The organism is Streptomyces sp. NPDC021225 (assembly GCF_044332865.1).
Taxonomy (GTDB): domain Bacteria; phylum Actinomycetota; class Actinomycetes; order Streptomycetales; family Streptomycetaceae; genus Streptomyces.
Genome location: NZ_JBIRPV010000003.1, coordinates 897166 through 952809 on the forward strand (window position 1 = coordinate 897166; position 55644 = coordinate 952809).

At 70.0% G+C, this 55644-nt stretch carries 52 protein-coding genes and 2 pseudogenes (2 of these 54 cut by a window edge); 25 read left to right on the forward strand and 29 right to left on the reverse strand.

Annotated features, from left to right (window positions below; translation table 11 throughout):
• From ACH4S9_RS17660 to ACH4S9_RS17705, 10 genes are all read right to left on the reverse strand, one after another.
• Positions 1–818: the 5' portion of a Wzz/FepE/Etk N-terminal domain-containing protein gene (locus ACH4S9_RS17660; protein ID WP_398372733.1), read on the reverse strand. It extends 703 nt beyond the left edge of the window; 818 of the gene's 1521 nt are visible here — the first part of the coding sequence; the start codon lies at positions 816–818; its stop codon lies beyond the left edge, outside the window.
• A complete protein-coding gene (locus ACH4S9_RS17665) occupies positions 815–2191 on the reverse strand; it encodes a Wzz/FepE/Etk N-terminal domain-containing protein (RefSeq protein WP_398372735.1) in 1377 nt (458 codons plus the stop codon). Before ACH4S9_RS17665 ends, ACH4S9_RS17660 begins: the two co-directional genes overlap by 4 nt.
• Complete coding sequence (locus ACH4S9_RS17670) at positions 2188–3468, reverse strand: glycosyltransferase family 4 protein (RefSeq protein WP_398372737.1); 1281 nt, start codon at positions 3466–3468, stop codon at positions 2188–2190. The genes ACH4S9_RS17665 and ACH4S9_RS17670 overlap by 4 nt, the downstream gene beginning before the upstream one ends.
• Entirely contained in the window at positions 3458–4783 is a 1326-nt protein-coding gene (locus ACH4S9_RS17675; RefSeq protein ID WP_398372739.1) for a nucleotide sugar dehydrogenase, read from the reverse strand. The genes ACH4S9_RS17670 and ACH4S9_RS17675 overlap by 11 nt, the downstream gene beginning before the upstream one ends.
• Positions 4784–4866: 83 nt before the next feature.
• A complete protein-coding gene (locus ACH4S9_RS17680; RefSeq protein WP_358843401.1) occupies positions 4867–6345 on the reverse strand; it encodes a sugar transferase in 1479 nt (492 codons plus the stop codon).
• A 545-nt stretch (positions 6346–6890) separates the two neighbouring features.
• The gene (locus tag ACH4S9_RS17685) at positions 6891–9002 is read right to left on the reverse strand and encodes a type IIA DNA topoisomerase subunit B (protein WP_398372742.1); all 2112 of its coding nucleotides are present in this window, start codon (positions 9000–9002) and stop codon (positions 6891–6893) included.
• 82 nt (positions 9003–9084) lie between these two features.
• Positions 9085–11118 carry a DNA topoisomerase (ATP-hydrolyzing) subunit B gene (gyrB, locus tag ACH4S9_RS17690; RefSeq protein WP_398372744.1) on the reverse strand — a complete coding sequence of 678 codons (2034 nt, stop codon included), beginning with the start codon at positions 11116–11118 and terminating at the stop codon, positions 9085–9087.
• Positions 11119–11532: 414 nt separating this feature from the next.
• Complete coding sequence (locus ACH4S9_RS17695) at positions 11533–11703, reverse strand: hypothetical protein (protein ID WP_311721619.1); 171 nt, start codon at positions 11701–11703, stop codon at positions 11533–11535.
• Positions 11700–14171, reverse strand: a complete 2472-nt coding sequence (locus ACH4S9_RS17700; protein WP_398372746.1) for a GTPase-associated protein 1-related protein — start codon at positions 14169–14171, stop codon at positions 11700–11702. The genes ACH4S9_RS17695 and ACH4S9_RS17700 overlap by 4 nt, the downstream gene beginning before the upstream one ends.
• Before the next feature lie 429 nt (positions 14172–14600).
• The gene (locus ACH4S9_RS17705; RefSeq protein WP_398372748.1) at positions 14601–16508 is read right to left on the reverse strand and encodes an SMI1/KNR4 family protein; all 1908 of its coding nucleotides are present in this window, start codon (positions 16506–16508) and stop codon (positions 14601–14603) included.
• Between the two features lie 99 nt (positions 16509–16607).
• Here ACH4S9_RS17705 and ACH4S9_RS17710 point away from each other — a divergent pair, with 99 nt between their 5' ends.
• A complete protein-coding gene (locus ACH4S9_RS17710) occupies positions 16608–17015 on the forward strand; it encodes a phosphopantetheine-binding protein (protein ID WP_398372750.1) in 408 nt (135 codons plus the stop codon).
• A gap of 54 nt (positions 17016–17069) precedes the next feature.
• Here the strand turns inward: ACH4S9_RS17710 and ACH4S9_RS17715 are convergent, their stop codons facing one another.
• The 3 genes from ACH4S9_RS17715 to ACH4S9_RS17725 all read right to left on the reverse strand — a co-directional run bounded on the left by ACH4S9_RS17715 (position 17070) and on the right by ACH4S9_RS17725 (position 19991).
• Positions 17070–17531: a potassium channel family protein gene (locus ACH4S9_RS17715; RefSeq protein ID WP_398372752.1), complete on the reverse strand. Its 462-nt coding sequence runs from the start codon at positions 17529–17531 to the stop codon at positions 17070–17072.
• 98 nt (positions 17532–17629) lie between these two features.
• Positions 17630–19228, reverse strand: coding sequence for an MFS transporter (locus ACH4S9_RS17720; protein WP_311721636.1), 1599 nt, complete (start codon positions 19226–19228; stop codon positions 17630–17632).
• A gap of 136 nt (positions 19229–19364) precedes the next feature.
• Positions 19365–19991: a sensor histidine kinase gene (locus ACH4S9_RS17725; RefSeq protein ID WP_398372755.1), complete on the reverse strand. Its 627-nt coding sequence runs from the start codon at positions 19989–19991 to the stop codon at positions 19365–19367.
• A gap of 215 nt (positions 19992–20206) precedes the next feature.
• Between ACH4S9_RS17725 and ACH4S9_RS17730 the strand changes: the two genes are divergently transcribed.
• The 5 genes and pseudogenes from ACH4S9_RS17730 to ACH4S9_RS17750 all read left to right on the forward strand — a co-directional run bounded on the left by ACH4S9_RS17730 (position 20207) and on the right by ACH4S9_RS17750 (position 25915).
• Entirely contained in the window at positions 20207–20743 is a 537-nt protein-coding gene (locus ACH4S9_RS17730; protein WP_398372757.1) for a hypothetical protein, read from the forward strand.
• Positions 20740–21492: an ABC transporter ATP-binding protein gene (locus ACH4S9_RS17735; RefSeq protein WP_398372759.1), complete on the forward strand. Its 753-nt coding sequence runs from the start codon at positions 20740–20742 to the stop codon at positions 21490–21492. Before ACH4S9_RS17730 ends, ACH4S9_RS17735 begins: the two co-directional genes overlap by 4 nt.
• 38 nt (positions 21493–21530) lie before the next feature.
• A pseudogene (locus tag ACH4S9_RS17740) lies at positions 21531–22570 on the forward strand (ABC transporter permease).
• Positions 22571–22699: 129 nt separating this feature from the next.
• Entirely contained in the window at positions 22700–22861 is a 162-nt protein-coding gene (locus ACH4S9_RS17745) for a hypothetical protein (RefSeq protein ID WP_398372761.1), read from the forward strand.
• 390 nt (positions 22862–23251) lie between these two features.
• A complete protein-coding gene (locus ACH4S9_RS17750; RefSeq protein WP_398372763.1) occupies positions 23252–25915 on the forward strand; it encodes an FHA domain-containing protein in 2664 nt (887 codons plus the stop codon).
• Here the strand turns inward: ACH4S9_RS17750 and ACH4S9_RS17755 are convergent.
• Entirely contained in the window at positions 25902–26939 is a 1038-nt protein-coding gene (locus ACH4S9_RS17755) for an NADP-dependent oxidoreductase (RefSeq protein WP_398372766.1), read from the reverse strand. The genes ACH4S9_RS17750 and ACH4S9_RS17755 overlap by 14 nt on opposite strands.
• 136 nt (positions 26940–27075) lie before the next feature.
• Here ACH4S9_RS17755 and ACH4S9_RS17760 point away from each other — a divergent pair, with 136 nt between their 5' ends.
• Positions 27076–27957, forward strand: coding sequence for a helix-turn-helix domain-containing protein (locus ACH4S9_RS17760; protein ID WP_385338794.1), 882 nt, complete (start codon positions 27076–27078; stop codon positions 27955–27957).
• Positions 27954–28871, forward strand: a complete 918-nt coding sequence (locus tag ACH4S9_RS17765) for a phosphotransferase family protein (RefSeq protein ID WP_398373014.1) — start codon at positions 27954–27956, stop codon at positions 28869–28871. The genes ACH4S9_RS17760 and ACH4S9_RS17765 overlap by 4 nt, the downstream gene beginning before the upstream one ends.
• Before the next feature lie 83 nt (positions 28872–28954).
• On the opposite strand, the gene ACH4S9_RS17770 is transcribed toward ACH4S9_RS17765, so the two are convergent.
• On the reverse strand, positions 28955–29128 hold the full coding sequence (locus ACH4S9_RS17770) for a hypothetical protein (RefSeq protein WP_311721645.1): 174 nt from the start codon (positions 29126–29128) through the stop codon (positions 28955–28957).
• Between the two features lie 73 nt (positions 29129–29201).
• Between ACH4S9_RS17770 and ACH4S9_RS17775 the strand changes: the two genes are divergently transcribed.
• Positions 29202–30128 (forward strand): LysR family transcriptional regulator, encoded by a 927-nt coding sequence (locus ACH4S9_RS17775; RefSeq protein ID WP_398372769.1) that lies wholly within the window; start codon positions 29202–29204, stop codon positions 30126–30128.
• 93 nt (positions 30129–30221) lie between these two features.
• On the opposite strand, the gene ACH4S9_RS17780 is transcribed toward ACH4S9_RS17775, so the two are convergent.
• A complete protein-coding gene (locus ACH4S9_RS17780) occupies positions 30222–31787 on the reverse strand; it encodes an MFS transporter (RefSeq protein ID WP_398372771.1) in 1566 nt (521 codons plus the stop codon).
• Positions 31784–33121, reverse strand: coding sequence for an MFS transporter (locus ACH4S9_RS17785; protein WP_398373016.1), 1338 nt, complete (start codon positions 33119–33121; stop codon positions 31784–31786). Before ACH4S9_RS17785 ends, ACH4S9_RS17780 begins: the two co-directional genes overlap by 4 nt.
• 232 nt (positions 33122–33353) lie before the next feature.
• Here ACH4S9_RS17785 and ACH4S9_RS17790 point away from each other — a divergent pair, with 232 nt between their 5' ends.
• Positions 33354–33995, forward strand: coding sequence for a TetR/AcrR family transcriptional regulator (locus ACH4S9_RS17790; protein ID WP_311721649.1), 642 nt, complete (start codon positions 33354–33356; stop codon positions 33993–33995).
• 24 nt (positions 33996–34019) lie between these two features.
• On the opposite strand, the gene ACH4S9_RS17795 is transcribed toward ACH4S9_RS17790, so the two are convergent.
• Positions 34020–34976 carry a helix-turn-helix domain-containing protein gene (locus ACH4S9_RS17795; protein WP_358842954.1) on the reverse strand — a complete coding sequence of 319 codons (957 nt, stop codon included), beginning with the start codon at positions 34974–34976 and terminating at the stop codon, positions 34020–34022.
• A gap of 74 nt (positions 34977–35050) precedes the next feature.
• On the opposite strand from ACH4S9_RS17795, the gene ACH4S9_RS17800 reads away from it, so the two are divergent.
• Entirely contained in the window at positions 35051–35719 is a 669-nt protein-coding gene (locus ACH4S9_RS17800) for a hypothetical protein (RefSeq protein ID WP_358842955.1), read from the forward strand.
• A gap of 94 nt (positions 35720–35813) precedes the next feature.
• A complete protein-coding gene (locus ACH4S9_RS17805) occupies positions 35814–36407 on the forward strand; it encodes a carbonic anhydrase (RefSeq protein WP_361181881.1) in 594 nt (197 codons plus the stop codon).
• Between the two features lie 71 nt (positions 36408–36478).
• Here ACH4S9_RS17805 and ACH4S9_RS17810 read toward each other — a convergent pair whose 3' ends face one another.
• Complete coding sequence (locus ACH4S9_RS17810) at positions 36479–37105, reverse strand: TetR/AcrR family transcriptional regulator (protein ID WP_311721653.1); 627 nt, start codon at positions 37103–37105, stop codon at positions 36479–36481.
• Between the two features lie 109 nt (positions 37106–37214).
• Here ACH4S9_RS17810 and ACH4S9_RS17815 point away from each other — a divergent pair, with 109 nt between their 5' ends.
• The 5 genes from ACH4S9_RS17815 (at position 37215) to ACH4S9_RS17835 (ending at position 40903) form a co-directional block, all read left to right on the forward strand.
• Complete coding sequence (locus tag ACH4S9_RS17815; protein ID WP_385338783.1) at positions 37215–38690, forward strand: MFS transporter; 1476 nt, start codon at positions 37215–37217, stop codon at positions 38688–38690.
• Complete coding sequence (locus ACH4S9_RS17820) at positions 38677–38964, forward strand: hypothetical protein (protein WP_398372775.1); 288 nt, start codon at positions 38677–38679, stop codon at positions 38962–38964. Before ACH4S9_RS17815 ends, ACH4S9_RS17820 begins: the two co-directional genes overlap by 14 nt.
• 20 nt (positions 38965–38984) lie before the next feature.
• Positions 38985–39860 (forward strand): NAD(P)H-binding protein, encoded by an 876-nt coding sequence (locus ACH4S9_RS17825; protein ID WP_398372777.1) that lies wholly within the window; start codon positions 38985–38987, stop codon positions 39858–39860.
• Positions 39861–39875: 15 nt separating this feature from the next.
• A complete protein-coding gene (locus ACH4S9_RS17830; RefSeq protein ID WP_311721657.1) occupies positions 39876–40706 on the forward strand; it encodes an oxidoreductase in 831 nt (276 codons plus the stop codon).
• Between the two features lie 74 nt (positions 40707–40780).
• Entirely contained in the window at positions 40781–40903 is a 123-nt protein-coding gene (locus ACH4S9_RS17835; RefSeq protein WP_311721659.1) for a hypothetical protein, read from the forward strand.
• Here ACH4S9_RS17835 and ACH4S9_RS17840 read toward each other — a convergent pair.
• Entirely contained in the window at positions 40897–41547 is a 651-nt protein-coding gene (locus tag ACH4S9_RS17840; protein WP_398372780.1) for an NAD(P)-dependent oxidoreductase, read from the reverse strand. The genes ACH4S9_RS17835 and ACH4S9_RS17840 overlap by 7 nt on opposite strands.
• A 45-nt stretch (positions 41548–41592) precedes the next feature.
• Positions 41593–42234, reverse strand: coding sequence for a DsbA family protein (locus tag ACH4S9_RS17845; protein ID WP_398372782.1), 642 nt, complete (start codon positions 42232–42234; stop codon positions 41593–41595).
• Positions 42235–42377: 143 nt separating this feature from the next.
• Here ACH4S9_RS17845 and ACH4S9_RS17850 point away from each other — a divergent pair, with 143 nt between their 5' ends.
• Entirely contained in the window at positions 42378–43292 is a 915-nt protein-coding gene (locus ACH4S9_RS17850) for a helix-turn-helix domain-containing protein (protein WP_398372784.1), read from the forward strand.
• Positions 43293–43413: 121 nt separating this feature from the next.
• Positions 43414–44001: an HD domain-containing protein gene (locus tag ACH4S9_RS17855; RefSeq protein ID WP_358842964.1), complete on the forward strand. Its 588-nt coding sequence runs from the start codon at positions 43414–43416 to the stop codon at positions 43999–44001.
• A gap of 91 nt (positions 44002–44092) precedes the next feature.
• On the opposite strand, the gene ACH4S9_RS17860 is transcribed toward ACH4S9_RS17855, so the two are convergent.
• Positions 44093–44989, reverse strand: a complete 897-nt coding sequence (locus tag ACH4S9_RS17860) for a helix-turn-helix domain-containing protein (protein ID WP_385338763.1) — start codon at positions 44987–44989, stop codon at positions 44093–44095.
• A 77-nt stretch (positions 44990–45066) separates the two neighbouring features.
• Between ACH4S9_RS17860 and ACH4S9_RS17865 the strand changes: the two genes are divergently transcribed.
• Entirely contained in the window at positions 45067–45924 is an 858-nt protein-coding gene (locus ACH4S9_RS17865; RefSeq protein WP_398372788.1) for an alpha/beta fold hydrolase, read from the forward strand.
• Positions 45925–45969: 45 nt separating this feature from the next.
• On the opposite strand, the pseudogene ACH4S9_RS17870 reads toward ACH4S9_RS17865, so the two are convergent.
• The 7 genes and pseudogenes from ACH4S9_RS17870 to ACH4S9_RS17900 form a co-directional block, all read right to left on the reverse strand.
• Positions 45970–46836 (reverse strand): annotated as a pseudogene (locus ACH4S9_RS17870) (amidohydrolase); the annotation flags it as partial.
• A 147-nt stretch (positions 46837–46983) separates the two neighbouring features.
• On the reverse strand, positions 46984–47625 hold the full coding sequence (locus ACH4S9_RS17875) for an NAD(P)-binding domain-containing protein (RefSeq protein ID WP_361181869.1): 642 nt from the start codon (positions 47623–47625) through the stop codon (positions 46984–46986).
• A 37-nt stretch (positions 47626–47662) separates the two neighbouring features.
• Complete coding sequence (locus ACH4S9_RS17880) at positions 47663–47827, reverse strand: hypothetical protein (protein WP_311721667.1); 165 nt, start codon at positions 47825–47827, stop codon at positions 47663–47665.
• A 16-nt stretch (positions 47828–47843) separates the two neighbouring features.
• Positions 47844–50156, reverse strand: coding sequence for a protein translocase subunit SecD (gene secD, locus ACH4S9_RS17885; RefSeq protein ID WP_398372791.1), 2313 nt, complete (start codon positions 50154–50156; stop codon positions 47844–47846).
• A 71-nt stretch (positions 50157–50227) separates the two neighbouring features.
• Positions 50228–50668 (reverse strand): hypothetical protein, encoded by a 441-nt coding sequence (locus ACH4S9_RS17890; RefSeq protein WP_398372793.1) that lies wholly within the window; start codon positions 50666–50668, stop codon positions 50228–50230.
• Between the two features lie 79 nt (positions 50669–50747).
• Entirely contained in the window at positions 50748–51470 is a 723-nt protein-coding gene (locus ACH4S9_RS17895; protein WP_398372795.1) for a response regulator, read from the reverse strand.
• 2 nt (positions 51471–51472) lie between these two features.
• Positions 51473–52435: a histidine kinase gene (locus ACH4S9_RS17900; RefSeq protein WP_352130221.1), complete on the reverse strand. Its 963-nt coding sequence runs from the start codon at positions 52433–52435 to the stop codon at positions 51473–51475.
• A gap of 433 nt (positions 52436–52868) precedes the next feature.
• Between ACH4S9_RS17900 and ACH4S9_RS17905 the strand changes: the two genes are divergently transcribed.
• The 5 genes from ACH4S9_RS17905 to ACH4S9_RS17925 form a co-directional block, all read left to right on the forward strand.
• The gene (locus ACH4S9_RS17905) at positions 52869–53198 is read left to right on the forward strand and encodes a TraR/DksA C4-type zinc finger protein (protein ID WP_311721672.1); all 330 of its coding nucleotides are present in this window, start codon (positions 52869–52871) and stop codon (positions 53196–53198) included.
• A gap of 49 nt (positions 53199–53247) precedes the next feature.
• The gene (locus tag ACH4S9_RS17910; protein ID WP_398372798.1) at positions 53248–53616 is read left to right on the forward strand and encodes a TraR/DksA family transcriptional regulator; all 369 of its coding nucleotides are present in this window, start codon (positions 53248–53250) and stop codon (positions 53614–53616) included.
• Positions 53613–54443 (forward strand): hypothetical protein, encoded by an 831-nt coding sequence (locus ACH4S9_RS17915; protein WP_311721674.1) that lies wholly within the window; start codon positions 53613–53615, stop codon positions 54441–54443. The genes ACH4S9_RS17910 and ACH4S9_RS17915 overlap by 4 nt, the downstream gene beginning before the upstream one ends.
• Before the next feature lie 240 nt (positions 54444–54683).
• Positions 54684–55088, forward strand: coding sequence for a DUF6188 family protein (locus tag ACH4S9_RS17920; RefSeq protein ID WP_398372800.1), 405 nt, complete (start codon positions 54684–54686; stop codon positions 55086–55088).
• 27 nt (positions 55089–55115) lie between these two features.
• Positions 55116–55644 carry the 5' portion of a class I SAM-dependent methyltransferase gene (locus tag ACH4S9_RS17925; RefSeq protein WP_398372802.1) on the forward strand. 134 nt of this gene lie beyond the right edge of the window, so 529 of the gene's 663 nt are visible here — the first part of the coding sequence; its start codon is at positions 55116–55118; its stop codon lies off the right edge, out of view.

Consider the following 55644-nt stretch of genomic DNA (forward strand, 5'->3'; position numbering starts at 1 on the left):
TCCGCCACCACCACACCGACCGCGGCCACCGCGAGCCCGAGGACGAGACCGAGGACGAGCCCGATCGCGGCGTTGGTGGCAGCGGTCCTGGGCAGGGAGTGCCGCACCGCGCGCGGGGCGTCCACGATCTGCGTGCCGGCGATGACCCGGGGCGTGCCGATGCGCGCCTCCGCGGCGCGCTGGCCGAAATCGGTGATCCGCGAGGTGAGCTCGGCCCGGCGGGCGAAGAGCGACTCCATGTTCGCCGACGCCTTCGGCCCGCTCTCCGGCGATCCGTCCTCGATCGCCTTGTTGACCTGGGCGAGTTCGTCCCGCATTCGGTCACGCTGGTCGAGCAGGGTCTTGGCCTCGGCGTTCGCGGATTCCCGTATGCGCCGCACATGGTCCGCGACGAACGCGTCGGCCAGCGCCTTGGCGCGGGCCATCGCCTCCGCGTCGCTGTCACCCGTCACATTGATCTGGAGCAGGTTGTTGGTCAAGCCGGTACCCCCGTAGTCCTGCATGAAGTCCTCCGGTTTTTCCGGGGACCCGAGGGACTTCAGGGCCTTACCGGCGATCCGCGTGGTGTGCAGCAGCGCGACGTCGGTGCGGATCAGCGTTCCGGGGTCGTTCGGCTGGTCCTCCTGATGCGCGACCAGCACCTTGGTCACCGCGGTCGGCGGTGGCGGCAGCAGGACCGCCACCGCCACGCCGACGAGCAGCCCCAGCAGCGCCATGGAGCACCAGAGGCGGCGCCGCCTCCGCACCGCCACCACCAGCGCCTGTAGATCCAGCAGCGGAGCGGCGGCCGACGACTCCGAAGTCGTACTCGTCGTCACCCTGAACCTTCCGTCGCGTGGTCGCGGGCCGCGAGCACCGGCGTGGCGGGATCCCGAGGACGGTCGGCAGCCCGCGTCGGACGGGCCCGGACCGTGCCGGCGAGGACGATGCCGACGACCTCGTGCCCCGCGTCCGCACACGCCTCGGCGATGCCGGCGAGCTCCCCTGCGGTCCAGCTGCCCGCGCTGAGCACGACCAGGACACCGGACTCGTTGTCGCGGTCCGGCACCATCGGCTGGGACACCGAAACCCCCACCATCCGCAGCATGGTTGGGGAGGGGCCGCTCTCGGCCTCGGCGACGAGCTGCCCGGCGGCCCGGCGGGCGATCTCGTCGCCGTCCGGGACGGCAACCAGCAGCCGCCGGGGGGCCGGCAGCTGGTCCCGGAGGCGGGCGCACACCCGCCGGTAGCGGATCCGCCTGCCGGTCTCGTCGCCGGACGTCCGCGGGGTCGGTATGTCCCACCGGCTGTCGACGCCCAGCAGCCGGCGGATCCGGGCCCACGCGCCACGGCCTTCCGGCCGGTGTGCGCGCCGTTCACCAGGTACGTCGACGGTACCCAGCAGCACCGAGCCCAGCGCCGCGGCGATCTCCGGTTCGGTGCGCAGCCGGCCACTCATCCGTGCGGCGGTGAGATGGCCGATGACCGCGAGCAGGAAGAACAGCAGCGCCCCGGCGACGATGAGCTGCATCCTCGTCGGCGGTGCCTCGCCGGCCGGCCGGGCCGCCGGCCCCATGACGACCATGTTGGCCTTGTTGGCGGCCGGGTCGGCCTGGTCCAGCTTGTTGACGGCCTCCTGGAGTGTGGTGCGCAGCTTCGTCAGCTCGGTGCGGGTCTGCACGCTCTCCACGGTCTGCCCCGGATCCGCCGCATCGGCCAGCTCGGTGATGCGGCGGCTGGTCTTCGCCACCATCTGCCGCAGCGCCTCGGGCCGCGTCGCCGCTTCGGGGTCGGTGTTGTCGCCCACGATCCGCGCGGCGAACGTGACGAACTGCTGGGCCATCTGGTCGGAGAGTCTCTGTGCGCGCTCCGGGGTGTCGGCCGTGCCCGAGATCTTGATGATGTTCCCGTCGGCGGCCTTGGCACTCACCCGATCCCGCAGCTCGCTGCCGCTGACCCCGTGCCAGCCGAGCGTGGCGGCCGCGCGGTCGACCACCACCGAACTGGTCGCGATCTCCACCTGGGTCAGCAGCTCGCGCTCCTGCCACGCCCCAGGCAGCAGTACCGATGCCGACGTCGTGTAACGCGGCGGAAACAGCAAAGAGGTGCCGTAGCCGACGAGCGCGCCCACCACGGCGAGGATGATGAGGAACCGCCGGCGCCGACGGATAATCCGCCCGATCGTGACCAGGCGTATCGTGTCATCGCTCAACGGCGCGGCCTCTTCCCTGCCCGGTCCGGGTCGCCCGCCGACACCGGAGCGTGGCCACGGCAGGCAGCGGCGTAGGCGGCGAGCAGCGACGCTTGCGAGTTCCGCCAGGAGAGCGAACCACTGATCCGCTCCTGGCCGATCTTGCCCATCCGGGTGCGCTGCTCCGGATCGTCCAGCAGCAGCGCGATGAGCCCCGCGAACTCGGCCTCGTCGTTGGCGGGCGCGTAGACGGCGGCGTCACCGGCGGAGACCCGCGCCTCCCGGAGGTCGAACGAGACGATCGGCCGGCCCATCACCATGTACTCCAGGACCTTGTTCATGGTCGACACGTCGTTGAGCGGATTGTGCGGGTCGGGGGAGAGGCACACGTCCGCGGTGGACAGGTAGCGCACCAGGTCGGCGTCCGGAATGCGCCCGGTGAACTGCACCTGCTCCGAGAGCCCGAGCCGCCGGGACAGCTCCACCATCGCGTCAAAGGTGTCCCCGCCGCCGACGAACACCGCATGCCAGTCGGTCCGCCCGAGCTCGTCACGCAGCTTCGCGAGCGCCCGCAAGGCGTAGTCGACGCCGTCCTGCGGGCCCATGACGCCGAGGTAGCACAGCAGATGAGGCTTGCCGCGCTTCAGCTCCGGCTCGGGCGATACGGGGTGGAACCGGTCGATGTCGGGCGCGCTGCGCACCACGAAAACGTCCTCCGGCCGCCGACCGCCACGGCGCACCGCGACGTCCCGATAGCTCTCGTTCGTGGCGAGCACGACGTCCGCGGCCCGGTAGGTCCGCCGTTCCAGCGCACACACGGCGCGGTAGAGCAGATCCTCGCCGCGGCCGAACCGGGAGAGATACAGCTCGGGTACCAGGTCGTGCTGGTCGAAGACGAACCGCGCGCCGCGCCGCTTCAGCCACAGTGCCGGCAGGAACAGCAGGTCGGGCGGGTTGCAGGCGTGGACCACATCGACCGGGCCGACCTTCCGGGCCAGCCGGACCGTATGCCACAGCGCCGATCCGTACTCGCGCAGATAGCCGGCCGGCCCTCCGGTGGCCGCGCGCAACGGGTAGCGGTGGATCCGCACCCCGTCGATCTCCGCCTCCGGCTCCGTGTCCCGCTTTGTCCCCCGCGGACAGATGACGTGCACCGTCCAGCCCGCGTCGCGCAGCGTCGTGCACTCCTGCCACACCCGCCGGTCGAACGGCACCGACAGGTTCTCCACCAGGATCAGCGCGCGCCGGTCCGGCCGGTCGCCGCTGACCGTGTCACCAAACGATGTGTCACCAAGCAAGGCCCATGTACCCCGGTTCGGCCCGGCGCGCCTCGGCGTCGGGAAGGCGGATGAGGTCGACAATCACCGGGCCGTCGCCATGGGGCAGCGCCGACAGTACGGCCGGATCCCCGGTCCCGACCAGGCACACCTCGGCGTGCTCGAGCACCTCGTCGACGGAGTCCGCGAGCAGCTGCGCGAGGTGCGGCAGCCGGGTCTCGATGTACTCGCGGTTCGCGCCGATCAGCCGGGAGAGGCTCACGTTGGCGTCGTAGATCCGCAGGTCGTAACCCTTGCCGAAGAGCCTCTCCGCCAGCTCGACGAGCGGGCTCTCGCGGAGGTCGTCGGTGCCGGGCTTGAAGGACAACCCGAACATTCCCACCCGGCGCTTGCCGGTGCGCTCGACCAGCTCCACCGCGCGTTGCAGATGTTCGGAGTTGGAGGGCAGCACATGGGCGAGGATGGGCACCGAGACGTCGGCCCGCTGCGCCGCGTGGACCAGGCTGCGCAGGTCCTTGGGCAGGCAGGAGCCACCGAAGGCGAAGCCGGGCCGCAGGTAGGCGGGGCTGATGTTCAGTTTGCGGTCGGCCAGGAACACGTCCATCACCTGGTGCGAGTCCACCCCGAGCGCCTGGCACACCGCGCCCAGCTCGTTCGCGAAGCCGATCTTGAGGCCGTGGAACGCGTTGTCCGCGTATTTGATCGCCTCGGCCGTCGGGACCGGCACCCGGAACACCTCGCCGGGCAAGTCGTCGTACAGCGCCGCCACCACGTCGCCGCTCGCCGGGTCGAGCTCGCCGATGACGGTCTTGGGCGGGTCGAAGAAGTCCCGCACACTCGTGCCCTCGCGCAGGAACTCCGGGTTGACCGCGACCCCGATGTCCACCCCGGCCGTGCCGCCGACGTACTTCTCCAGGATCGGTACCAGCAGGTTCAGGCAGGTGCCCGGGAGCATGGTGCTGCGGAACACGACGGTGTGCCGGCCCCCCTGCTGGGCCCTCTCGGCCAGCACGGCGCCGATCTGCTCGGTGACCCGCTCCAAGTACGTGGTGCACAGGCCACCGTTGGGCTCCGACGGCGTGCCCACGCAGACCAGCGACACCTCGCTGCCCATGATGGCCTCGCGGACGTCGCCGGTGGCGCGTAACGCCCCGGTCCGCACGACCTCGGCGATGAGCTCGCCGATCCGCTCCTCGACCACCGGGGCCTTGCCGTCGTTGACCAGGTCGACCTTCACCTGGTTCACGTCCACCCCGATGACCTCGTGACCCATGCCGGCCAGGCACGCGGCCGACACGCAGCCCACGTAGCCGAGCCCGAAAACGCTGACTCTCATGACTCGTTCCTCCCCCCAGGCAGGCCCCTCCGGCCTGCGATCCGTGCGTTGGCGCCACCGTTGAGTTGCGGCCCCCCGCGTTATCAGTAGGCCCCCTGCCCTTGGAGCACCGCACGCAGCGTCTTCCACAAGATCACTGTGTCGAGCGCGAGCGACCAGTCCTCCACGTACCGCAGGTCGAGGCGGACCGCCTCCTCCCACGGCAGGTCGCTGCGTCCGCTGATCTGCCACAGGCCGGTGAGTCCGGGCTTGACCAGCAGCCGCCGCCGGATGTCCGGGCCGTACGCGGCGGACTCCTCCGGTAACGGAGGCCGCGGACCGACGAGCGACATCGATCCGGTGAGCACGTTGAAAAGCTGCGGGAGCTCGTCGATCGAGTACCGGCGCAGCACTGCTCCCACCCTGGTCACCCGCGGATCCCGGCGGAGCTTGAACAGCAGGCCGGCGCCCTCGTTGAGGTCGGCCAGCTCGGCACGTGCCCCGTCAGCCCCGGCGACCATGGTGCGGAACTTGAGAATGGTGAACTCGCGGCCGTCCTTGCCGACCCTGCGCTGGCGGTAGAACGCCCCACCCCGACTGTCCACCAGCACGAGCAGCCCGACGAACACCATCAGCGGCGCGAACAGCATCAGCAGGATCGCCGCGCCCATCCGGTCGACGACCCCTTTGACCGCCCGGCGGCCCCCGGTGAAGGTCGGCATGCTGACCCGCAGCAACGGGATCCCGAGCACCGCGTCGACGTGCAGCCGCGGGCCGGCCACCTCCATCAGCACGGGGGCCACGATCATCTCGGCGTCGCTGCCTTCGAGGTTCCAGGCCAGCCGCTGGAGCCGGTCCGGTGTCCAGTGCGGGTCCGGTGTGACCGCGACGACACGGTAGCCGTCGCGGCGGACGTGGCCCGCGACGTCCGTCAGTCGGCCGACGACCGGCACTCCGTCCAGGTGGTCACCGTCGAGCCCGAGACCGTCCGTCGTGCACACCGCTTCCACCCGCCAGCCGAGGTGCGGGAACTTGCGGGTCCGGGTGATCAGGTCGCGTACGGTGGCCGGGCTCCCGGCAGCGAGCACCGGTCTCAGGCACCGTCCCTCCTTGCGCTCTCTGTGCAGCCAGAGGCGCAGCAGATATCGCGCGGTCATGGTGGTGAGCGCGATCGCGGGGATCGCGACGAAGATCCAGAGCTTGATGTTGCGCGAGGTGAGGGCGATCCCGCCGAGCGCCAGGACGACGGTCGCCGTGAACAGCGAGCGTCCGAGCCGGCGGAATTCCTCGGCGCCCTGGCCGAGTACGGCCGGAGCCCACGACCGGCTCACCGCAAGCGCCCCCAGCACCAGCAGCTCGGTGCCGAATGCGAGAATTCCCCATTTCTCGTGCCAGTTGGCCGCGTCCCGGGCCCCGAAGAAGTTGCCGATCGCCGCCACCACGAAGGCGGTGGCCACGGTATCGCTGGTGATCACGGTACGGCGGTACCGCTGCTCCCAGTCGATCGCGGGCTGACTGATTGCCCCGTCCGCCAGACGCCCGCGCGCTGACGGAAACGGGCTGACTAATCCCCCTCGCCGCACAGAACCCCCCAGGTCCCCAGTGATTCGACGTGTTCGCCCAACACTGTTCCTCCCCCTCGGGAGGCCCCCGCCTCCCGTACTGTCCCTCCCCTCGGGAGGCCCCCGCCCCCCGCGCCGCGCTGTTCCTCCCCCCGGGAGGCCCCCGCCCCCCCGCATGACATCCCGGCTATCTCAGCGCTACTTGAACAACCCACCCTGGCGGCAGCAGGCTCGCCTGCCCCGCCAGCCCCTCGAGTTGCGGCGTGCGCCGGAACCCGTCGAAACCTCGGGTGCTCCCCGCACCCAAGGCCCCTCTCGGGCCCAAAGAACTGATCCACCCCCACGTCTGGCGCCGGGGAGGCGACTGCTGGCCTTCCGTAGCGCCGGACCTATAGATCATTAGTGGTCGCCTCGTGCCCGAACGGCTGAAGCACGGTCAATCTAGACCATCGGGGCCGGTGTGTAGAGAGGATGTGTGTAAATTGTGCGCAAGCTTTGAGACAGGATCCACCGATCGTCGACCGCCTACGTCGGCCTTGACGCCACCGGAGGGGGTGCGGACAAACTCAGATATCGATCCTGGACCGGTCGAGCGTGGCAGCGGAGCTGGTGATGAACTCCTTGCGGGGAGCCACGTCGTTGCCCATCAGCAGGTCGAACACGCCTTCCGCGGCTTCCAGGTCGGAGAGGTTGATCCGGCGCAGGGTGCGGTGGCGCGGGTCCATGGTGGTCTCGGCCAGCTGGTCGGCGTCCATCTCACCGAGGCCCTTGTAGCGCTGGATCGAGTCCTTGTACCGGATGTTCTCGCTCTGGAACTCGAGCAGCTTGTCGCGCAGCTCGCGGTCGGAGTACGTGTAGACGTACTTGTCCTGGCCCTTCTTCGGCTGGATCAGCTCGACGCGGTGCAGCGGCGGCACGGCGGCGAAGACACGGCCGGCCTCGACCATGGGCCGCATGTAGCGGTGGAACAGCGTCAGGAGCAGGGTGCGGATGTGGGAGCCGTCCACATCGGCGTCGGTCATCATGATGATCTTGCCGTAGCGTGCCGCGTCCAGATCGAAGGTCCGCCCGGAACCGGCTCCTATCACCTGGATGATCGCGCCGCACTCGGCGTTCTTCAGCATGTCCGTGACGGACGACTTCTGGACGTTGAGAATCTTGCCGCGGATCGGCAGCAGCGCCTGGAACTCGGAGTTCCGGGCGAGCTTCGCCGTGCCGAGCGCGGAGTCCCCCTCGACGATGAACAGCTCGCTGCGGTCGACGTCATCGCTGCGGCAGTCGGCGAGCTTGGCGGGCAGGGCGGAGGACTCCAGGGCCGTCTTGCGGCGCTGCGTGTCCTTGTGCCGGCGGGCGGCGATGCGCGTCCTGGCGGCGGCGACGGCCTTCTCCATGACCACACGGGCCTGCTGGGCCGCGTCACGCTTGGTGGAGGTCAGGAACGCCTTGAGTTCCTTGCTGATCACGGTGTTGACGATGCGGCGGGCCGCCGAGGTGCCGAGGACCTCCTTGGTCTGGCCCTCGAACTGGGGCTCGGCGAGACGGATCGTGACGACCGCCGTGAGCCCCTCCAGGGCGTCGTCCTTGGCGATGTCGTCCTCGGCGACGCGCAGGAGCTTCTTGGCCCGCAGCACCTCGTTCATCGTCTTGGCCACCGCCTGCTCGAAGCCGGTGACGTGGGTGCCGCCCTTGGGGGTGGCGATGATGTTGACGAACGACTTGACGATGGTGTCGTAGCCGGTGCCCCAGCGCAGTGCGACGTCCACGCCGAGTTCCCGGGTGACCTCGGTGGGCGTCATCTGGCCGTGGTCGTCCAGGACGGGCACCGTCTCCTTGAAGCTGCCCTGCCCGCTGAAGCGGAGCACGTCGCAGACCGGCCTGTCGCTCGCCAGGAACTCGCAGAACTCGCTGATGCCGCCGTCGAAGCGGAAGGACTCCTCGCCCTTGCTGCCGCCCTCGCCGAGGCCGTACTCGTCGCGGACGACGATGGTCAGGCCGGGCACCAGGAACACCGTCTGGCGGGCCCGCTGGTGCAGTGTGTCGAGGGAGAGCCTGGCGTCCTTGAGGAAGATCTGTCGGTCGGCCCAGTAGCGTACGCGCGTGCCGGTGCGGGCCTTGGGGATTCTGGTGGTCTGGCGCAGGCCTTGGGCGGGGGTGAAGGAGGCGTCGGGTCCGGGGCCGGTGTAGGTGCCGGGTGTGCCGCGGCGGAAGTTGATGGCGTGAGTGCGGCCGTGGAGGTCGACCTCGATGTCCAGCCGCGCGGAGAGGGCGTTGACCACGGAGGCGCCGACGCCGTGCAGGCCACCGGAAGCGGCGTAGGAGCCGCCGCCGAATTTTCCGCCGGCGTGGAGTTTGGTGTAGGCGATCTCGACTCCGGACAGGCCGGTGCGGGGTTCGGTGTCCACGGGGATGCCGCGGCCGTTGTCGGTGACTTCCGCGGAGCCGTCGTCGTGGAGGATGACCTCGATGTGGTCGCAGGCACCGACCAGGGCTTCGTCGACCGCGTTGTCGATGATCTCCCACAGGCAGTGCATCAGGCCGCGGCTGTCGCTGGATCCGATGTACATGCCGGGGCGTTTGCGTACGGCTTCGAGTCCTTCGAGCACCATCAGGTGCCGTGCGGTGTAGTCGGATCCGTCCTGAGGGCGGCTGCCGGCGGCCGGGACGGGGAGTGTGCTCACGCGGTGCTCTCCTGGGCGACAGAGGGGGGTGGTGGGGCTTCGGGTCGGGCGTCCGAGAGGGGCGGGAGGCCAGTGCCCAGGGTCAGATGTCGAGGAAGCGGACGTCCTTGGCGTTGCGCTGGATGAAGTGGCGGCGGGCTTCGACGTCCTCGCCCATCAGGACGGAGAAGAGGCCGTCGGCGACGGCTGCGTCATCGAGGGTGACCTGGCCCAGGACGCGGTGGTCGGGGTCCATGGTGGTGACGCGCAGTTCCTCGGCGTTCATCTCGCCCAGGCCCTTGAAGCGCTGGATGGAGTCGTCCTTGATCCGGCGGCCGTCCTGCCGGCCCCGTTCCAGGAGCATGTTGCGTTCGCGGTCGGAGTAGGCGTATTCGACGTGATCACGGCTCCACTTGATCTTGTAGAGCGGGGGGCGGGAGAGGTAGACGTGGCCCTCCTCGATCAGTGGCCGCATGAAGCGGAACAGGAAGGTGAGCAGCAGGGTGTTGATGTGCTGGCCGTCGACGTCGGCGTCCGCCATCAAGATGATCTTGTGGTAACGGAGCTTGGCGATGTCGAAGTCCTCGTGCACGCCCGTGCCGAACGCGGAGATGATCGCCTGGATCTCCTGGTTGTGCAGGATTTTGTCGATCCGGGCCTTCTCCACGTTGAGGATCTTGCCGCGGATCGGGAGGATCGCCTGGTACTGCGGGTTGCGGCCGGATTTGGCCGAACCGCCGGCGGAGTCTCCTTCCACGATGAAGATCTCCGACATCGCCGGGTCGTTCGACTGGCAGTCGGACAGCTTGCCCGGCAGCGACGCCGTTTCCAGCAGGCCCTTGCGGCGGGTCAGGTCGCGCGCCTTGCGGGCCGCGACCCGGGCCGTGGCCGCCTGGACGGCCTTGCGCACGATGTCCGCGGCCTCGTTCGGGTTGCGGTCGAACCAGTCGCTCAGGTGCTCGTGGACGATCTTCTGCACGAAGGTGCGCGCCTCGGTGTTGCCGAGTTTGGTCTTGGTCTGGCCCTCGAACTGCGGCTCGCCGAGCTTGACCGAGATGATCGCGGTCAGGCCCTCGCGGATGTCCTCGCCGGAGAGGTTGACGTCCTTTTCCCGCAGCAGCTTCTTCTCCCGCGCGTAGCGGTTGACCACGGTGGTCAGGGCCGTGCGGAAACCCTCCTCGTGGGTGCCGCCCTCATGGGTGTGGATGGCGTTGGCGTAGGAGTACACGCTGTCGGTGTACTGGCCGTTCCACTGCAGGGCCACCTCGGCCGACAGCAGCCGTTCCGTGTCCTCGGCGGCGATGGTGATGACCGAGGGATGGACCGGTTCGCCCTTGCGGGCATTGAGGTAGGCGACGAAGTCGGTGATGCCGCCGTCGTAGCGGTAGGAGACCGTCTTCGCCGCCGGGTCCGAGTCGGCTTCGTCGGCCGCGGCCGTCGCGCGCGCGGAGGGCCGTTCGTCGGTGAGGGTCAGGGTGAGCCCGCGGTTGAGGAAGGCCATCTCCTGGAATCGCCTGGCCAGCGTCTCGAAGGAGTATTCGGTGGTCTCGAAGATGCCGCCGTCTGCCCAGAACGTCAGGGAGGTGCCCGTCCGGGAGGTGGGCTCGTGACGGACCAGTGGGGCGGTGGGAGTGCCGTCCCTGTAGTCCTGCGTCCACCGGTAGCCGTCGGTCCGGATCTCCGCCGACAGCCGGGTCGACAGCGCGTTGACCACCGACAGGCCCACACCGTGCAGACCGCCGGAGACCGCGTACCCGCCGCCCCCGAACTTCCCGCCCGCGTGCAGCACGGTCAGCACCACCTCGACGGCCGGCCGCTTCTCCACCGGGTGCATCCCCACCGGGATGCCGCGGCCGTTGTCGACCACCCGCACCCCGCCGTCGGCCAGGATCGTTACGTCGATCCGGTCGGCCACCCCCGCGAGCGCCTCGTCCACGGAGTTGTCCACGAGCTCCTGCACCAGGTGGTGCAGCCCGCGCTCGCCCGTGGAGCCGATGTACATCCCGGGCCGCTTGCGCACCGCGTCCAGGCCTTCCAGAACTGTGATCGCGTTGGCGTCGTACGACGCCGTCCCGGCATGGCCGGGCTGCTGGGATTCGGGGGTACCGCTGGCGGTGCGAGTGTCGTAAGTGGTCACAGATGCTCTCTTTCGGGCATGGCAGACCGCGCTCCCACACGACGGTGCGGGAGCGGCCGGACAGCTGGCGAAGACAGGACGCGGCAGCCCAAACAGGGCCCCGGGGCTCACGGGCCTCGGGACCGTCGACTACCGGGACGCTGTCCAGGATACCGGAGATGCCCCTTGTTGATGGGGCGAGAGCACCTCCATGCGCCGCTGTGGGGCTCCCGCGCTGCCTGGGTCAATCCCCCCTGCCTTGGATCCCTGAAAATGCGACAGGGGGCTGTCCGGGGGCCTCCTTGGCGCCTTGCCGCGTAGCGCCGCAGGCGCTATTTCCGGCGTGACTCTCCGCGGTCACCGGTCGCGCCGCGTCAGGCCGCCGGCCGGGGGCCGCCGGCCGGGGGCCGGCGGCCTGTTGGCCGAGGGCGGTCTCTACCGGCCCGACGCGCGGAATCCGGGGATCCGCAGCCTGGCGGGGCCCGGCGCCTTCCCAGCCGTCGTGAGCGCGAGACCGGGGAAGAGCCAGAGCGTGTAGCCGACACACAGTGCGTTCGCCACAAGGCCGGTGGCCCACAGAGCCGCAGTCAGCAGGTTCACGGTCATGACAGATCGCCGTCCTCCCGCGGTGGCTCCACCTCGCCCCAGCGGTCCCCTTCCGCCGCGCTCTTTCGGCGCCGGCGGGTCAGCCGACGGCCGATCCGGCCGAACGCCCCCGGCCGGTTCCAGGCCCGGAACTCTTCCGCCCAGCGGACACCCGTACGTTCCAGGCACCGCTCGACGGCGGCGATATCAGTCTCGGACAGGTCTCGCGCCACCGGACGGAGCACCGAGTCCAGCAGCTCTGCACGCGTCTCCTGCCAGGCCCCGCCGGCTTGAGGGTGCGAACTCCAGGTATGGAAGCACTCGGCCGCATACGCGGGGTCGGTCCGCAGCCGGTCACGCACCGGCCGGGATCGGGCCACGCGGCCGTACGCGCCGATGAGGTCGGGATCGCGGCTGTGGATGAGTGCGTACAGCTCTCCGTCCGGGCAATCGGTGGACAGCAGCCGGTATGCGAGAGCCCCGAAGGCGTGCTCGACAACGTTGCGTTCCACCGGTTCCGCCGCCGCCCGGAGTGACATCGCCCGGTCGGTCCAGCCCGGGCCCGCCGAGCCGCTCCGCAGATCGCGTGCCAGCTCCAGGAGGAGCAGGGAGGCGCGCTGGCGCGGTGTCAGATTCTCGGTGAAGCAGCGCAGCAGGTTCTGGGCGAGATCGGGTACGTCCAGATCGTCCTCCGGCCCTTCGAGCGCGGCCCTGAGCAGGCTGGGCCAGGTACCCGCCGCGAGGTGGGTGTCCGACCCGGCCTCGACCAGCATCAGCCGCGCTTCCCCGGCGGTGGGCGTACTGTCCTGCCAGATCAGCCGGACTGCCGTGCGCAGGACGAGCGGATCGGCGAACATCGAGACTCCGCTCGCACGCACCACGGCGTTCAGCACGCCGACTCGGTCGCCGCCGCCCGCTGTCACCCGCGGCGCCTCGGCGCACATCCGCAGATGAGGCAGGGCCTGGCTCTCCGCGAAGCGGAGCGGGATCCGCGTCAGCAGCCGGGCCGCGGCGAGCGGATCGCCGGCGGCCAGTTCGTCGAGCCTGCCGAGCAGGGTGGTCCGCAACGTGAAGTGTTCCTCCACCGCGAGGCGTACCGCGGGAGTGTGCGCCTCCTCCGGAGCAGCCAGCATCTCGTGGGCCAGCCTGCGCGCCACCTCCGGCAGCAGGTCCGAGCAGTCCACCCCGAGCAGGTCCGCGATGCGCAGCAGCTCCAAGGGGCGTGAGGCGCCCCGACCGCCGTCCGCCACGCCCGCGCGCAGGTCCGGCGCCAGTTCGCCGGCGAGACGTTGGCGCAGTTCCTCGGTGAGGGCGTCGGGGCGCAGGGCGTGCAGCCCGGGCACCGACCCGGGCGAGCAAACAGCCTCGGTGAGCACCAGCGCGGCGAGCGGCGCGATGGAGGCGACCGGTACACGGCCGTCGAGCGCCGTGAACAACCGGAACAGGGCCGCCCTTTCTGGATCCGTCCGGTCCCCGGCGGGCGCGCCCAGCGCCGCCACCAGACGGTGCAGTCGCTCCTCGCCCAGTGCCTCCCGGTGGCTGTGCGCCCAGTCCGCCGCCTCGGCGCGGCCGGTGGCGCCGAGCTCGAGCCCGGCGCACAGCGCGACGCAGGCGAGCGGGCCGGGGGCGAAGCGGTCGTCCGCGAGCGAGGCCGCCTCCCGGAACAGCTCGGGGGCATCACCCAGCCAGATGACCGCGGCCGCCTCCGCCCAGGCGTCGGCCACCGGCTCCCGGGGCTTTCCGCCGGCGCAGTCGTGCACCCGGTAGCGATGGTCGTAGTCGGTCAGCCCCTGACCAACCTCCGGCAGTACGCCGATGACATGCTGCCGGGCGAGCTCCGGCCGCCTCGTATAGGTGGTGAAGGTCAGCCGCTGGGCGTCTTCGCGTGGCAGCACGGTGCTCGCCAGCGCGATCCACCGGGCCACATCTGCGCTGTTCCGCTCGATGACGATGATCCGGGGCGCGGACTCGTCCTGGCTCAGCCCGCGCAGATCGGCGAAGAAGCCCGCGAGCCACGGCGAGCGAGCGGCCGCGAACATCACCAAGCCGTCCCGGTCGAAGCGACCCGAGGCAGGCAGCGTTTCGAGCGGCTCCGGCACCCCGCCGTCCGGGGTGCGGCCGGCCCACTGGGGGGAACCCCAGGCGGTGATGGGCAGCGCCCCGCGCGGCGGTGTCGTGTCCGTGGGGAGATGCAGCGCGTGCGCATGGAAGTTGCCCCAGCGCCCGCTGTGGTCGACTCCCGTATAGACCGTACGGGCCAGCAGCCAACTTCCGTCCGAGAGTCGGCTGTAGCTGAACGCCTCGGGGAACGCGGCCAGCTCGGCGTCGGTGGGACGAGGAGGGGCATCGCGTGGCGGCTCATAGCCGATGAGCTGCTCGGCCTCCTTGAGCAGCGACGGGGGTAGCCCGGGGGTGAGCGCGGTGAACCGGAACCCCGAACCGTCCGGCCCCGGGGGCGCCGAGGTGTAGTGCAGCTGTGTCAGGCTCATGCTCCAGCCTCCCCGCCGGCCGACTTCCCGGGCTTCGTGGGTTCGTTCACGCGACGGAGTCCGCGCCCCCCGAGCAGCCACAGCAGCGTCGGATCCTCGACGCGCAGCGGCACAGCCACCGTCATCGGGGTGGTCATCGTCCACCGGAAGGGGGCAGCGCCTCGCCGATGTGGCGCAACCCCAGGACATGCTGCTGTGCCACAGGCTCCTGATCACGGTCTACCAGTGGTGACAGCGGCAATGCGGACAGAGCTCCGGGTAGCCCGAGGCGATGCCCGAACTCTGGCCCCACTGATCGTCCCCCTGCTCACGGTTGGTCTGTGCGAACGATTATCCCAGCAGATCTACTCCTGGAGTGTGAAGACTTTGCAGGATAGGACCGGGCTCGCCGGTGGGCTCGACTTCCACCAGGGGCGGGCCAGCCCGGGTTCAGGGCCGGTGCCGCCCGAAGCTGACGTAGGAGTAGGCGAACCCCTCGCCCGCGCGTGGTGCCCGGGTCCAGGATCGGGTGGTGAAGGTGCGGAGCCTGCCTTGGGTCAGCGCGAAGCGGGGGAGCGAGAGCCCGAGTTCGGCGTGCAAGGCCTCCAACACGTGCCGCTCGTAATCCAGTTCGGTGTCCTCCGGGCGGAACAGCAGTGCGGGGTCCAGGGCCTCGGGTATCGCGCCGGAGCGCTGTATCTCCGTACCCCGCACGGTGAACGCGTAGAGCTCCTCGCCCCCTTCGGCCATCGACAGGTGGAATGCGGCCGGGCGGTCACCGGAGGACGAGCTCCTCGGGTCGCGCCACACCACCACCGCGCGGCCGGACGAGGAGGCGGCCGGAGCGGGGGACAGGAACAGCTTGTTCAAATGGCGGGAGCCGCCGTCGAAGGCGAAGGCCCACGCTCCGGCGGTGCGGCCGACGGCGACCACGGCCCGGTCCTCCCAGAGTTCCACGCCCTCCCGCTCGTGGGGCCGGGGTGCCGGCCAGAACGCGTTGCGCGGATCCGCGGGCGCGCTCAGTTCGGCGCCCTCCTCGCCGATCAGGGCGGGCAGGCGGGCGGGGTCGATCCCCTCGACCCAGACACAGCGGTATCCGTCGCGCGGCCCCCGGTTCGCCGCGGGCTCAGTCAGCCAGGCGAGGCCCGGCGGGTCGAGATCGGGCACCGGATCGGGAGCGGGTCCCCGCTCCCCGGCCCGCGGTGTCGCCAGGATCTCCCGCCCACGCTCCGGGGTGATCAGCGGACCCAGGACCGGATCGGCGAGCAGACCGATCGGGGCGATCAGCCAGGGCCCGGGCGCCTCCCACCGCGGGAGCGCGTCCCGCAGCACCCGCCAGGCGGCGTCGGTCGCCCCCCAGCGGGCCGACTCCCAGGCCTCGGCGACGGCCCGGCCCCATGGGCCGGGAGGCGCGTAGCGATGGGTACCGTCGCGCATCGTGCTCAGTATGGCCTCGGCGGTCTTCCGAGCGGCCCCGCGGGCGGTCATCATCCCGAGCCAGTGGTCGTCCCCGCCCAGCCGCCACTCGCCGCGTGCCGGCGTCATGGCCTCCACGGGCAGAATCTCGGGCAGGTAGCGCGGGTCGGCCACCAGGTAGCCGTAATCCCGGGAACTGCGCGGGGCCAGCAGATGCCGGAGCTGGTTCAGCAGGACGGCGCTCCGTGGCCGTCCGAAGGCCAGCGCCTCCTCGAGCAGGGGCAGGGCCTCCTCGTACCGTCCGCGCAGGGCCAGCAGGCGGGCCTCCTCCACATGGGCGTCCTGGGCGCGCGTGGTCGCGTTCACGAAGTCGGGTCGCTCTGCCCGGTCGGAGTGGAAGTCGCGGTACATGGCCTCCATGTACGCCCGGAACGACGGGTAACGGTCCGGCAGTTCACCGCTCCAGCCCTTGTAGACGTAGAGCGCCCACTCGCCGTCCTGGTCGCTGTCGCCCGGGTCGAGCAGGGCGTGCGACATGTCGGAGTCCGTCTCCAGCCGTAGCGCCCGTTGCCACATCCCGGCCAGCAGGCCGTCTTCCTCGCGCGGGTTGTCGCCCAGACTTTCCTCGTACAGCGGGGTCATGCCGAACGGATCCTGGAACCAGTCGATGTCCGCGGCGCCGCCGAGCTGATAGACCCCGGCCGTCTCGTCCACGTGCCACCCGTCGCTCACGGCGAGGAACTCCCGGTACGAGGGCGGCAGCCGCCGTCCCAGCCGCTCCTCGGCCGCGGCGATCGCCGCCTCGTCCGCCCCGGGCCTTCCCAGGGGGACGACGGTCTGCCCGCCGTCCTCGTCCTCGTCCTCGTCCTCGTCCTCGCGCGGAGCCCACTCCTCCTGCCAGCGACCCAGGAATTCGTGCCAGTTGAAAGACTCGCCACTCATGGCCGGATGGTGTCATCCGACACCGACAACAGTGTCGGACAGCAGTGCAGCGACCGCCTCCGGGGCCTCGTGCATTGCGTCATGGCCGGTAGGGAGGTCATGGACCTGCCATTCGGGATCGGCTTGGAGCCGGGTGCGGAGTTCAGCGAACGGTTGGAGGCACTGCCTCTGACGATCAACGCCAAGCTGGACCGTGCCGCGCTGCCCGCCCCCGACCACGCGGTCGCCTCGACCTCGCAACTGCCCCGCAACGCCCGGGAAGAAGCCCTGTGCAAGCTGTTCGCCGACATCCTGGGGGTACCCGGTGTCAGCCGGGACGACAGTTTCTTCGAGTTGGGCGGGCACTCACTGCTCGCCATGCTCCTGGTCAACCGCGTCCGCGCGCAGTTCGGGACCGGTCTTGACCTCCAGACCGTCTTCGAGGCCCCCACAGTCGCCGAACTGGCGCCTCATCTGGACAACGGCCGACGCGCGCGCCCGGTACTGCGCCCGAGGGACAGATCCTGACTGACCGATCTGTGCTGGTGCGCTGGAAGTGGTGCCGAACCCACACCGCCCCGGTCAGCCACCACGGTGGTGCAGGCCGGTCTCGACCGCGCTGACCACCAGGCGGGCGGCGAGGACGATGAGCAGGACGTCGGCCGTCATCTGCGTTATGACGATGACGCGGGCGGTCTGTGAGTGGGCGGTGATGTCGCCGAAGCCCACGGTGCTGAACATGCTGAGGGCGAAGTACAGGGAGTCGGTCCGGGTGAGCGGCTCGCTGAAGCTGCGGGGTTCGGAGCGTTCGAGCAGGTAGTAGGTGGTGGCGAAGAGCAGGAGGAACAGGGGGAGGGTGGTGGCCAGTGCCTCGACCGCCCGCAGCCGGGGATACCGGGAGCGGGCGATCGCGCGGATCTGCCAGGTGAACAGGGCCAGCAGTCCCAGGAGCCCCAGGACGAGAGCCGTGGTTGCGCTGCCGGTGAGTCTCGGTCCCATGGGCAGCAGGTAGTAGGCGACGACAAGACCGGTCGCCGTCGACACGGCGCGCACTGCCGCCGGGAGTGTCGGCGCGCGTCCGAATGTCCCGGAGCGCCGGGGCCGGGGGGCGGATCCTTCCTCGGGCCGGGGGCTGGGGCCGCTCATGTCCTGGCATCACGTCCTGTCCGGGTGAGGCGGGCGGTGGGCAGGTGGCGAGTGAAGGCGAGGCCGGTGAGGGTGATGCCGGCGGTCGCCAGGATGGCGGCTCTCAGGCCGGCGAGCTGGGCGGCGGCGTAGTCGTCGACGAGCGCCTCGGTTTCGGACGGCGGCAGCCCCTCGCGCTCGGCGGCAGCGCGCACGTGGTCGGTGCTGACGAAGCTGATGCCGGCTTCGATGGCGATGCCGGTCTGCTGTCGTGCGGCTTCGGAAATCCGCGGGTTGTCGGCGATGAGGGAGGTGAAGGCGCCGGCGAGAGCGCCGATGAGGATGGCGCCGATCAGGGCGGTGCCGAGGGAGGAGCCCAGGTTCTGGGCGGTGTACTGCAGGCCGCCGACCTCGCTGCGTTCGGCCTCCCCCACGCTGGACTGGACGACGTTGCCGAGCTGGGAGGCGAGCAGGCCCAGCCCGATGCCCAGCATGGCCATGGCGAGCGCGAAGGACAGGTCGTCGATGCGCGGACGGACGGTCGCGAGCAGCCACACGATCGCGGCGAGCAGCACCAATAGACCGAGACGCACAGTGATGCGGGGGCCGGCGACGCGGCCGAGGAGGGGACCGCTCATCGATGCCACCAGCATGGTGACCGATACCGGCAGGAGCCTGAGGCCCGTCTGGAAGGCGTCGAAGCCCTGGACGACCTGGAGGTAGAGGGGGATGGCGAAGAACAGGCCCAGCAGGACGAGGTTCTGGACGAGCAGCATGGCCAGTCCCGCCCGCAGGGGCGGGACGCCCAGCAGCGAAAGCCGCACCAGCGGCTCCCGGCCGCGGCCTTCCAGGTGTCGCTCCCATGCCCACAGCAGCCACAGGGCTGCCGCTCCCGCGGTGATGACGAATACGGTGGGGGAGAAGCCGAGCACCGTGAACGGGGGGTTGCGGGGCTTCAGCCATCCCCAGGAACTGCTCTGCAGGACACCCAGGACGATCAAGGCCAGGCCAAGAGCGGACAGTATGGCGCCTCCGAGGTCGAGGCGGACTGGGGGGCCGGTCCGGGGGTGGTCCTGGATCCAGCGGACGCCGCACAGGATCAGCGCCACGACGACGACCTCGCCGGCGAAGACCACCCGCCAGGTCAGGTACGTGGTCGCCCAGCCGCCGAGCAGTGGGCCGACCGCGATGCCCGCTCCGGCCAGGCCGCCGATGACGCCGTAGGCCACGGCGCGCTCCCGGCCCGTGTAGGTGCCGCCGACGAGGGCAGCGAGAGCGGGGAGGACCAGCGCGGCGCCGAGCCCCTCGATCACCGACCACCCAAGTGTGAGGACCCACAGAGTGGGGGCCGCCGCGGTGAGCGCGGACCCCGTGGCGTAGACGACCAGTCCGATGGCGAAGACCCGGCGCCGCCCGAACATGTCACCGAGCTTCCCTCCGGTGATCATGAAGGCGGCCATGACCAGGGTGTAGACAGTGATGACGGCCTGGATGGCGGTGACGTCGGTGTGGAAGTCCTCGACCAGCCGGCTGATCGAGACGTTCATCACCGAGGTGTCCAGCACCATCAGGAACTGGGCGGTGCCCAGCACGGCCAACGCCCGCCAACGCCGCATCGCACCCACCTCCGCATTCCGGTCCCGCGAGCCCACGCATGCGTGTGTGAGCGGCAGCCGCGACGCCAGCATAAGGCGACAAAAGTAATGTTTCGCACTCTTGGTGATGCGGAGTGCCACGGTCGGCGTGAGCCGTTCACACCACCACTTCACCTCGTCCCGGCCCCCGGGCCGTAGCCGACCGGCGTTCACCTGGGGGTTCTGTGGTGATTGAGTGGCGCGGCAGGTGGAGCGTGAAGGTTGAGCCGACGTTCGGAGTGCTGACCGCGGTGACCGTTCCCTTGTGCGCTTCGGCCAGGCGGCGCACGATGGCCAGCCCGAGGCCGCTCCCGCCGCTCTGCCTGCCGCGGGACTTCTCCGCGCGCCAGAACCGGTCGAAGACATGCGGCAACTCATCGGCCGAGATCCCGGTTCCCGTGTCCGCCACGTCAATCACAACGGTCCCGGGATCGGCACGGGCGCTCAGGGTGACGTATCCTCCCGCAGGTGTGTGGCGAATCGCGTTCGACACGAGGTTGCCCACCATCTGCCGTGCCCGTACGGGATCAGCCATGACCACGATGGCTTCGCCGTCCGCCACGGTGACGGTGACACCTGCCGCCGCGGCGGTGGCCTGGTTGGCCATGGCGGTGGCCGACAGCAGTTCGGAGACCTGAATGGGCTCCGGAGCCAGGCGAAGCTCGCCGGCCTCGGCTGCTGAGAGATCCCGGAGATCGTCGATGATGTGCTGAAGCTGGCGCGACTGTCCCAGCAGGGAGGTCACCAGATCGACGTCGGGACGTGCGATGCCGTCCTCGACCGCCTCGAGCCAGCCCCGGATGTTGCACGTGTGGACAACTCGCCGGCTTCCATGCGCATGGCCGCTTCGGTGAGTGTTCTGAGCGGCTTCACCAGGCGGATGCCCGCCAACGTGGTCACGGCCACCGTCATCACGAGCACGGCCGCGGACCAGCCGGCGATGCGGACCCGGGCCGGGCGATGGTCCTGTCCGGTCCCTCGCGCGTCGACGCCGTCATCGCGCAACTGGGCGACCCGGCCGCCGAGTCCGTACTCACCCTGACCGCACAGCAGAAGACGGTCACGGTCAAGGTCGACGCGGGCAGCGCCGACTCCATTCACAAGGGCGCCGAAGTCACCATCGTCCTCCCCGACACCAAGCGTGTTCCCGGCAAGGTCGTGTCCGTCAGCACCACCGTGCAGGGCGGTGGCGACACCGACGCGGGCGACGGCACCGACACGGCCCCCACGCTCCAGGTGAAGGTGCGGCCGACGCACAGCGCCGATGTCGCCAAGATCGACGCAGCGTCCGTACAGGTTGTCTTTACAGCCGAGACCAGGAAGAACGTCCTTGTGGTGCCGGTAGGCGCTCTCCTCGCCCTGAGCGAGGGCGGTTACGCGTTGCAACGCCCCGGCGGGAAGCTGGTCGGCGTCACGACCGGCCTCTTCGCCAAGGGGCTCGTGGAGGTCAGCGGTGCCGGCGTCGAGGAAGGCGACGTGGTGGTGACGGCATCATGACCATCCCGCCGGGAACGCGAAGCGCCGGCTGCCAGGGTCATGACCGGGGCCCGATCGTGCTCGCTGTGCACAACGTCAGCAAGGCGTACGCGGGAGGGGTTACCGCCCTCGATGACGTATCCCTGACCATCCGGGCAGGCGAGTTGCTGGCGATCGTCGGCCGCTCGGGTTCAGGAAAGTCCACCTTGCTGAACATCATGGGCACCCTCGACCGACCGACCGGCGGCACGGTCCGGATCGGCGACCGGGACGCCGCCCGACTGTCCGACCGGGAACTGTCCGCGCTGCGCGGACGGTGGCTGGGATTCGTCTTCCAGCACTTCCACCTCACGGACGGCCTCACCGCGGAGGAGAACGTCGCCACAGGACTGCTCTACGCGGGCGTGCCACGCCGTCGGCGTCACCCGATGGCCGTTGCCGCTCTGGACCGCGTCGGTCTCGCCCACCGCACACGCCACCTGCCGCACCAGCTCTCGGGAGGCGAACGCCAGCGGGTGGCCATCGCCCGAGCACTGGTCAACGAGCCCGCGCTGGTACTCGCCGACGAGCCGACCGGCGCCCTCGACACCGTGAACGGACAGTCCGTGCTCAATCTGCTCACCCAGCTGAACAGCGAAGGCACCACCATCGCCGTCATCACCCATGACCGGGACATCGCGGTGCGCCTGCCACGCCGGATCGAGATGCGTGACGGGCGTGTCATGACGGACTCACACGATGAGGCGCTCACCTCCGGGAGCGGCGCGTGACCCGCAGGAGGGCTCACCACGGAGACCCGGCCCGGCCCGTGCGGCTGGCGCCGTCGGACGTCCTGCGCCTCGGCCTGCTCGGGATCCGCGTCCGCCGGATGAGGGCGGCTCTCTCCGCGCTCGGCATTTCGATCGGCATCCTCACCCTGGTCCTGGTCACAGGCATCCCGGCGTCGAGTCAGCGTGCCCTCAACGAGCAACTCGCGGCGCTGGGGACGAACCTGTTGCGGGCCCAGCCACAGCCCAACCAACGGCCCCCTGTGCTGCTGCCGCCGGAAGCGGCGAAGATGGCTGCCAGGATCGGTCCGGTGAGCCGCACAAGTGCCGTCGCCAACACGCATACCATCGTCCGGCGCTCCGACCGGACAGACCCCAACGACGGGCTCGGGCTCAGCGTTCTCGCCAGCCAGAACGACCTGCTTCCCACCGTGAACGGCCGAGTGAGATCGGGCCGCTTCCTGAGCCCGTCCACCGACCGGCTGCCCACCGTCGTGTTCGGCCACCAGGCCGCCGCCCGGCTCGGTATTCCTCGCATCGCCGGACACCCCACCGTCGTCTATGTGCGGGCCGATGAAGACGCCATGGAAGCCGTGGCCGACGTCCTTCCCGCCACCTGTACCCGCAGCTCCCCGGGCTGGTGCAAGTCAGTCGGCCATCCGATGCCCTGGCCGCCAAGCGTGCGGCGGACAGCACGTTCTCGGCTCTCTTCCTGGGGCTGTCGGGGGTGGCACTGCTGGTTGGCGGCATCGGAGTCGCCAACACCATGTACATCTCCGTCCTCGAACGGCGCGGTGAGATCGGTCTCCGGCGTGCGCTGGGGGCCAACCGCAGGCAGATCCGAGGCCAGTTCATGACCGAGTCCGTGGTGCTCTCGCTGCTCGGCGGCGTGGCGGGAACAGTGATGGGCACTCTGGCCACGGTCGCCTACGTGACGTATCAGGGCTGGCCGCCGGTGATCCCGATGACCGCCATCGTCATGGTCACGGGCGGGGCGACAGCCATCGGCGTCCTGGCCGGGGTGTACCCCTCCGTACGTGCCGCCCGCCTGGCACCTACCGAGGCGCTGAGCACCGCGTGAGCGCCGGAGAGGAGAAGGGTTGATGAGTGCCATGGCGACGGAGAGCCGCCCTGTGGGAGGGATGAGTGAGCGGCGGCGTTCGCGGTTGCGGCTGGAGATCTCGCGGGAGGCGGCGCGTCTGCTGCCGCGGTGGTGCGGGTGCTGGACGAGCAGATCGGCGTCGCCTTCCTCGCCGGCACCGGCGTCGGCGCCGACACCACGGAGCTGACCGAGGTGAAGGCCGCCGCCCGGCGGTTCGCCCACGCGATCCGCGCGGCCACCGGCGAGGTCGTCGGCGACCCCATCGCCTGACCGAACAGAGATAACCACGGCTTCGTCGGTGGTCAGCTCGCTCGGTGGGCACGGGCGGGAGCAATGTGCGCGCGGCGCGGGTACGCGGTGCGGATTCCCGGCTCCCCGCCATGACACGCAACCTCCGCGTGTCCCGAGCCCTCTTCCATACCGGCCATGACCGTACGCGCCGATGTGCACTGGTCCGGGCCGCACACCGGCTGACCGACTCCGGTTCCGACTCCACGAGGACACACCGCCCTGATGCCCGACGAACACCCACGGCCCGCCGATCTGCCGGTCCGCGTACCGACCGGTGATGGTTCGCCACCTCGCGCTGCAGGAACCGTCCGAGCCGTCGTCTATCCTCGCGCAGACGGCCTCGGTGCACACGATCGACTTGGGACAGACATGCCGGAACTTGTACTGCATGCCAGTGGGCGCACCTGGACCCTGGAGGCGTCCCGGAGCTACACCATCGGGCGCGACCAGCAGGCCGACATCTCGTTCATCGACCGCCGAGTCTCCCGGCGGCACGTCGTGATCCGCTGCGACGGCGGAACGTGGGTCATCGAAGATCTCGGCAGTGCTAACGGCACGTTCGCCGAAGGACGTCGTATTCAGCGGATCGAGATCGGTCACGGTTCGATCATCCGGCTGGGAGAGGTCTCCACCGGCATGCGGCTGGACTTCACCGAAGCCTCCGCAGCGGTGAGCGACGATCAGGTGCGTGCTGACGTCCGGATACGCGAGGGGCAGCCCCAGGCCGAGGCCCGTCCCAAAGTCCGGGATGCTGCGGATCGGGGCACGTCGGTGGCCGCCGCCACACCCCCGGTGGTGCCCGGTCCCCGGCCGGGAGAGGTTCCGGGAGCCCCCACGGGGGCGGCGGCAGCCCGTGGCGACGAGCAGTTCCGCCCCCTCCCTCACCACCCCGCATCCGGTTTCGCCCGTGCCGCGGTTCCCCCGACTCCCGGAGACGCGGGTGACCCCCGGGACAGTCGCCGGTCCGAAGGCCCCGCGGCCGGTCCCCGCGGAGCCGCCGCAGCCCTTTCCATCGACCGGGACCCCTCGGGCGTCTACCCACTCGTCCTGGGGCAACGGCTGCGTATCGGCCGCGGGCCGGAAAACGAGCTCGTGGTGGAGGGCCCGTATGTCTCCCGTCACCACGCGGAGTTCCGGCCCCTGCCCGATGGCCGCTTCGAGATCGTCGACCTCGGAAGTCACAACGGCACCTATGTCAATGGGCAGCCCGTGGACCGCCGGATCATCGGCCCGTACGACATCGTCGGTGTCGGCCACTCCACCTTCCGGCTCGCCGGAGACCGGCTCGAGGAGTTCGTCGACACCGGTGAGGTCTCCTTCACCGCCCGCAACCTGACAGTGACCGTCGGGCGCGGCAAGACCATCCTGGACGACGTCTCCTTCGGCGTCCCCGAGAAGTCGCTGGTCGCGGTGATCGGGCCGTCGGGCTCCGGGAAGTCCACCCTTCTGCGCGCACTCACCGGATACCGGCCCGCGGACCGTGGCCAGGTGTTCTATGACCACCGCGATCTCTACGCCCAGTTCGCCGAGTTGCGCCACCGTATCGGCCTCGTCCCGCAGGATGACATCCTGCACAAGGAGCTGACCGTCGACGTCGCTCTGAAATACGCCGCCAGGCTCCGCTTTCCCGGTGACACCAAGGCGGCCGAGCGCAAGGCCCGTATCGACGAGGTGCTCCAGGAGCTCAGACTCGACGTCCACCGGGGCAAGAAGGTCGCCTCGCTCTCCGGCGGTCAGCGCAAGCGGGTTTCCGTTGCCCTGGAACTGCTGACCAAGCCGTCCCTGCTCTTCCTCGACGAGCCCACCTCCGGTCTGGACCCGGGCTTGGACCGTAATGTCATGAAGCTGCTGCGGGAGCTCGCCGACGACGGCCGCACCGTGCTGGTGGTCACGCACTCCGTCGCCGAACTGTCCCTGTGCGACCGGGTGTTGGTCCTGGCGCCCGGTGGCTCCGTGGCGTACTTCGGTCCCCCGGGCGAGGCCCTGGACTTCTTCGGTCACGAGAGCTGGGCCGATGTCTTCTCCGCCTTCGAGGACCACCGCGAGGACGACTGGGGCGGGCGCTGGCGGGCTTCCCGGCAGTACGACCGGTGCGCCGCGGAGATCGAGTCGGCCGAACCGCCGCAGCAGTCGGGCACCCCGGCGACGCAGCCGCCCGCGCGGGCTCGGCGGCCCAAACCGCAAGGCTGGCTCGGCCAGTTGTGGACGCTGATGCGCCGCTATGCGTCGGTCATCGCCTCCGACAAGGGCTTCATGGCGCTGATGCTGCTGCTCCCGGCCGTGCTGGGCGGAGTGAGCTGCCTGGTTCCGGCGACATTCGGACTCGCCCCGCCGCCGCCCGACAGCCGTTTCCGCTACAACCAGGAGTCCGGAACCATTCTGCTGGTGCTGGTCGTCGGCATGTGCTTCTCCGGCGCGGCCAACTCCGTACGCGAATTGATCAAAGAACGGGTGATCTACGAACGGGAGAGAGCCACGGGGCTGTCCCGATCGGCGTATCTGATGTCGAAGGTGATCGTCCTCGGTCTGATCACCGCGGTGCAGGGTGTCGTCATCTGCGCCATCGGCTTCTCCGTCCGCCAACTGCCCGCCCAGGGGCTGCTCATGCCCACGGCCGTCGAGGTCTGCGTGGTCATCAGCGCGCTGGGCTTCACCACCATGATGTTCGGTCTGGTCATCTCCGCGCTGGTGAGGACCCCGGAGAAGACCATGCCGCTGCTCGTGATGTTCGCCGTCGTCCAGGTCGTCTTCACCGGGGTCCTCTTCCAGCTGTTCGACTCTCCGGGCATCGAACAGATCGGCTGGCTGATGCCCGCCCGCTGGGCGGTCGCCGGCGCCGGGACCACACTCGACCTCGCGCACACCATGCCGCCCTGGAATGTCGACAAGCCGGACGATGTCGACCCGCTGTGGGCCCACACCGTCACCCAGTGGGGCATCGACCTCGGTGTGCTCCTGGCCATCGGGCTGGTCTGCGGCTTCGCGGTGGCCCGCCTGCTGCGCCGGCACGAACCCGAGGTCATGCGGGACTAGGGCTCCAGCTGATCTTCGCGAGCATCTTGCCCATGATGCGGCCTTGAAACATCTCCGGGAACGAGGCGGGGATGTTCTCGAGTCCCTCGACGATGTGTTCGGCGTAGCGCAGCTTGCCCTCTGCCACCGCCGGGGCCAGGTCGGCGAGGAATGCCGGGTAACTGTCGAAGTGGTCGGGTACGGAGAAGCCCCGAATGGTGAGGTTCTTGTACAGCACTGCCCTCAGGAGGTCCGGCAGGCGGTCTGGTCCCTCGAACGCCTGCGTCCGTGTGATCTGCGACATCACGCCGCCTACCGCGAACTGGGCCTTGAGGTTCAGGTGGGGCAGCAGTGCCCCGAACATGGAGGCGCCCACGCTCTCGTAGACCGTGTCGATCCCGTCGGGCACGGCGTGGGCGAGCTGCTCGGCGAAGTCGGGCGCCTTGTGGTCGACGGCAGCGTCCAGGCCGAGGTCCTCGAGTAGGTGGCGTGACTTCTCGGGGCCGCCGGCGACTCCCACGACCCGGTATCCCCGGAGCTTGCCGATCTGAGCCGCGGCCGTGCCGACGGCGCCTGCCGCGGCGGTGACCACAAGCGTGCCGCCCGGCTTCGGGTTGATGATCTTGGTCAGTCCCACCCACGCAGTGAGACCCGTCATCCCGAGCACGCCGAGATTCGCTGACAGCGGCGCCGCTTCCGGATCGATCTTCCTGAGGTCCGAGCCGTCGGACACCGCGTAGTCCTGCCAGCCGGACATGCCGGCGACGTGGTCACCGACCGCGAAGGCGGGGTTGTTGCTCTGCTCGATCACCGCGATCGTGAAGCCGAACATCGGGTCGCCGATGTTGAGGGAGGGCTGGTCGCTGTTCGCGTTACCCATGATGATGCGGTTGTAGGGGTCCAGCGAGAGCAGGATGTTTCGCGTCAGCACCTGACCGTCGCCCGGAACCGGCAAGGCCCCCTCGACAATGGCGAAGTCGCTTTCCTTCGGGTCCCCGTGCGGCCGTGCCGCAAGGACGATCTGACGATTCACCTGTGTACTCATGGAAGTTTCTCTCCTGGTGTCGGACGAGTGACGTCGGCCAAGAGAAACGTGGGTGCGGGAGCTGAGCCAGTGCCCCCGCGAGCCGGGTAGTGACAGGGCCCCCTTCGCGTGTGGCTTCGCCGGTTACCTTGGTGACATGACGGACAAGCCGAATCACCTGGGTGAGTACCTGCGCGCCCGCCGCGCGCTCGTCTCGCCCGAGCAGGCAGGCGTTCCTGATCTCGGTGGACGGCGGGTGCCCGGTCTGCGGCGCGAAGAGGTCGCCACGCTGGCGGGCATCAGCGCCGACTACTACCTGCGCCTCGAGCGCGGAAGCGACCGCAATCCCTCCGCGCAGGTTCTCGAGTCCATCGCACGCGTGCTCCGGCTCGATGACGAGAGCACAACGCATTTGCTGAGCCTCGTCGCGGGCAGGCCCCGCCCGACGCGGCGCGGACCTCGCAGCGAGACCGTACCGGCCAGCATGGTCGAGCTCTTGGCGACGCTGCCGCATCCCGCCTTCGTGGAAGGCCGCTACTTCGACATCCTGGCCGCGAATCCTCTCGCCAGTGCGCTCTCCCCCCGCCTCTCAGTGGGAGGTAACCAGTTGCTCGACGTGTTCCTCGATCCTGCCGAGAAGGCTCTTCACCTCGACTGGAACGGCACTACCGAGTGCTACATCGCCAGCCTCCGCCGTGCCGTCGGCGTCGAGACGGACGATCGTCGCTTCATCGAGCTCGTCGGAGAGCTCTCCCTGGCGAGCCCTCGCTTCCGTGCCCTGTGGAACCGTCACGACGTACGCGCGCAGCGCGGTGGGCCCATTCGATTCGACCACCCACAGATCGGCGAACTGCGACTCAGCCGCGAGCGGCTCGAGATCAGCGGGACAGACGGCCCGCATCTCGTCCTTTATCACGCCCGGCCCGGCTCTGCGGACGCCGACAAACTGGTGCTCCTGGCCTCGTCCACCCTCACGCCGACCGACCCGACCACGGGGACCGGCTCCCCCGAGATGAGGCGGCGGCTGTGCGACCGTTGACACTGGCTTGGGTCAGCCGGCACCTGGAGGCCGGTGAACGGGTCGTCGGAACCGAGGCGCTGCACGGCGGCATCACTGCCGAGGTCCGGAGGCTGACCATCGCCACGCGGGACGGAGGCACCCGTGACCTGGTGCTGCGGACCTTCGTCGACGTGGAGCACGCCGAGGACTGGCTGAACAGGGAGGCCGGCGCCCTGACCCTGCTCACGGGGACCGGCGTGCCGGCTCCTGGACTGGTCGCGGTTGATCCGACCGCCGCGCATTGCGAGTATCCGTCGCTCCTGAGGACACATCTGGCGGGCCGGACGGTCCTGGACGATGAGGGATTGGAGACGCGCGTTCCCCTGCTGGCCCGTCAACTCGTGGCGATCCACGCGTTGCGGCCTGCCGAACGGCCCCCGGAGTATGTGGCGTTGACGACCGCCGACACCGTCGTGGTCCCGAAGGGTGCCGACGCGGCGGTATGGGCCGCGGCGATCGACGTGATCCGCAAGCCCGCGCCGCCCTACGAGGGGCGGTTCCTGCACCGGGACTTCCAGCCCGGCAATGTGCTCTTCGACGTGGAGCCTTCAGGGCCGGCAGGTGCCCGGATCACCGGCGTCGTCGACTGGGCAGCGCCCTCCTGGGGCCCGGCGGATCTCGATGTGGCGCACTGCTCCACCAATCTCGCGCTGCTGCACGGCCCGGCGTGGGGTCTGCGGTTCGCTGAGGCGTATGAGGAGGCCGGCGGGGTGCTGGCCGCGGCCGCGAGCGGGCGACTGTACTGGCAGGTGCGGGACGGGCTGGCGTGCTCGGAGGAAGTGCGGTTGGTGGCGCAGGCATGGCGGGAGGCAGGGAGGACAGAGCTGACGACGCGAGCCGTGGAGGAGCGGCTGGATGCCTATGTCACCGCCCTGATGGGCACACTGGGCTGAGCCGAAGCAGGCCGGGGCGCGGGCCCGGCGGCGAGCGCCGGGCCCGGCCGCGACGGGGGTGTTCGTTCTGACGCCGAGCAGCACTAACGGACCTGGTGGGGGCACTGGATGTCGTGTCCGCCCGCGGCGAGTCCCTTGCCGTCGACGTCGTAGGGAACCAGGGCCATCTGAAGCCGTCCGCAGGCGCAGCGGCTCCAGACCACGACACCCTTGCTGGTGGTGTGCCGGGAAACGATGGTGTTCGTTTTGGTGTTCATGGCAGCAGGATGACCCGGGACAACCGTTGCGGTCTATTGCATGTTTTGCTGGTGCTGTGTGCAAAATCATTTCATGATTGACCTGCGTCGGCTTCATATGCTCCGCGTGGTGCACCAGCAGGGCACGGTCACCGCGGCAGCGGAGGCCCTGCACCTCACCCCGTCGGCGGTTTCCCACCACATGCGCGAGCTCGCGCGGCAGCTCAAGGTCCCGCTCCTGGAACCGCAGGGCCGCCGCGTCCGGCTGACCCCGGCCGGGCGCCTGCTCGTCGACCATGCCGACGCGCTGCTGGCCCGTTGGGAGGAGGCGCAGACGGAGTTGGAGTCCTATCGGGCGGGCGTGGCCGGACCGCTGCGCATCGCGGGCTTCAACACCGCGATCGGCGGCCTGATCGCCCCCGCGGCCGGGCGGCTGCGGCACAGCCATCCCGACCTCCTGGTGCAGGTGCGGGAGTGTGACACGGCGGCGAGCATGGACCTGCTGGTGGCGGGCAAGGTGGATCTGGCGGTCGTGGAGCCCACCGAGGGCGGGCCGCCGCTGGATGACTCGCGGTTCGAGCAGAGCCTGCTGCTGGAGGAGCCGTACGTCATGCTGGTGCCCGCCGACCACCCGTTCGCGAGGGTGGCATCGGTGCGGTTGGAGGACGCGGCGGCCGAGGACTGGATCGTCGCCGACCCGGGCACCTGCGACCACGCCCAGCGGGTGCGGATGCTGTGCGCGGTGGCCGGATTCTCACCGCGGATCGTGCACGCCGCCACCCAGTGGCAGGCGGTCTGGTCGCTGGTCGGGAACGGGCTGGGAGTCTCGCTCGTCCCGCGGCTGGCTGAGGGCCCGGAGGGCCGGTCGGTGGTGCGGGTCCCGGTGTCGGGCGAGAACATGCCGACGCGGCGGATCCTCACCTGTGTGCGCCGCGGCAGTCGGCGGAACCGGCTTGTCAACCTCGGGATACGTGCGCTGGAAGAGGTGGTGTCCACCCGGCAGGTCGGAGGCCGGTGTTGATGGCCATGCTCAGCGATCAACACCGGCTGTCCGGGGGACGTTGTTCGGCCAGAAGTCCTGTGGGCGCCTGACGCCGTCCCGTTGACGTATCGCTTACGCCTCAGCGGATGTCCGGGGACGGTGAACCTTGTGGCGGACGAACAGCGCCGCCGGCACGGCCATGACGATCAGTACAACTCCGCCTATGACGTTGCCCACGTGCACGGCGTCGGTGAACGCCCTCGGTACGGCAGTTCCCACCACGCGAGCGAGGGATGCGGGGATGTCCGTCGCACCGCCGCCGTGTGACGCACCCTCCACGATCCTGTCCGCCTGGGGCGAGGGGGTGCCTGCCTCGACGAGACGCTCATGCAGGTTCCGGGGGAAGCGACTGGTGACGATGGTTCCGAGGACACTGGGGCCGAGCACCGTTCCCAGCTGACGAGCCATGTTCACCGCTGCCGCCGCCATGCCCTGCTGCTGTGGCGGGACACTGTTGACTGCGGCAGCGGTCGAGGGCGCCGTCAGCAGGCCCGCTCCGATGCCCGCCACGAGCAGCCCGGGCCACATCGCCCCGTAACCTCCCGAGGCATCGGTCGCGAGCATCGCGAGAGACCCGGCTCCGATGAGGACCAGGCCCGCAGTGATCAAGAGCGTGAAGCCGACCCTTTGTACCAGCACCCGGGCGGTCACTACGGTGACCAGGAGAAACGTTCCGAACAGCGGCAGCAGGCGCACGCCGACGTCGAGGGGACTGGTCTGTCCCACACGTTCCATGTAGAGCACGCTGAGCAGGGCGACACCGACCAGTCCGAAAACGCTGACAGCGGCCACGCCCATGACGGCCGAGAAGGAAGCGCTCCGAAAGAGCCTCAGGTCCAGCATGGGGTCGGGGTGACGGAGTTCTACGCGTATGAACATGAACAGAGATACAGCGAAGACCACATACATGGTGATGATCGGCGCCTTGGCGTATCCCGTGGCGCCACCCTGAATGATCGCGTAGGTGGCCGAGGCCGTCATCACGGTGCCCAGGACAAGGCCCGCAAGATCGGGCTTGCGCGTGGGGAGTCTGGACTCGGCCACGAAGACCGGGGCCAGGAGGATGGCCATGCCGGCGATGGCGATGTTGGCGAGGTAGACGGTGTGCCAGGAGAAATGTTCGAGCAGGGCTCCGGCGAGGATCGGGCCGATGGCCAGGCCCAGTCCGGAGCACGCGGCCCAGATGCCGATCGCGGCGGTGCGCTCGTGCGGGTCGGTGAAGGTGGCACTGACAATCGCCAGGCTCGTCGGCAACACGGCTGCGCCGCCGAGGCCCGCGATCGCCTGTGCGGTGATGAGCATGCCGGCGCTGTCGGCGAAAACGGCGAGTACGCTGCCGGCCAGGAAGACGGCGGCACCCAGGCTGAACACGCGTCGACGTCCCACGAGGTCGCCGAAGGTTCCGGCGGACATCACGAAGCTCACGACAGCAAGGCTGTACGCGCTGGTGATCCATACCAGCGTGCTCGCACTGACGTGCAGGTCGCTCTGTATTTCACCCAGGGCCGAGATGGTGGAGGTGACGTCGACGAAGGCCATCATGACGCCGAGACAAACCACCAGAAGGCCGAGCCAGCGGGACCGCCCGCCGCCGAGGGTCGTGGCGCGGGAAGCCTGAGCCGGAATGGACGCTGTCATCGGACTGCCACCACCTTTTTCTTCGATACGCCCAGAGACACCACAACTGCGGCAGCCATGAGTCCCATCGCGACAAACCATGCGTGCTGGTAGGTCTCGAGAGAGGCTCCACCGGAGGCGGTGCCGAGCATGGCGACCAGGATGCTGATGCCGACGACCGAACCGATCTGCATTGCCATGGTCACGATGGCGCTGCCGGTAGCCGCCTGCTCGGGGTGCAGGCCGACCGTCGCGGAGGAGACGACGGTCGGAAGCGCCAGCCCGGCGCCTGCCCCGAAGATCAACCAGCTCGGGAGGACTCCGGACGCGTAGTTCGGGTCGTTGTGCAGCAGTACGACGAAGAGCAGGATGCCGACAGCGGCGATGGCGCTGCCGACCGCGGCGATGAAACCGGCCGGGACCCGGAATCGGCGCTGGAGGGCTTCACCGAGAGCGGCAGCCAGTGCGAAGGCCACGGGACCGGGAAGGCTGGCGCATCCGGTCTTGATGGCGGAGTAGTGCCAGTGGCTCTGGAGCCAGAGGATCGTCGACAGCAGGAAGCCGGCGAACGAGGCCAGTTGCAGGGTGGCGGCGAGGTTCGCCGAGGCGAAGATCCGGTCACGGAAGAGTGAGAGGTCCACCACGGGCGCCCGGTGACGTGACGAGCGGAGCAGGAACACCACCACCCCGACCACTGCCACGACCAGAGACGAAACGACGCGGACGTCCGACCAGCCCCAGTCGGGCGCCTTGACCACGCCGAAAGACAGTCCGCCGACCACGATGATCAGCAGGACACCGCCGAGCAGGTCGGGGATGCGGGCGTCTTGTTCGTGCTTGACGTTGGCCACGAGTCGCGCGGCCAGCGCCATCGCGAGCAGCCCGATCGGAATGTTCACCAGGAACAGCCACCGCCAGGAGACCTGGACCAGCAGCCCGCCGAAGATCGGCCCGCATACCCCGGACAGCGAACCTGCGGTGAACCAGATCTTGACGTACCGCTCCACCTTGTCGGCGGGAGCACTCGTCAACACCAGGCCCAGGCTGGCCGGGGTCAGCAGGGCGGCGCCCACCGCCTGAAAGGCACGGAAGACGACCAGCACCCATACATCGCCGGACAGACCCGCCCCCAGGCTCGCCGCTACGAAGACAGCCATGCCAAGGACGAAGCCGGCCTTCCGGCCGAAGCGGTCGGCAAGCCGCCCCGCGGGGACCAGAAAGGCGGCATAGACGATCGCGTACCCATTGAGCACCCAGCTCAGATCCGACAGAGACGTCGAGCCGACGCCCTGCCCGATGTCCGGCAGGCCGACGTTGGTGATCCACACGTCGAGTTGGCCAAGGAAACTCGCCATGGCCAGCACGGCGAGGATGAGAGCCGGACGGGCGTTCGAGGAGCCTCCACCTCCCCGCTGTGTTCGTGGAGGGGCCATCTGATCTTGCGAAGACATGCGTCTCATCCGTTCTGAGGGATTCGCGGGATGCCGTGAGTGACGGACACCAGAGTTCTGGACCGCTCTGTCAGGAACGGTAGGAACTTGTGGAACGGAATGTCAAGAATGGCCGTCCGGCCTGTACGCTGGCCCCATGGGGCGCCCACCGGGATTCGACAAGGACAAGGTCGTACAGGCCGTCGAGCGACAGTTCCGCCGTGCCGGATACGCCGGCACCAGCGTTGACGACATCGCCAAGGCCGGGGGGCTGGGCCGCGGCAGCCTCTACGCCGCCTTCGGCGACAAGAGCAAGCTGTACCTGCGGACGCTGGAGGCCTACTGCGACCGCAGTGAGGCAGGCTGGGCGGCCGTACTCGAAGGCCCCGATGACACCGCGCTGGAACGGCTGCACACATATCTCATGGCGTCAGCGCGATTTGTGCATGATGACCCCGACCAGCTCGGCTGCATGGTGACCGGCTTCGTCGTCGAGGGAGCCGACCATGATCCGCGGGCCGGTGCACGCGTCAGGCAGGCCCTCATGAGAATTGAAAGTTCGCTGACCGAGTGCGTTCAGGCCGCGCAGCGACATGGCGACCTCGATCCCGAGGCGGACGCCCCCGGAGTCAGCCAACTGCTCATGGCGATCAATCGGGGCATGGAAGTGCTGGCCAAGGCCGGGTTCGACGCGGTCGCGCTGGAGCGCGTTGCCGATCAGGCATTCGGCGGACTCCCGCTTACGGCGCGGGCCCGGTCTCGGCAGGCGCCCCGCTCCGTCGTCTCCGACGCTTCCTGAGCGCTCGCGCGCGGGAGCAAGCAGTCAGGTCTGCGTCGGCTCCGCCTTGTGGCGGAACAGGGTCCGGTATTCCTGGGGCGAGGTGCCCAGGTGCCGGTGGAAGGCGGCCCGCAGGGAAGCGGGAGCACCGAAGCCGGTGAGGCGACCGACCTGTTCGACGGGCACATCGCTCGCCTCCAGCAGTTCGCGTGCTCGGTCGATACGCGCGTCGGTCAGCCAGGCGATCGGCGTGGTGCCGGTCTCCTCACGGAAGCGGCGGATCAAGGTCCGCCGGGACATATGGGCGCGCTCGGCGAGGTCGTCGACAGTAAGGGGGTCTGCGAGGTTGTCGAGCATCCACTCCCGCAGGGGAGCGAGCTCGTCTCCGCTGGCTTCGGGGCGGAACTGTTCGATGAACTGTGCCTGACCTCCTCGCCGTCGTGGCGGCGCGACGAGATCCCGTGCGTGTGTGTTCGCCGCCGCCGCACCCAGGTCGGTGCGGATCAGGTGCAGGCACAGATCGATCCCTGCCGTCACACCGGCGGACGTGAGGATGTCGCCGTCGTCGACGTAGAGCTGATTCGGCAGGACCTTGACGCGCGGGTAGCGCCGTCGCAGTTGCTCGGCCTGCCGCCAGTGCGTGGTGGCCGGGCGCCCGTCGAGCAGTCCGGCCGCGGCGAGGACGAAGGCCCCGGTGCAGATGGAGACGAGCCGGGCGCCTCGGGCGTGAGTCGCCCGTAGCGCCGCCAGGAATCCTGCTGACGGGACCGCGTCGAGGTTCTCGTAACCCGGGATGATCACGGTGTCGGCGTCGTCCAGCGCTTCGAGGCCGGCTGTGACGGTGATCGCGAAGCCGGACCCGGGCACGGGTCCGGGCCCGCTTTCGGCGCACACGGTCAGCTCGTAGTGCGGGTCTGTCGAGAAGATCTGCGTAGCGGTGCCGAATTCAAGCGCGAGCACACCGGGCAGCACGAGCACCGCAACGCGATGTCTGTTCGTCATGGTGGCACGATGGTAGCGCTGATTGGCATCCGTGCCACTTTTTGTCCCAGATTGACTCTCGTAGCGTCAAAATCATGACCGACGCTCCTCCAGTCCTTCCGAACAAGCTGCCCGACGACGTGCTCGCCCTCCCCTCCGGGCCGCTGGTCGAGGCGAGTCTCGCCGCAGCCCGCGCGGCGGTGCATCCGTCGCTGCTGAATCACTGCATCCGCGGCTTCTACTGGGCTCGTCTGTTCGCCGCCCGCAGAGGAGTTCTCAACGACGCGGACTACAACGAGGAACTCCTCTTTGCCGCCAATGTGATGCACGACCTCGGAACCGGCCCGGACGCACCCGGCCGGCTCCGGTTCGAGCTGGAGGGCGCCGATCTCGCCGCCGCCGTGCTGACCGATTTCGGAGCCCCCGCCGGGGACGTCGACAAGGTCTGGGAGGCTATTGCCTTTCACACCACTCCGCAGCTCCCCGAACGCATGGGGCTGCTGACCTATCTGACCTACGAAGGCGTCTGGATCGACTTCGGCAAGAATGCCGACCTCGTGGCCGAGGAGCAGAGGAAGATCCATGCCGCGTATCCACGGCTCGAGATGATCAGCAATCTGGCCGACGAAGTCATCGCCCACGGTGCCCGCTCCGAGACGGCCGCGCCTCCCTACGCACTCGCCTACCACCTTGCGCAGGAACGGAAGGCGGATGGCGTCACCACCATGGAGCGCGGCGTGGTCAATGGGCCATGGGGGGAGTAGCGAAGAGCCCTCGCCGCCATGGAATTCCCTATGTGAAACGTTCCTGGCTTGCCAAGAAAGCCGGAAAGTCAACCGCGAGAACCGGAGTCAAACGATGTCGGGTTATACAGAGTTCACGTTCCAAGGACAGCCGGGTTACGACGAAGCAGCGGCTCGGGAGATCATCGCCAGTGTGATTCCCGTCAGGACGATCGCCATGTACTGCTTCGACCCCCGGGCGGCCGGGGCCGCGAAGGCGGTGGCCGATTACTTCGGCGACGAGGTCTACCCCGGCGAACTCATCCTCGACGAGGCCGGCAGGAAGATGGGCTCCACAGCGACGGTGTTCCCTCTCATCGTCGGGGGTGGGCGCGCGGCGGACGCGCTTCGCTCGATCACGGTCTCCCAGCACCTCTTCGGAATCGAGCGGGTTGTTGTCGTACACCACTCCTTCTGCGGCGCCACCTCCTTCACGGCGGAGGGAATCACCGCTGCATGGAAAAATGAGCAGCACACCGACATCTCGTCGTTGTACGACTGGGACGGCATCTCCATCGCCGACTTCGAAAAGTCACTCAACTACGACGTGAGTCTGATCCGCAACAGCCCGGGCACCCCGAAGCACATTGAGATCTACGGCCTTTTCTACGACATCGACTCCGGCGAACTGACCGAGATCGTTCGCGACGTTCCCGCCGAGGTCGCGTAGCCGAGCATGACATCGAATGGACCGAGGCCCGCCGGCCTCGGTCCATTCGCCGTTCCGCCCGGCGGGAACGGTCAGCGCGCGGCGGCGAATGACTCGATGTAGGCCAGGGCCCCGTACAGCGCGTCGCGCAGGGGTGTGGACTCGCCGGCCGCCTGGTCCAGCAGTGCTCCGCCCTGGAACGCGGCGGCGAGCAGGTGGGCGAGCGCGGCCGGGTCGGCCTCCGGCCGCAGTTCGCCGCGCTCGCGCATCTTGCTCAGGCCGCGCTTGAACAGCTCCTGCCACCGCCCGAAGCCGTCGGCCACCGCGTCCCGGTGGGAGGGCTCGGTCTTGACGACCTCAGCGGCCAGGGAGCCGAACGTGCAGCCGCCGCGCGTCATGTCCTGCGAGGCGACGTACATGTCGGCCCATCGGTACAGGGCGGCGAAGCTGTCCAGTTCACCCAGCTCGGGCGCCTGGTGGCGGGCGACGATGCTGTCGGCCTGCCAGGCGAGCACCGCGCGTACCAGGGACTCCTTGGTGGGGAAGTGGCGCGTCAGCTGCGAGCCGCTGACCCCGGCGGCCGCGCGGATCTGCTCGTTGTTGGTGTTCTGTGCACCGTGTTCGTAGATCAGCTCGGCAGCCGCCTTGACGATGCGTTCGCGTGTGGCCAGGCCTTTGGCGGTCAGCTTCCGGCCCGGCGCTTCGCCGGTGGTGGTCATGGTGGCCATCGTAGCAAAAAAAGGGCTTGACAACCCATTCTTTGAGGTGTCTCCTGAATGCAGGCCGAAAAAGGGCTGGCAAGCCCATTCTCTTGAGGAGGCGGACGGGATGTCCACACAGGCCGCACCGCAGGCGGTCGCGACGACACCGCACACCGGCCCGGCCCCGGCCGTCACCGAGGCGGGTCACCCGCGCCGCTGGAGCGTCATGGCAGTGCTCGGTGCCGTCGCCTTCATGGCGCAGCTCGACTTCTTTGTCGTCAACGTCGCCCTCGACGGGATCGGCCAGTCGTTCCCGGGCGCGGGCGTCGCGAGCGTGTCGTGGGTCCTGTCGGCCTACGCGATCGTGTTCGCTGCCGTACTCGTGCCCGCGGGCCGGGTCGCGGACCAGTGGGGGCGCAAGAAGGTGCTGCTCAGCGGGGTGGGGATGTTCACCCTCACCTCCGCCGTCGCGGCTGCCGCGCCGAATCTCGGCGTGCTGGTCGGTGCTCGAGCGCTCCAGGCTGTCGGCGCGGCGATGATCGTGCCGACCTCGCTCGGTCTGCTCTACCCGAGCTTCCCCAAGCGGCAGCACACCCTCGTGGTCGGCCTGTGGGCCGGCGTGGGCGCGATCGCGGCCTCGGCAGGCCCACCCGTCGGCGGGCTGCTGGTCAGCCTCGACTGGCGGTGGATCTTCCTGATCAACGTTCCCATCGGGATCGCCACCCTCGTCGCGGGCGCGCTGCTCCTGCCCGAGGTGCGCCGGCCCAAGGGCGCCCCCGTGCCGGATCCCGTCTCCGCCGTCACACTCCTGCTGGCCGTGAGCCTGCTGGTGCTCGCCACCGTCCAGGGATCCGGGTGGGGCTGGACCGACGCGCGCACCCTGGCGCTGTTCGCCGCCGCCGTCCTGGCCGGGGCCGCGACCGTCGAGCGAACCCTGCGTGCCAAGGCGCCCGTGATCGAGAAGCAGCTGTTCACCAGCAGGCCGTTCACCGCCGCTACCGTGGCGCTGTTCCTGTTCTACGTCGGCTTCGCCATCGTCCTGCTCAGCACCGCCATGTTCATGCAGGAGATCTGGCACTTCAGCCCGCTGCGCGCAGGTGTGTCCATCGCCCCGGCGCCCCTGGCCTCGATCGCCTTCGCGATGAACGCAGGCCCCATCCAGCGCCGCTTCGGGCGCATCGCCCCCGCCGTCACCGGCACCATCGCCATGGCGCTCGCCGCCGGCTACTGGCTCGCGGCCGTGCACACCACCCCCGACTACTGGAGCGGCATGTTCCCGGGCCTCATCCTGGTGGGCCTGGCCGGCGGCCTGGCCCAGGCGCCGATGTTCGCCGCCGCCGGCACCCTCGCACCCGAGCGCGCCACCACCGGCAGCGCCGTGCTCAACATGAGCCGGCAGATCGGCAGCGCCGTCGGCGTGGCTGTGCTCGTCGCCCTCACGGCCCAGCCCACGCTCACGGGATTCGACCATGCCTGGTGGGTCCAGGCCGGCGCGGGCCTGGCCGCGGGCGCCGCCCTGCTCGCCCTCCACCCCCGCCGCACAGTCTCTGGTTCCAGCCATGTGAGCGCGACCAGGAAAGAGAAGGTCGATGAACGACAATAAGTGGATGGTCGGATTCCGCCGCCGTTCTGCGGTGGGAGTGATCGTTGAGCACTTCTATCTGGCGGACGGCGAAGCAGACAGCGCCGAAGCACGCCGCACCGCCGCCCGGATGGCCGTTGCACTGGGGCCCCGCCGCTACGGAGATCTCCTGTCGGCCCGGCCGGGCATGGGGGCCAGCCTTTTGGCCACACGCCTCAAGCACCTCGAACGACACGACGTGCCGCGTCGCACCACGCCGCCCGGCTACACCGATCGACGCCCGGTTCGTGTCTGACCTAGAGACGGAGAAAAGTCATGGAACGCAATCTTCTGGTGATCGGGGCGACCGGCAAGACCGGTGGCCACACCGCCGAACTGCTGCTTCAGCGCGGCCACCACGTCCGCGCGCTCGTCCGCCGTGCCGATGGGCGCTCCGCGAGGCTTGCCGGCCTCGGGGCGCAGATCGTGGAAGGCGATGTCCTCGACCTCGACTCCCTGGCGGAGGCGACGAAGGGGATCGATGCCCTGTACTTCACCTATCCGATCTTCCCCGGCCTGATGGACGCTACGGCGAACGTGGCCCTGGCGGCGGAGGAGAACGGGGTGCAGGCGATCGTGAACATGTCGCAAATCTCGGCCCGCCGCGATTCCGCCAGCAACGCGGCACGCCACCACTGGGTCGCGGAGCGTGTGCTGGACCGCTTCCCGGTGGCCGTTACCCACATCCGTCCGACCTTCTTCGCCCAGTGGCTGATCGATACCTGGGCCGACGGGACCGGCGAACTGCGCCTGCCCTTCGCGGACGGACGCCATGCCCCGATCGCGGAAAGCGACCAGGCAAGGGTGATCGCGGCCATCCTGGAGGACCCCGCCCCGCACGCCGGCAAGATCTACCCGCTGTACGGGCCGGTGGAGCTCAACCACTACGAGATCGCCGAGAAGATGTCGCAGGCGCTCGGCAGTCAGGTCACCTATGTGCCCATCAGCCTCGACGAGTTCAGGGCCATCCTCGAAAAGCGCGGAGCGCCGGAACACCTCATCCAGCACCTTCTCGCCGTCGCGGTGGACTACCGCAACGGCATCTTCGCCGGCACGAACGACGTCGTGAAGAAGGTCGGCGGCACCGACCCCCTCGATGTCGAGAGCTTCGTCGCCCAGAACCGGGCGGCCTTCGACTCACGCACCGCCTGAACCCAGGAGAGAACAATGAGTGTTTGGTTCATCACAGGATCGTCCCGTGGGTTCGGCCTCGAAATCACGCGCGCGGCGCTCGCGGCAGGACACCAGGTGGTGGCGACCGCACGGAAGGCGGAAGCCGTCCGCGAGCAGCTCCCCGACGCCGGTGACGCGCTGCTGGCCGTGCCGTTGGATGTGACCGACCCCGAGAGCATCCAGGCGGCTGTCGACGCGGCAGTCGAACGGTTCGGACGCATCGACGTCCTGGTCAACAACGCCGGCACCGGCCTGCTCGCCGCCGTGGAGGAATCCAACGACGCGGCGGTGCGCGCGGTGTACGAGACCAACGTGTTCGGTCCGCTCGCCGTCCAGCGCGCCGTGCTACCGCTACTGCGGCGCCAGCGTTCCGGGCACGTCGTCAACATCAGCTCCATCGTGGGCTTCGCCACCGCGCCGGGCTGGGGCATCTACGCCTCCACGAAGTTTGCCGTCGAGGGATTCACCGAGACCCTCCACGCCGAACTGGCGCCCCTCGGCGTCCACGTGACGCTCGTGGAGCCGGGCTTCTTCCGCACCGACTTCCTCGACCCGGCCAGCCTGCACACCGGCACCGACGTGATCGACGACTACGCGGCCACCGTCGGCACCATGCGTGAAGCGGCTACGGGGCTCAACCACGCCCAGCCCGGCGACCCGGCCAAGGCCGCCCGCGCCATCGTGGAGATGGCCGCCGCCCCCGAGCCGCCCCTGCGCCTCCAGCTCGGAGCCGACACCCTGCAAGCCTTCGACGCCAAGCTGGACAACTTCCGCAAGGAGCTGGACGCCTGGCGGCACGTCGCCCTCTCCACCGACCACGACTGAGCCGACAGCCGGGTCACGTTGCCATCGGTGCTGACGCTCTGCTGCGTGGTGCCGTCCGGCGCGGTAAGGGGCACATGGTGCGAGACAAGCGCGATGTCATCCACGATGTGGATCTTGCGCAGGTCAAGCTTCACCTGGGCCTGAGAGTCGAGGAGCCGGCCCAGGCCTACGCGGATGGCGTCCGGGCCGGTCAGTAGCCGACGGTGAAGCGCTGCCGGCGGTGGCCGGGCTGCTCGATCTCGTCGAGGAGGGCGACCGCGTAGTCCTCCACGGTGATGGCGCTGTTGCCGTCGTCGTCGGTGATGAGGTCGTTCAGGGCGGTGCGGTAGCCGCCGGTGCGGGTGCCGGGCTCGATCATGGCCGCGGGGCTGATGTTGGTCCAGTCGACGTCCGTGACGGTCCGGTAGTAGTCGAGGGCGTCGCCGTGGGCGTGCATGATCTGGAGCAGGAACTCGGGCAGGCCCGGGGCGTCCCACACCTGCTTGCCGTCGGGTGTGCGCAGGGACCCGGCGCCGCCGACGGTGATCAGGCGGGGTGCCTGCCCGCCGAGGGTCCGCAGTCCTTCGGTGAGGGCGACGGCGGCAGGCTTGATGGTGGCGATGTGGCCGGGGCCGTCACCGCCGCCGACAGCGCTGACGACGACGTCGTGGCCCGTCGCGGCGGCGGCGACCGACTGGGCGTCGAGGACGTCGCCGGTGGTGACGGTCAGGTTCGCGTGGCGTTCGGTGACCTTGGCGGGGTCGCGGACGACGGCGGTGACGGTGTGGCCGCGGTCGAGGGCCTCGCGGACGATGGCGGAGCCGATGGTGCCGTTGGCACCGAAGACAGCAATGTTCGTCATGGCAGTGTTTTCCTTCGTGATCTTTCGGGGTGGTTCGGAGGGCGGTCAGGCGGAGGCGGGGGCCAGGTGCCGGTCGAGGGCCTCGGTGAGCTGGAGGGCGCTGGAGAGCGCTCCGCCGAGCCGGTGGGTGCCGGTGGGGGTGTGCAGGAGCAGGGTCGGGTAGGCGTCGACGCCGAGCCGGCGCAGTTCCCGGAAGCCGCCTTCGGCTTCGGCGCGGGTGGCCGGGTCGAAGAAGGCTTCGGCGACGGCGTCGGCGTCGAGGCCGTGCCCGGCGGCGATGGACCGGTACACGTCGAGGTCGGAGAGGCTGCGGCCGTCGACATACCAGGCGCGCTGGAGGGCGCTCGCCAGTTCCAGGATGCGTCCGGGAGCCTGGCTGCGCAGCGCGACCAGGCCGACGGCGGGATCGGTGGAGTCCATCACCACGGCCCCCTCGGCCAGAACCTGCTGGTAGCCGTCGCCGAAGGTGACCCCCGTGGCGGCGGCGATGCGCTCGTTGGCGGCCGGGATGTGCGGGTACGCCGCCGCGGGCAGGGCCCGCGGGCCGGAGAAGAGGCCCCCGGACAGCACCTGCAACTCGATCCGGTCCGCGTTGCCGTCAGCGAACCGCCGCAACGCCGGGCCCAAGCCGTAGCACCAGCCGCAGTAGGCGTCGAACGCGTACGTGAGACGGATACGGTCTGTCATTCGGGACCTCCTGACATTGGTAGAAGTCAGTCATCGATATCGGCCAGGAGCTGCGACGCCCCTGCCGCCGCATATGCTCTCGACTGACGTCAAACGTAGGAGCCGGGAAAGGTTCCGCCCAGGTACGGTGAGGTCTCGTCGTGGTGAAAAACGGACACGAAGCGATCCCGGAGATCCAGTACGTCCCGCCGGCGGACGACGCGGTCGGTGTCGAAGTGATGCCGATCGCCGAACTGCGCCGCCGCCTGCATCACCACGGCGGGGCGGAAGGCGCCCGGGACGCCGAGGGAGCCGGCCGCGCACAGCGCCCGGACTTCCACCTGCTCCTCACGGTGGAACAGGGGCTGCTGTGGCACATGATCGACTTCGCCGACTACGCCGTCACCGACAGCACCTGGCTGTGGGTCCGCCCCGGCCAGGTACAGCGCTTCGGCGACCTCGGCGCGGCCACCGGCACTCTGGTGCTGTTCCAGCCCGACTTCCTCGACCCCGCCACCGCCACCGACGTCCGCCTCGACGACCCCTTCGGGCGCACCCTGTGGCAGATCACCGGCGAGGACGCCCCCGCCCTGCACCGGGCCCTTGACCACCTCGCCCACGAATACGGCACCACCCACATGCCGACCCCCGCCCGCTCAGCCATCCTCCAGCGGCTGCTCGCCGTACTCCTGCTGCGCCTGACCCACTTGACCGCACCCGTGGGCACCCCGCCCGCCGGGCACGCGGAAACCTTCCAGCGCTTCCGTGCCGCCGTCGAAACCGACTTCGCCCGGGCCCGCGACGTCGGACACTACGCGCGCGCCCTCGGATACTCGCCGCGCACCCTGACCCGGGCCGCGCTCGCCGCGGCCGGCGTCGGCGCCAAGGAGTTCATCGACCGTCGCGTCGTGCTGGAGGCCAAACGCCTCCTCGCCCACGGCGAAGAACCCGTCGCGGGCATCGGGGCCCGCCTCGGCTTCCTCGACACCAGCAATTTCGTTAAGTACTTCATCCAGCGCACCGGCACCACACCAGCCACCTTCCGTAGCCGGTACCGCCCGGCCCGGGCCGCCCGCTGAAGCCGTCTGCCGAGGACTGCCACCTGGTGCTGATCAACTCGTCGAAGAAATGACCCGATCCTGGCGATGCACGGCACTCGGGCCTCTTCTCGCTCTTGCTCCGCCTTCCTACGTTCGGCGCATGGACAACTTACTCGCCCTGCCCACGGGGCCGCTGGCCGACGCGAGCCTCGCCCTCGTACAGAAGGCGGAGAGCACGTCGATCGCCGACCACAGCGTCCGCAGCTTCCTGTTCGCCCGCCTGTTAGCCGAGCAGGAATGCTGCCTGAACGACGCGGCCTACGACGAGAAACTGCTCTTCGCTGCCTGCGTGATGCACGATCTGGGGCTGGGCACCCTCGCGGCCGGCCAGGCCCGGTTCGAAGTGGAGGGCGCCGATCTGGCGGCATCCGTGCTGACCGAGCACGGCATCGCCGCGGCGGACGTCGACCGGGTGTGGGAGGCGATTGCCCTGCACTCCTCCCTGGGCATCGCCGACCGGTGCGGACTGCTGACCTACCTGACTCACAAAGGTGTCTTCACCGACGCCGGCTACTTCACCGATCTCGGCGACGCGATGCTCCAGCCGATCTACGCCAGATACCCCCGACCCGCCGACGACCGTTTTATCCAGAACGCGATCGTCGAGCATGCCGCCCGCTCCCGGGCCGCGGCACCGCGATACTCGATCGCGGCCGAGTTACTGCGCCGGCGACAGGCCGGAGAGTGACCTCTGAGATGCGCACCGCGGCGAGCAGCCGCTGCCCGACCGGCGCCGCGCTCAGGGTGTCCGACTCGGTGACGGTCGACCCCGGCCTCCTTCAGGATCGATCAGACGGCCGGCGCCCGAGCCGGAGATCCCTGGAGACGTGAGGCATTGCGGGTGTTCCGCGGTTGGGCCATGCGATGTCGTCAACGGCGAGAAACGGCTCGCCGGCCATGGTCGCGGGGGTTGCCCCGGTGAACGCCCTGACGTCCCGATGCAGGTGGGACTGGTCGGCGTAGCCGGCGTCGGCCGCGACTCGGGCCGCGCCTTCACCCGCGACCAGGCGGTGCGCGGCATGGTCGAAGCGGACCAGCTTCACGGCGCGCTTGGGCGGCAGGCCGAGCTGCGACCGGAACCGGGACCACAGCCGCTTACGGCTCCACCCGACCTCGGCCGCGAGTTCGTCGACCCGGGCCAGGCCACGGCTGACGACGATCCGGTGCCAGGCCCAGGCCACCTCCGGGTCCACCGGCGGCCCCGCCTCATGCCGGCGGGCGAGCAGGGCGTCCGCCAACGCGAAGCGATCCTGCCACGACGCGACATCGCCGAGTTGCTCGCGGATCCGTGACGCCTCCTGGCCCCACAGGTCGCCCAGGGACGCGACGGCCCCGTCGAGGTCGGCGGGGGAGACGCCCAGGACCGCGCGTGCGATCACGGGGGACAGACGCACTTGTACGCACTCGACGTTCTCTCCCCGAGCCCGGACCGCGCCTCCGGACCCGAGCCCGGGCCCGGCGACGAGGCTTCCCCGTTGCTGCCGCCCGGCGGCACAGTCGACGACGGGCGAACCGGCGCCGAACTCCAGGAGCAGTGTCACGGCCGGGTGCGGGACCATCCGGAGCGCGTCCAGGTCACGGACACGGAACCCGGCCATAGTGACACCGGCCACCCGGCTGGGCCGCCTCGGGCACGCGACGCCCCACACAACCTCACCGTGCACGAACGTCCGCATCGTCCCATGCTAGGTGAGCCGGCCGAGGGGAACATTCGTCCAATCCACCGGCGCGTACCGGCGGGGACAGTGGGCTCATGACTGTTTCTGACGGCGGTTCGCATGTGAACGGCGGCGCCGAGGCCACCGAGAGTTCGACCCTGTCGCTGGGCGACGGCGACATCTACGTGTGCCAGGACGGCCCCCGCGACGCCCCCGCACTCCTGCTCATCCACGGGTCCGCATCCTCGACCCGTTCGTGGGACCTGATGGTTCCGCTGCTGACCGCATCTCACCGCGTCATCCGGATCGACCTGCTCGGGCACGGCCGGTCGGGCAAACCGGCCGACCGCAGCTACGAGCTCCCGGATCAGGCACGTCGGGCCGGCGCGGTACTGGACCGGCTCGGCGTCGAGCACTCCGTGGTCGTCGGACACTCCAGCGGCGGCGTCGTCGCCACCGCCCTCGCCGAACAGCGGCCCGACCTGGTGACCGCGCTCGCGCTCGTCAACACCGGCCCCAGCCTGGACGCCTTCATCGCACCGGAGTCCGCCGCAATCGGCCCCTCGCAGTGGCCGCCGAGCGACGAGCAGCTCCGCCGGCTCGCGAGCACTGGTTTCAGCCGCGCGGGCTACCAGTTCCCGGAAGAGCTCCTGGATGAGGTGCGCGCCATGACCTCCCACACGTTCACCACGACGATGCGGGCCACCCGCTCCTACCTGGAGCAGCTGGCGCTGCCGGATCGGCTGGCGGTCCTGGGCAAGCCGCTACTGGTGATCTTCGGCGAGGACGACCGCAGATGGCGATCCTCATCCGCCGCCGACTACCGCGCCGTTCCGGGCGCGAAGGTCGAGTTGCTGCCCGGTCTCGGGCACTCGCCCCTGCTCGAGGATCCGCCGCGGACAGCCACCCCCCTGCTGGCCTTCACCGCGATCCACGCCGTACGGGCGGACTGAACGAACGGAAGCGCCGGCGTCGCCGGTCCGGCCCTGGCCCAGGAGTCACGGGCTCATGTGGTCCGGCTGTGCAAGTCGGGTGAGGGCCGCCGCGACCAGGGCCTGTACGCCGGTGTCCAGGGTGGGCTGGAGGACCGGGGCGAAGCGGGGGCTGTGGTTGACCGGGATGTCCTGCGCCACCGTGCCGCGCTGCTGGGCAGCCTGGTACGTGTCCGGATCGATGCAGCCGAGGGCCCAGTAGGTGTACGGGATGCCGAAGGCGTCCGGGATGCGGCTGAAGTCCTCGCTGGCGCCCTGTAGTTCGCTGGTGCCCGCGCGGTCCCCGAAGGCCGCGGTGAAGGCGGCGGCGACCTCGCGGGTCAACGCCGTGTCGTTGACGGTCGGCGGAAAACGGGTGCCTTCCTCGACTTCCGGCTCGCGGGTCGCCCCGGAGGCGTCGCATTCGGCTCTGACGATGCGCCGTACCGCGGCCAGAACGGCCTGGCGGGTGTCCTCGTCGTACGTGCGCACGTTGACCAGCAGCTCGGCCGACTCCGGGATCACGTTGCCGCTCGTGCCCGCCTGTACAGAGCCCACCGTGAGCACGACCGGCCGGGTGGCGGCCAGCTCGCGCGAGACGATCGTCTGGAGGCGGACGACGATCATCGAGGCGATCACCACGGGATCGATCGCGGCCTGCGGTGCCGATCCATGAGCGCCTCTGCCATGGACAGTGATCTTGATGTTGTCCGCTGCGGAGAGGAAGGAGCCGGCGCGCGTGCCGACCTGTCCGGCGGGATAGGGGAGCACGTGCTGGGCGAATGCGACGTCCGGGCGGGGAACACGGTCGATGAGCCCGTCGGCGAGCATCCGGTCGGCGCCGTCGCCGGGCTCCTCGGCAGGCTGGAACAGGGCCAGCAGGGTGCCCTGCCACGGGCACCCCGGGCACGTTCTCCGGCGACAGCCAGTCGGCCACGGGTCAGCACCTCCCCTTCCTCCCACCATCGAAGAAGGCGGAGTTCAGCCGCTCTGCCGAGCGCGCGAGCGGGCCGAAGGTCACGCGCGCGGATCCGCCGGCTGTCACGGAAGGATCGCGATGGCGCTCGACCAGTTCAGACCGAGCCGTTCCTGGGACGCCATGTGCAGGAGCTGGAAGGCTTCCAGCTCGCGTGCCCGGCGCAGCGGTCCTACGTCCAAGGGGCGCATCCCGCCCGATGAGACCAGGCCCGACACGGCCTGTTTCGCGGTGTCGTCATCCGCGGCGACGAAGACGTCCAGGGGTCGGCCGGCGACCTGTCCGGTGGCGAGCGGCCCGGCGAAGGTGGTGTTGAACGCCTTGACGACCCGGGACTCCGGTGCGGCGGCGGCGATTTGTTCGGCGGCCGAGGTGCCGGGGGGCACGACGAGTGAGTCGAAGGTGGAGAAGTCCACCGGGTTGGAGATATCGACGACGATCTTTCCTGCCAGGGCGCCGCGCCACGCGGCGGCGACGTCGCGCCCGGCCGGATAAGGCAGGGCGAGCACCACGACGTCGGAATCAGCCGCGGCGTCGGCGTCGACCGCCGTGACCTCCGCTCCAGGTGTGGCCTGGCTCAAGGCGGTGGCCAGGTCTTCCGCCTTTGCCTTCTTGTGATCGTGCAGGCGGACGGAGTGTCCGCCTGCCATTGCCCGGGCACCAATGCCGCGGGCCATGTTCCCGGCGCCGACGATGGTGACGATCATGCGTCGCTCCTCAATGGACGTCACATGCCTTCCACCCTCACACCCCCAGCGGGCCGCTGCCACTGGCGAGCGTCCTGGTATCGGCCATCACGGTGTCGAAGACGGCCGTGAACTTTGGGTCGCGGTCGCGGACCAGCGCCCCGCGCCGCGCCTGCCACTCCCGCAGCCGGGTCTCGACGGCGGGAGTGGTCGTAGTGGCCATACCTCGAGGATGCCGCTCAATGCGAGGTCATCACCCGGCGGCGCGGCGCGCTCCGGTGCGGATGCAGCTCGACGGTGAGTGAGGCGGCGATGAAGACGGAGGAGTAGGTGCCGATCGCCAGGCCGATGAGCAGGGCGAGGGCGAAGTCGGTGAGGGTGTCGTCGGCGAGGACGGCAAGGGCGGTGAGGATGAGTGCCGCGCCCATACCGGTGTTGACGGTGCGGGGCAGGGTTTGCAGGATCGCCTGGTTCGCCAGACGGGGAAGCGGTGTGATGCGGTCGCGGGCGAGCAGTTCGCGGACGCGGTCGAAGACGACGACGGAGTCGTTGACCGAGTAGCCGATGACGGTCAGCAGGGCGGCCAGGAAGATCCCGTCGATCGGCTTGCCGAGCCAGGCGAAGACACCGATGAGGACCACCACGTCGTGGACGAGCGCGGCGACGGCCGCGGTCCCGAAGATCCAGCGGAACCGGACCGCGAGATACAGCAGTTGGGCGCCCAGCGCGAGAGAGAGGGCGATGAGGGCGTTGCGGCGCAGTTCGTCGCCCATGCTGGGGCCGATCAGCTCGTCGCGGATCTTCTCCGTCCCGCCGCCGAGGCCGCCGATGGTTTCGGTGACGGCGGCCTCGGCGGCGTTGGTCAGGTGCTCGGCGCGCACCGTGAGCCCGGTGTCGCCGGAGGACTGCACGACCGCGCGGGGGAACCCGGCGTCGGTGAGGGCGGTGCGGACCCGGTCGGGCTCGACGGGGGTGCTGGTGGCGTACTCGATCAGCCGGCCGCCGGTGAACTCGATGCCGAAGTCCAGGCCGCGGGCGAGGATGCCCGACGCGGCCACGGCGAGGAGGACGGCGGAGGCGGCCAGCCAGCGACGCGGACGGCGCAGCAGGAACGGCTCGCGGCGCAGCAGCCGGTCGCGCACCCATCCGGTGCTCGCGATGCCGGTGATACGAGGGCGGCGGAAGACCGCGGGGCGGTTGACCGCGTATTCGGCGAGCACCCGGCTGATCACCAGGGCGCTGACCATCGAGGCGAGGACGCCGATGCCGAGGGTGATACCGAAGCCGCGTACCGGGCCGGAGGCGAAGGCGAACAGGAGGCCCGCGGCGATCAGCGTGGTGATGTTGGAGTCGGCGATCGCGCTGAGGGCACCGCGGAACCCGGCCGTCAGGGCCGAGCGCGGGGTGGGGCGGCTGCGGGCCGCGTACTCTTCGCGGGCCCGTTCGAAGACCAGGACGTTGGCGTCCACGGCCATGCCGATCGCCAGGACGAACCCGGCGAGGCCCGGCAGGGTCAGGGTGGCGCCGAGCGCGGCCAGGGCGGCGTACGAGATGAGGCCGTAGCAGACCAGGGCCGCGGTCGCGAGCAGACCCATGAGCCGGTAGACGGCGATGATGAACAGCGCGGTCAGTGCGGTGCCGATGGCGGCGGCCCAGGCCGCGGCCTCGATGGCCGCGTCGCCGAGCGTGGCGCCGACGGTGCGCTGTTCGACGGTCTCGACGGGTACGGGCAGGGCGCCGCCGGAGATGAGCAGGGCCAGTTCGCGGGCTTCGGTGCCGTCGAAGGAGCCGGTGATCTGGGTGGTGCCGCCCGGGATACCGGCCCCGCACGGCACGGAGGGGTCGACCTGCGGCGAAGAGATGATCTTGTTGTCGAGGACGATGGCGACCCGGCGCTGCGGATCGTCGGCCGGATGGCACGCGGCCCGTGCGGTGACCTGCTTCCACCGGCCCTGACCGGTCTTGGTGAAGTCGACGGTGACATGCCATCCGGCACCGCCCTGCTGGTCGAAGCGGGCGTCGGCGCCTTCTACGTCCCGTCCGGTCAGGTCGGCGGCTCGCAGCCGCAGGGGCTGTCCGGACTCGTCCGGCAGCACACGCTCCGCGGCCGGATCGGCGGGCGGCGGGGCGGTGGCGCCGTCGGAGGTCCTAGCCGGGCCGAGGACCGCGTGGACGGTGAGCTGCGCCGTGCGGCCCAGCACATCGGCGGCCTTCTTCGGGTCATGAACACCGGGCAGCTCGACGAGGATGCGCTGGTCTCCGGAGCGGACGAGGGTCGGCTCGGCCACGCCGAGCGCGTCGATACGGCCGCGGAGCACCTCCAGGGTGCGGTCGGTGGCCGCGGCGTCGGCTGCGGTGGTGGGGGTGGAGCGGGTTTCCAGCATGATCTGGGTGCCGCCGTGCAGGTCGAGGCCGAGGCGGACCGGCACGGTGAGGGCGATGGCCAGCGATCCGGCGATCACGGCGAGGGCGATCAGCGCACGGGCGCGCAGGGACTTGTTCCGCTTGTTCCGGCCGCTGTTCCGTTTGTTCTGGTCGTTCCGGCGTTTCAACACAAGCCTCCGGCAGGCACGTCGCGGCGGCGGCTCGCGCGGCCGCGACGGGAAAAGGGTGATGGGGTGCGTCAGGTACCGGAAGGCGCAGGAGGTGCCCGGCCGCGCTGGTGGGCCGATTGGCCGGAGGTGAGGGGTGCGCACGCGGAAGGCGCCGAAGCGCGGATACCGACGGCCGGGCCGGCATCCGTACCGCGGGGGTCGGTGGCGTGGTGATCCGGCGGGTACGGACGGTCGCAAGGGCGGTCGTGCCGGACCCGGGCCTGGGCCGCGCAGCCGGCGGCACCCGGGTCGTCCGCGCGGGGCCCGGGGTCCGGGCGCGCGGCGTGCGTGGCCGCCGGGGCGGTGGCGGTGGCGGGGGCGGGCACCGGCCCGGAAGCGGCGCGCGCGGTATCCGCGGGCACCAGCGCCAGCAGGACGGCGAGGAGCAGGATGAGCGTTCCCGCGCAGCGGTGGAGCCGGTGGAGCCCGTGACGACCGGCGGTCGGGACGGTGCGGGGTGCTGGGCGCATGCACCGTCCCCTTTCTGCTGGGCGTTCGATTTCCTGCCGGGTGCTCGACACGGGGCGCCCCGGTGGGGGAGGGCGGGTGTCAGGGTTCGACGAGACCCGCGCGGATGGCGTAGCGGGTCAGCTCCAGCCGGTCGTGCAGCCCGAGTTTGTGCAGGAGGTTGGCCCGGTGGCGGTGCACGGTCTTGACGCTGATGAACAGGATCTCGGCGATCTCCTTGGAGGAGTGCCCCTCGGCGACGAGTTTGAGGACTTCCTCCTCGCGAGGGGTGAGGAACTGGTCGGGGTTCTCCTCGCCGTGCCGGACGCGGTCCAGGTAATTGCGGATGAGGGCGGTGACCGCGCCGGGGTAGAGGAACGGCTCGTTGCGCATCGCGGCCCGGCAGGCGGCGACCAGATCGCGGTCGGCGACGGATTTCAGCACATAGCCGCAGGCCCCGGCCTTGAGCGCCTGGAAGAGGTACTGCTCGTTGTCATGCATCGTCAGCATCAGGATGCGCAGGCTCGGTTTGAGCGCCACCAGCTCACGGGCGGCCTGCAAACCGGTCAGGCGCGGCATGGCGATGTCGAGCACGGCCAGGTCGATCTCCTGGCTCCGGGCGGCCTCGATGGCCTCGGCGCCGTCCCCGGCCTCGGCGACGACCTCCAGATCGGGTTCCCGGTCGAGGATCAGCCGCACACCGCGGCGTACCAGGGCGTGGTCGTCGGCGAGCAGGATGTGGATCGGCGTCGCGGCCGTGGAAGCCGGGGCCGTGGGAGCCGGTGCCGGGGCCGTGGTGGGTTCGGGCGAGGTCGGATCGTGCATGGTCAGGACTGCTTCCTGGGGACGGGGGTGATCAGGCGGATCCGGGTGCCGGTGCCGGGTGTGGAGGTGATGTCCAAGGTGGCTCCGGTGAGCAGGGCCCGTTCGCGCATACCGCGGATCCCGGCGCCTTCGCAGGCGGCCTCGATACCGCGGCCGTCGTCGGCGATCTCCAGCACCACCGCCTCACCCGCGCGGTACAGGCTCACCTCGGCCCGATGCGCGTCCGCATGGCGGGCCACATTCGTCAGGCTCTCCTGAGCCACCCGGTACAGGACGAGCTCGCTCTCTCGGTCGAGGGTGGGCAGATCGGCGTCGAGGCGGCGTACGACCCGCAGCCCGGTGTGGGTGGCGAAGTCCTGTGTGAGCGAGGTCAGCGCACTGACCAGGCCCAGGTCGTCCAGGACACCGGGCCGCAGGCGCCGCACCAGGCGGCGGACCTCGTCCAGGCTCTCCCGGGTGATCTCCTGGGCCTGCTGGAGGTCCTCGCGCAGCGGCTCGGGGGAGTCGTCCGCGGCGCGCTTGAGCACCAGCAGGATCGCGGTCATGCTCTGTCCGACCTCGTCGTGCAGCTCCTGGGCGATACGGCGGCGTTCCGCCTCCTGGGCCAGCAGCACCCGGGCGCTGGACGTGGCGCGCTCGTGCTCCAGCCGGTCGAGCATGGCGTTGAAGGTGCGGATCAGCTCGGTCACCTCGCTGCCGGCACCGGCGCCGGGCACGGGCAGCCGCTGGCCGGGGCGCAGCAGGTCGACGGTGGTCATCAGCCTGGTCAGCCGGCCCAGCGGGGCCAGGCCCCAGCGCAGCAGGGTGCCGTTGGCGACCAGCATGACGGCGAGACCGCCGACCAGGATGACCGCCTCGGTCAGCACCACCGGCACGGAGACGGTCACCGGCGCCCACAGCAGCAGCGCCGTCGCGGCGCCGAGCACCAGGGCGTTGAGCCCGAAGATCCGCCAGAACAGCGACACCGCGGAAACTCCTCCTTCTGCGACCCGACTGTGATCACCTCTACTGTCGGTCATCCGCTGTCGGTCATCCGCATCGCACCCCTGGCGGAGCTGCCGCGACTGGTCGCGACCGATCCCGCCCCAGCCTGCCTCCCGCATCGCGCGCGGTCGATGGGGCACGCCACCCATATCCGAGGTCACCGGGTACCCATCCGCCGTTCCCCGCCATCGCCTCGTGGTCACCGCTGTCCCGGGCAAATGGGGTCCGCGCCCGATGGGCTTCCGGCGCCGGGCCGAGCAGAGTCGAAGGTGACCGAGCCGCCCGGTTCGGCCCGTGCCGCGGTCGTGGAGACGGGGGTCGGCGGAACCGGGCGGCCGCTGCCGCGCGCAGCGCGCTTTTACGTTTCCGCGCTCCACGCTCCACGCTTCCACGCTTCCGGGAAAGGACCTCATCGTGCCGCTCGACACCGCCCAGACCGATCCCCGCCCCGAGCGGCTGACCGCTCACGAGGCCCGTCAGCGCCTCGAACACGCCCGCAACAGCCGCCTTGCCCAGCTGCGCGCCATCGACGAGACCGGGCAGAGCACGGACGACCATCTGATGTCCGTGCAGGCGGAGGCGATCCGGCAGGTCCTCACCGAGATCGACGAGGCGTTCGTCCGCGTCGACGACGGCTCCTACGGCACCTGCCAGGGCTGTGCCAAGCCCGTCCCCGCCGAACGCCTGGAGATCCTCCCCTACACCCGGCACTGCGTCGCCTGCCGGCGCCGCGCCGCGGCCTGACCGGCCCTGTCCCACCCGCCTTCGTCTCCGCGCTGCTCAAAGGGGTGAAGTGGTGAACCACCAGATCATCGGCGACCGTCCCGCGCACCTGTCGCCCGAGGACCTCGCCGCGCTGCGGGAGAACCTGCGCGAACAGCGCCTGTTCCGCCAGGAGCAGCTGCGGCAGATAGCCGCGGCGCCCCACGCCGCGGACCCGCGCCTGTGCCGCTCTGCGGCACAGGCCGAAGTGCAGGGGAAACTCGCCGCCTCCGCGTGCATGGTCCTCGCCGACGTGGAGGCGGCGCTGCAACGCATCGCCGAGGGCCGCTACGGCAGCTGCCACCTGTGCCGGCGCTCCGTCGAACGCGAACTCCTGATGATCGTTCCGCAGGACCGTTACTGCGCACGGTGCCAGCAGGTACGGGAGGCCGGACGATGACCGTCATCCGCCGCCGGGCCGACTCCACCGCCCGGCACCGGCACCAGCCTTGGCCGTTGTGCCGGCAGTGCTGCGGCCTCGCCCTCGACCTGGGCAGCGCCCGCACCCGCGCCTGGATGGCCGGCCGCGGACTGATCTTCGACGTGCCCACCGTCACCTTCCCCGGGGTTGTCCACCCGATCCGGCGCGGCGCCATCGTCGACGTTCCGGGAACGGCCCGGATGCTCGACCGGCTGCTCGGCCACCGTCTGCCCCGCCTCACCCGCCCGCTGGTGATGGTCACCACGCCCGTGCTGGACGGCCCCGGCTACCGCGAACGTGCCCGCACCGCCGTGGAGGTGCTGCGCCCGCGCGCGGTCCTGACCGTCCCCACCGCACGCGCCATCGCCCTGGCCGCGGACGCCGACCTCTCCCTGCCGCTGCTCGTGGTGGACGTCGGCGCCCACCTCACCGAAGTGGTCCTCCTCGTCGACGGCGTCGTCTTCGACGCCCGCCGCACCACCCTGGGCACCAGCGACCTCTCCGGCGCCGGCACCACGGCGGAGGTCAGCGAGGCCATCACCGTCATGATCACCTCAATGCTCCGGCAGGACCGTACGTCCCTCACCGCCGAAGCCCTGAGCCGCGGCGCCCTCCTGGCCGGCGGCGGCGCACTGCGCCCCGACCTCACCCGCCGGCTCATCGGCGGCCTGCACGCGCCAATGCGGGCGGTCCCCGCACCGCACACCGCCGCGATCCGCGGCGCCGCCACGATCCTGCACGCCGCGCACGCCCATCCCTCGGCCGGCGGCACGTCCCCGCCCGGCCCCGGCCCGCAGTCCGGATGAGCCCCGCGGCCTCAAGGGGCGCGCGGCTCAGCCGGTTCCTCAAGCATCCGCCGGCAGATGATCGACAGCCTCACGCAACCGCGCATCCGTGCCAATCGCCATTCAGCGAGCTTGACTTGCGTACGCGCAGTCATGCGGGACACCGCCCGAACACTCGTCAGTCCACAACTCCTGACCATGACTCGCGGGCAGCCCAGCCTCGCGTGTCACTTGGCCGGTTCAGGTCCGTAGCCTTGCGCTATGAGGAACGGGATTGATCGCGTGGAGGACGGCTGGGACGTCCGCTCGATACGTGGGGTGGGCGTCGGCGAGGTGGTCGTCGGCAGCGTGATGCGGCTGCACATTGGTTCGCATGGGATCGAGGTGCACAGCCCGGCCGAGTTGACGGCCGGCGGGGAGGCCTATGCCATTCACGCCGCGGGCCGAATCAATCTGGACAAGGTGACGCTGCTGCTCGATCAGGTGGTCGCTGAGGTTCATGTATCCGATTCGGGTGCGCTGAAGGTTCGGTTTGCCGGCGGGTGGCGATTGGACGTTCCGGTGGTGCCCGAGGGCTTGGGCTGGATCGTCGCCCTCCGGGGGCGCCACTTCATCAGCCCCGTGGCGGGTGGTGGCGTGAGGATGTCCGATCGACGAAGTGGCTGAGCAGCCGCTCCTGTCTACCGTGGCCCCATGGCGCTGATTTCTTACCTCCACCGTTTCAATCAACGGCACCCATGGAGTCACAACGACCACTACGGCCCCTGGATCGCGCGCCGGGTGGCCGGGTCCGGGGCTCGCCACGTCCTCGACGTCGGGTGCGGCGCGGGGAATCTTGCCGCGCTTCTGCGCCGTCGGGCTGTCACCGTCACCGGGCTCGAACCCTCCCCCCAGATGGCCCGCGCCGCGGCGGAGCGCTTCGCCGACGACCCCGCGGTCACCATCGTTGAAGCCGGCTTCGCCGGGCGCGACCCGCGGCGGCGCTTCGACGCGATCACCCTGGTCGCCGTCCTGCACCACCTGCCGCTGGTGTCCACTTTGCGGGAGCTGCGCGGCTGCCTCGCTCCGGGCGGGCGCCTCGTGGTCGTCGGCTGCTATCGGGAGACCGGGCCTGTCGATCTCCTCGTCTCCCACCTGGCCGTGCTCGTGAATCCGGTCATGGGGCTGGTCAAGCATCCGGCCCGTGCCGTTGCGCTGCCCCTGCACATGACGGCGCCTACCG

Bases quoted from the DNA above. Each gene is read 5' to 3' on its own strand.
- ACH4S9_RS17675 (WP_398372739.1), bottom strand. From the start codon at position 4,783: ATGAGAGTCAGCGTTTTCGGGCTCGGCTACGTGGGCTGCGTGTCGGCC.
- ACH4S9_RS17695 (WP_311721619.1), bottom strand. From the start codon at position 11,703: ATGACCGTGAACCTGCTGACTGCGGCTCTGTGGGCCACCGGCCTTGTG.
- ACH4S9_RS17700 (WP_398372746.1), bottom strand. From the start codon at position 14,171: ATGAGCCTGACACAGCTGCACTACACCTCGGCGCCCCCGGGGCCGGAC.
- ACH4S9_RS17705 (WP_398372748.1), bottom strand. From the start codon at position 16,508: ATGAGTGGCGAGTCTTTCAACTGGCACGAATTCCTGGGTCGCTGGCAG.
- ACH4S9_RS17710 (WP_398372750.1), top strand. From the start codon at position 16,608: ATGGACCTGCCATTCGGGATCGGCTTGGAGCCGGGTGCGGAGTTCAGC.
- ACH4S9_RS17720 (WP_311721636.1), bottom strand. From the start codon at position 19,228: ATGCGGCGTTGGCGGGCGTTGGCCGTGCTGGGCACCGCCCAGTTCCTG.
- ACH4S9_RS17730 (WP_398372757.1), top strand. From the start codon at position 20,207: ATGGTCCTGTCCGGTCCCTCGCGCGTCGACGCCGTCATCGCGCAACTG.
- ACH4S9_RS17735 (WP_398372759.1), top strand. From the start codon at position 20,740: ATGACCATCCCGCCGGGAACGCGAAGCGCCGGCTGCCAGGGTCATGAC.
- ACH4S9_RS17750 (WP_398372763.1), top strand. From the start codon at position 23,252: ATGCCGGAACTTGTACTGCATGCCAGTGGGCGCACCTGGACCCTGGAG.
- ACH4S9_RS17755 (WP_398372766.1), bottom strand. From the start codon at position 26,939: ATGAGTACACAGGTGAATCGTCAGATCGTCCTTGCGGCACGGCCGCAC.
- ACH4S9_RS17760 (WP_385338794.1), top strand. From the start codon at position 27,076: ATGACGGACAAGCCGAATCACCTGGGTGAGTACCTGCGCGCCCGCCGC.
- ACH4S9_RS17770 (WP_311721645.1), bottom strand. From the start codon at position 29,128: ATGAACACCAAAACGAACACCATCGTTTCCCGGCACACCACCAGCAAG.
- ACH4S9_RS17775 (WP_398372769.1), top strand. From the start codon at position 29,202: ATGATTGACCTGCGTCGGCTTCATATGCTCCGCGTGGTGCACCAGCAG.
- ACH4S9_RS17780 (WP_398372771.1), bottom strand. From the start codon at position 31,787: ATGACAGCGTCCATTCCGGCTCAGGCTTCCCGCGCCACGACCCTCGGC.
- ACH4S9_RS17785 (WP_398373016.1), bottom strand. From the start codon at position 33,121: ATGGCGAGTTTCCTTGGCCAACTCGACGTGTGGATCACCAACGTCGGC.
- ACH4S9_RS17790 (WP_311721649.1), top strand. From the start codon at position 33,354: ATGGGGCGCCCACCGGGATTCGACAAGGACAAGGTCGTACAGGCCGTC.
- ACH4S9_RS17795 (WP_358842954.1), bottom strand. From the start codon at position 34,976: ATGACGAACAGACATCGCGTTGCGGTGCTCGTGCTGCCCGGTGTGCTC.
- ACH4S9_RS17800 (WP_358842955.1), top strand. From the start codon at position 35,051: ATGACCGACGCTCCTCCAGTCCTTCCGAACAAGCTGCCCGACGACGTG.
- ACH4S9_RS17805 (WP_361181881.1), top strand. From the start codon at position 35,814: ATGTCGGGTTATACAGAGTTCACGTTCCAAGGACAGCCGGGTTACGAC.
- ACH4S9_RS17810 (WP_311721653.1), bottom strand. From the start codon at position 37,105: ATGACCACCACCGGCGAAGCGCCGGGCCGGAAGCTGACCGCCAAAGGC.
- ACH4S9_RS17815 (WP_385338783.1), top strand. From the start codon at position 37,215: ATGTCCACACAGGCCGCACCGCAGGCGGTCGCGACGACACCGCACACC.
- ACH4S9_RS17820 (WP_398372775.1), top strand. From the start codon at position 38,677: ATGAACGACAATAAGTGGATGGTCGGATTCCGCCGCCGTTCTGCGGTG.
- ACH4S9_RS17825 (WP_398372777.1), top strand. From the start codon at position 38,985: ATGGAACGCAATCTTCTGGTGATCGGGGCGACCGGCAAGACCGGTGGC.
- ACH4S9_RS17830 (WP_311721657.1), top strand. From the start codon at position 39,876: ATGAGTGTTTGGTTCATCACAGGATCGTCCCGTGGGTTCGGCCTCGAA.
- ACH4S9_RS17835 (WP_311721659.1), top strand. From the start codon at position 40,781: ATGGTGCGAGACAAGCGCGATGTCATCCACGATGTGGATCTTGCGCAG.
- ACH4S9_RS17840 (WP_398372780.1), bottom strand. From the start codon at position 41,547: ATGACGAACATTGCTGTCTTCGGTGCCAACGGCACCATCGGCTCCGCC.
- ACH4S9_RS17845 (WP_398372782.1), bottom strand. From the start codon at position 42,234: ATGACAGACCGTATCCGTCTCACGTACGCGTTCGACGCCTACTGCGGC.
- ACH4S9_RS17855 (WP_358842964.1), top strand. From the start codon at position 43,414: ATGGACAACTTACTCGCCCTGCCCACGGGGCCGCTGGCCGACGCGAGC.
- ACH4S9_RS17860 (WP_385338763.1), bottom strand. From the start codon at position 44,989: ATGCGGACGTTCGTGCACGGTGAGGTTGTGTGGGGCGTCGCGTGCCCG.
- ACH4S9_RS17865 (WP_398372788.1), top strand. From the start codon at position 45,067: ATGACTGTTTCTGACGGCGGTTCGCATGTGAACGGCGGCGCCGAGGCC.
- ACH4S9_RS17875 (WP_361181869.1), bottom strand. From the start codon at position 47,625: ATGATCGTCACCATCGTCGGCGCCGGGAACATGGCCCGCGGCATTGGT.
- ACH4S9_RS17880 (WP_311721667.1), bottom strand. From the start codon at position 47,827: ATGGCCACTACGACCACTCCCGCCGTCGAGACCCGGCTGCGGGAGTGG.
- ACH4S9_RS17890 (WP_398372793.1), bottom strand. From the start codon at position 50,668: ATGCGCCCAGCACCCCGCACCGTCCCGACCGCCGGTCGTCACGGGCTC.
- ACH4S9_RS17895 (WP_398372795.1), bottom strand. From the start codon at position 51,470: ATGCACGATCCGACCTCGCCCGAACCCACCACGGCCCCGGCACCGGCT.
- ACH4S9_RS17915 (WP_311721674.1), top strand. From the start codon at position 53,613: ATGACCGTCATCCGCCGCCGGGCCGACTCCACCGCCCGGCACCGGCAC.
- ACH4S9_RS17920 (WP_398372800.1), top strand. From the start codon at position 54,684: ATGAGGAACGGGATTGATCGCGTGGAGGACGGCTGGGACGTCCGCTCG.